The following is a 56,438-nucleotide window of genomic DNA, read 5'->3' as shown; positions in this document are numbered from 1 at the left end:
TGGCCACGAGGCCGGCGACGGCGCCCGATGCGGCACCGACCGAGGTGGGCTTGCCGTCCTTGAACTTCTCGACCACGAGCCAGCCGAGGATCGCCGCGGCGGTCGCGCCGAGCGTGTTGAGCACGATGAGGCCCGTGTTCGCGAGCTCGTTGAGGAACTCCGCACCCGCGTTGAAGCCGAACCAGCCGAACCAGAGCACCGAGGCGCCCAGGAGGGTCAGCGGCACGTTGTGGGGCTTGTCCATGCCCTTCTGGAAACCGACGCGCTTGCCGAGCACCAGCGCCAGGGCGAGTGCCGCCGCACCGGCGTTGATGTGGACGGCCGTACCGCCCGCGTAGTCGATGACGCCCGGGAGGCCGAGCTCCTCGCCGAGGTTGAGGATCCAGCCGCCGCCCCAGACCCAGGCCGCGACCGGGAAGTAGACGAGCGTGGCCCAGACGCCGGCGAAGATCATCCAGGCGCCGAACTTGGCGCGGTCGGCGATCGCACCCGAGATCAGGGCGACGGTGATGATCGCGAAGGTCGCACCGAAGGCGACGCCGATCAGGTCGACGTTAGCCGTCTCACCCGTCGCGAGCGAGCCGAGCGCGAAGTCGGAGAACGGGTTGCCCGCGAAGCTCCACACGCTGTCGACCGCGCTCATGTTGTAGCCGTACAGCACCCAGAGGACGCTGATCAGGCCGAGTGCGCCGAAGCTCATCATCATCATGCTGACGACGCTCTTGGCCTTGACCAGGCCGCCGTAGAAGAACGCGACGCCCGGCGTCATGAACAGCACGAGCGCGGTGGCCGTGATCGCCCACGCAATGCTTCCCGTATCCATAGGTTTTCCTCACACCTCGTGATCTGCAGGGGACGTACCGCGAGGGGGTGAGACTGGGGCTCGGTCTCGGGGTACGGGGATCAGGATGGTGCGGGGACGTTTCGTCGACGGGGCACGAAGCGTTTCGCGACGGTTACGAAAACGCGGTCCGTGTAACGAGCGTGTTTCCGGATGCCGCGACGGCGCTCCGAATCGGCGGCTCAGTCGTGCGGCGGGAGCTCGCCGGTCGTCAGGGCGATCATGCGCGACATCGAGCGCTGGTACTTCTTCCGGTAGCCGCCGTCGAGCATGCCGCCCCCGAACACCGCGTCCAGCGGCGTCCCGCTCGCGACGATGGGCACCTCGGCGTCGTAGACGCGGTCGATGAACGCCACGAGGCGCAGGGCGGCGTTCTGGTCGGTGAGCTCGTGCACCCCGGTGAGGGCGATGACCTCGGTGCCCTCGATGAGCTTGATGTACTTCGACGGGTGCACGGTGGCGAGGTGGGCGATGAGCGCGTCGAACCGATCCAGGGTGACGCGGTGCCCGCGGCCGGCGAGAGCGGATGCCGCGTGCTCGACGGCGGCATCGTCGGCCATCGCCTCGGCGTGGCCCTCGGTGTCGCGGCGCCGGTAGTCCAGGCCGTCGATGCGGAGCGTCTCGAAGTTCGCGGCGAGCCCGTGGATCTCGCGGAGGAAGTCGGCCGCCGCGAACCGGCCCTCGCCGAGGGCGTTCGGCGGCGTGTTGCTCGTCGCCGCGACGCGCGTGCCGCCGGCCATGAGCTCGCCGAGGAATCGGGTCATGAGCATCGTGTCGCCCGGGTCGTCGAGCTCGAACTCGTCGATGCAGAGCAGGCGCGAGCCGCGCAGCAGCTCGACCGCGGGCGCGTAGCCGAGCGCACCGACGAGCGCCGTGTACTCGATGAACGTCCCGAAGTACTTCGGTCCGGGTGCGACGTGCCAGAGCGCCGCGAGCAGGTGGGTCTTGCCCACGCCGAACCCGCCGTCGAGGTACACGCCCGGCAGCTCGGACTTCGGCTTGCGGCTGCGGGAGAAGAACCCGCCCGGATTGCGCTGGCCGCGCCATCCGTTGGCGAACTCGTGGAGCTTGTCGAGCGCGGCCTGCTGCGACGGGAAGTCGTGGTCGGGCCGGTACGACTCGAAGGAGGCGTGCTCGAACTGGGGCGGCGGCACGAGCTCGGAGGCGATCTCGGCACCCGTGATGGACGGGTTGCGGTCGACGAGGTGGCCGAGGGCGGATGCCGCTCCGGTGGTCATAGGCGTGGGACTCCCCTGTTGCACCTCATGACGGGTGCGGTGACTCCGTCGGGCGCGCCGCGTAGATTCGAGGGTGGACAGGTGACCAGCCTAGTCCCGGCTCCCCATCAGCCTCGCCCGACCGGGCGACCACAGGAGGTTCCCCATGCCCGTCGAGTTCGACACCGCCGCCAAGCTGGCCGAGTACGCGCACCCGGAGCGGCTCGTGACCACGGACTGGCTCGCCGACCACCTCGGCCGGCCCGGGCTCGTCGTCGTCGAGTCCGATGAAGACGTCCTGCTCTACGAGACCGGGCACATCCCGGGTGCGGTGAAGGTCGACTGGCACACCGAGCTCAACGACCCCGTCGTCCGCGACTACGTCTCGAGCGAGCGCTTCGCCGAGCTGCTCGGCTCGAAGGGGATCTCGCGCGACTCGACGGTCGTCATCTACGGCGACAAGAACAACTGGTGGGCCGCGTACGCCCTGTGGGTGTTCACGCTCTTCGGCCACGACGACGTGCGGCTGCTCGACGGCGGCCGCGACAAGTGGATCGCCGAGGGGCGACCGCTCACCACCGACACCCCCGAAGTCGAGCCCGTCGAGTACCCCGTGGTCGAGCGCGACGACTCGCGCGTGCGGGCGTACAAGGACGACGTGCTCGCGCACCTCGGCAAGCCCCTCATCGACGTGCGATCGCCCGAGGAGTACTCGGGCGAGCGCACGACCGCACCCGCCTACCCCGAGGAGGGGGCGCTTCGCGCCGGCCACATCCCGACCGCGGCTTCGGTGCCGTGGGCGCGCGCCGCCGCCGAGGACGGCACGTTCCGCAGCCGGGCGGAGCTCGACGCGATCTACCGCGACGAGGTCGGCCTGCAGGAGGGCGACGAGGTCATCGCGTACTGCCGCATCGGCGAGCGCTCGAGCCACACGTGGTTCGTGCTCACGCACCTGCTCGGCTTCGACAAGGTGCGCAACTACGACGGCTCGTGGACCGAGTGGGGCAGCGCCGTCCGGGTGCCGATCGTGACCGGCACCGACCGGGGCGAGGTGCCGGGGCGCTGAGCCCGCGCCCATCCCCGGGTGCGAGAATGTCGTCGATGGATGCCACGACCCTGCCCGCTGCGCTCGCCGAGACGCGCGAGGACTTCCTCGCGCTCGGGGTGAAGGACCGACTGACGCTCCTGCTCGACTTCTCGAACGAGCTTCCGGAGCTGCCGGAGCGATACCGCGACCACCCCGACCTGCTCGAGCGCGTCGAGGAGTGCCAGTCGCCGGTGTTCATCTTCGTCGAGGTCGACGAGGCCGGGCTCGTGCACATGCACGCCACGGCACCGGCCGAGGCGCCGACCACGCGCGGGTTCGCGTCGATCCTCGCGCAGGGCCTCGACGGGCTCACCCCCGAGCAGGTCTTCGCGATCCCGGCCGACTACCCGCAGTCCCTGGGCCTCGGCGAGGCGGTCTCGCCGCTCCGCGTTCGCGGCATGTCGGGCATGCTCGCGCGGGCGAAGCGCCAACTGCAGGAGCGCCTGGCCGCCTGAGCCGCGCGTCGGCGGGCCGCGGTGTCGCGGCTGCGGCTCACCGCTCCTCGAGCCAGTCGCGGACGAGTCCGGTCCACCGCTCGGGCGCGTGGTTCCAGAGCTTGGTGTGCCGCGCGTCCTCGAACACCTCGAACCGGACGAGGTCGGCCCGGACGGCCGCGAGCCGGCGTGAGCCCTCGATGGGCACGAAGCCGTCGTCCTCGCTGTGCATGAGGAGCACGGGCACGTCGAGTTCGTCGGCGCGGGCGACGGCGTCGAGCGCCTCGAGGTCGATGGGGGCCGCGAGGCCGGTGAGCGTGCCGCCGACGGGGGCGCTCAGCACCCGGGCCACGACCCCGCCGAGTTCGGAGGGCAGGCCCAGGGCGCGCGCCTGGAAGCGGAGGATGTCGGCCCAGTCCACCGCGGGCGACTCGAGGACGAGTCCGACGAGATGCTCCCGGACCTCGGCGGAGCGGAACAAGGTCTGCAGCGAGATCGATCCGCCCATCGACCAGCCCATGAGGACGATGCGCCGCGCACCGCGGCGGACGGCGAATCGGACGGCGGCGACCACGTCCTCCCACTCGGTGCCGCCCAGCCCGTATCGGCGGTCCTCGCTCTCGGGCGCCTCGCCGTCGTTGCGGTACGAGATGAGCAGCGTCGACCAGCCGGCCTCGCGCGCAGGCTGGACGGCGCGGAGGCCCTCGTGCCGCTTCGCGCCGCGGCCGTGCACCTGGATCACCCAGTCCGCGGAGACCCCGCCGGCGGCATCCGTCGCGGGGACGAACCACGCCGGTGCGGGACCGAGCGGGGTGTCGACGACGACGTTCTCGTAGCGCTCCGCGACCTCCCACGGGCCGAGGTGGAACCACCCGCTGATGCGCCCCCGACCGGCGCGGTCGAGCCGGCCGAAGTCGACCGACTCGATGCTGCGGCGCACCCGGTGGCCGTCATCGTCGATGACGTCGCCGAGGCGGGCGTAGCCGGAGTCGTGCTCGAACCAGAGGCCGTACCGGCCGCGCATGCGGGCGTCGTCGGAGGCCGTGAGGACCACCTCGCCGGCCGCGAGGTCGACGCGCTCGAGGCGCTGGTCGTCCTCACGAGGCGGTTCGGGGCTGACGACCCGGCGGGCGAACACGACCGCGGTGGCCGTCACGGCGGCCATGAAGGCCGCCCCGACGAGTGCCACGCCGCCGAGCACGGCGGTGACCGGACCGATCGCTCGATCCACCCGTGACATCGCTCCCCCGTTCCGCGCCGCGTGGTCGATCCTCCCGGGGCGGTCGCGGCGTGCCGCCGACGTGCCCCCTGTCGCAGACTCTAGTCTGCACACGTGTCCGACTCGGCGTTGCCACCCCCGGAGTTCGCCGCGGCGCTCGAATCGCTGCGTGCTGCGGCACCGCGCCCTGAACTGCGCGTGTCGGAGATCGACGCGCCCTCGTCGCTGGCGCCCTGGGCCGTCGCCCTCGCCGCCGACGTCTCCCCCGGTCCGCACGGCGAGGACTCGGACCTCGGCACGGGCCGGTTCGTGCTGCTGTACGACCCGTCCGAGCCGGAGTCGTGGGGCGGCCGGTTCCGGGTGGTGTGCTTCACGCAGGCCCCGCTCGAGACCGACATCGGCGTCGATCCGTTCCTGGCGGATGTCGCGTGGTCGTGGCTCGTCGACGCGCTCGACGCTCGCGGCGCCCGATACGTCGCCGCGTCGGGGACGGTGACGAAGATCCTGTCCACCGGCTACGGCGAGCTCGCCCGCCAGGGCGACGGTGCGCAGCTCGAGCTCCGCGCGTCGTGGACGCCGCTCGACGAGCACGCCGCGCCGCATGTGGAAGGGTGGAGTGAGTTGTTGTGCATGCTGGCGGGGCTGCCTCCCCGAACCGAGGGGGTGACGGCCCTTCCCCGACGGAGGAGGAACCGTGGCTGACGAGTTCCGCGTGATCGAGACCCGCGAGGCGTACGGCGAGGCCGTCGAGCGCATCGCGGGCGGCGTGGGCCCGGTGGCCGTGGATGCCGAGCGTGCCAGCGGGTTCCGCTATTCGCAGCGCGCGTACCTCATCCAGCTCTTCCGGCGGGACGCGGGCACGTTCCTGTTCGACCCGACGACGATCGGCGGCTTCGAGGAGCTCCAGTCGGTGATCCGCGACGAGGAGTGGGTGCTCCACGCCGCGAGCCAGGACCTCGCCTGCCTGCGCGAGGTGGGGCTCGACCCCGCCGCGATCTTCGACACCGAGCTGGCAGCGCGCCTGCTCGGGATGCCGCGGGTGGGCCTCGCCTCGGTGGTCGAGGAGCTGCTCGACATCCGCCTGGCCAAGGAGCACTCGGCCGCCGACTGGTCGACGCGCCCGCTGCCGCAGTCGTGGTTGCGGTACGCCGCGCTCGACGTGGAGCTCCTCGTCGACGTCCGCGACCGGCTCGCCGAGCGACTCGTGGACGCGGGCAAGGAGGAGATCGCCCGGCAGGAGTTCGACGCCACGGTCCGGCGCGAGGCGAAGCCGCCCGCCGCCGAGCCGTGGCGCCGGCTGAGCGGCATCCACTCGCTGCGCTCGCCGCGGAACCTCGCCGTCGCGCGCGCCCTCTGGCACGCCCGCGACGCCCTCGCGGCCGAAACCGACACCGCGCCCGGCCGCCTCGTGCCCGACGCGTCGATCCTCGCCGCCGCGAAGGCGCTGCCGGAGTCCAAGCGCGCCCTCGCCGACCTCAAGGCGTTCAACGGCCGGGCGAGCCGGTCCGAGATCGATCGCTGGTGGTCCGCGATCGAAGAGGCGCGGACCGCCGCACCGCCCGCCGCGCGCGTTCCGAGCGACGCCCCGCCGCCGCCCCGGTCCTGGGCCGCCCGCAACCCCGAAGCCGACGCCCGGCTCCGCCTCGCGAAGGCCGCCGTGACCGAGATCGCCGAGCAGCACGACATGCCCGTCGAGAACCTGCTGACGCCCGACCACCTGCGCCGGCTCGCGTGGCATCCGCCCGCCGAGCCGACCCCGGACGCGGTGGCCGGCGAGCTCGCGGCGCTCGGCGCACGACCGTGGCAGGTTGCCGCTACCGCACAGATAATCGCGGCCGCGTTTGTGAAGGCGGCACAATCCCTCGAGGATGCCGCGCCCGACGCTTCGTAGGAACCGCCAACCGATTCCGTCGGCCCGATCGGCGTTCCTAGGATCGGGTGATTCCTCATTCGAAAGGGAGCTGCAGCGTGGCTGAACGAGCTGATGTCGTCTTCGTCGACGGGGTCCGAACCCCCTTCGGCAAGGCCGGCGAAAAGGGCATGTACTGGAACACCCGAGCCGACGATCTGGTCGTGAAGGCGATCGTCGGACTCCTGGAACGCAACCCGAGCGCCCCGAAGGAGCAGATCGACGACGTGGCCATCGCCGCCACGACCCAGGCCGGCGACCAGGGCCTCACCATCGGCCGCACGGCCGCCATCCTCGCGGGCCTGCCCAAGTCGGTGCCCGGCTTCGCGATCGACCGCATGTGCGCCGGCGCGATGACCTCGGTCGCGATGCTCGCAGGCTCCATCGGCTACGGCCAGTACCGCCTCGCCATCGGCGGCGGCGTGGAGCACATGGGCCACCACCCCATGGGCAGCGGCGTCGACCCCAACCCCCGCTTCGTCGCGGAGCGCATGGTCTCGGAGGACGCGCTCGTCATGGGTGCCACCGCCGAGCGCATCCACGACCGCTTCCCGCACCTGACCAAGGAGCGCGCCGACCGCTACGCCCTGGGCAGCCAGCGGAAGACCGCGGCGGCGTACGAGGCCGGCAAGATCCAGCAGGACCTCGTCCCCGTCGCCATCCGCACCGTCGAGGGCTGGGGGCTCGCGACGCGCGACGAAGTCATGCGACCGGAGACCACGATGGAGGGCCTCGCCGGGCTCAAGACCCCGTTCCGTCCGCACGGCCGGGTCACCGCCGGCAACGCGTCGGGCCTCAACGACGGCGCGACCGCGGCACTCCTCGCGAGCGCCGACGCCGCGAAGGAATTCGGCTTGAACGTCAAGATGAAGCTCGTCAGCTACGCCTTCGCGGGCGTGGACCCCGAGATCATGGGCATCGGCCCCGTCCCGGCGACCGAGAAGGCGCTGCGGCTGGCCGGCCTCAAGATGGACGACATCGGGCTCATCGAGGTCAACGAGGCGTTCGCCGTCCAGGTGCTCTCGCTGCTCGACCACTACGGCATCGACGACGACGACCCCCGCGTGAACCCGTGGGGCGGAGCGATCGCGGTGGGTCACCCCCTCGCCTCGTCGGGCGTGCGCCTGATGAACCAGCTCGCCAGCCAGTTCGCCGAGCGCCCCGACGTCCGCTACGGCGTCACCACCATGTGCGTGGGCCTCGGACAGGGCGGCACGATGATCTGGGAGAACCCGAACTACTCGCGCAAGGCCGCGAAGAAGGCCTGAGGGGAATGATGACCGACTACACCAAGATCGACTTCTCCGAGCTCGAGACGCTGTCCGACGACGAGGTCGTCACGCACTCGTACGTGCGCGACATCCCCATCTCCGAGGGGCGCACGCTCGCGCTCGTCACGCTCGACAACGGCCGCGACCACACCCGTCCCAACACGCTCGGACCCAAGTCGCTGCTCGAGTACGCCGCAACCCTCGACGGGCTGCGCGAGCGGGCCGCGGCCGGCGAGATCCACGCGGTCGCGGTGACCGGCAAGCCGTTCATCCTCGCCGCGGGCGCCGACCTGTCGAAGGTCGCCGAGATCCCGAGCCGGGAGATCGCGCTCCGCATGGGGCAGCTCGGACACCACGCCCTCGGCAAGCTCTCGGAGGTGGGCGTCCCGTCGTTCGCCTTCATCAACGGACTGGCGCTCGGCGGCGGCCTCGAGATCGCCCTGAACGCCGACTACCGCACGGTCGACGCATCCACGCCGGCCGTGGCGCTGCCAGAGGTGTTCCTCGGCCTCATCCCCGGCTGGGGCGGCGCCTACCTGCTGCCGAACCTGATCGGCATCGAGAACGCGCTCAAGGTCGTCATCGAGAACCCGCTCAAGCAGAACCGCACGCTGAAGGCGGGCGACGTGCTGGAGCTCGGCATCGCCGACGCCCTGTTCCCGTCGGTGAACTACCTCGAGGACTCCATCCGCTGGGCCGACGGCGTGGTCTCCGGCCGCGTGAAGGTCAAGCGCCCGAACGAGCCCGGCAAGGTCGAGCGCCTGGTCAAGTGGGATGCCGCGATCGGCATCGCCCGCAAGATGCTGCAGAGCCGCATCGGCTCGGTGCCCAAGTCGCCCTACGCGGCGCTCGACCTGCTGAAGGCCGCGAAGTCCGGCACGAAGGCCGAGGGCTTCGAGCGCGAGGACGAGGTCCTCGCCGACCTCATCGCCGGCGACCAGCTGCAGGCATCCGTCTACGCCTTCAACCTCGTGCAGAAGCGCGCGAAGAAGCCGGCGGGCGCGCCCGACAAGGCGCTCGCCAAGCCAGTCACCAAGGTGGGCGTCCTCGGCGCCGGCTACATGGCCAGCCAGTTCGCGCTGCTGTTCGTCCGGCGACTCCAGGTGCCGGTCGTGATCACCGACCTCGACCAGGCGCGCGTCGACAAGGGCGTGGCGTACATCACCGGCGAGATCGACACCCTGCGTGACAAGGGCCGCATCTCCCCCGACGAGGCGAACCGCCTGAAGGCGCTCGTGCACGGCACGACCGACAAGTCCGAGTTCGCCGACTGCGACTGGGTCATCGAGGCCGTGTTCGAGGAGCTCGAGATCAAGCAGCAGGTGTTCGCCGAGGTCGAGCAGTTCATCTCGCCCGAGGCGGTCCTCGCGACGAACACCTCGTCGCTCTCGGTGGAGCAGATCGGCGCGAAGCTCCAGCACCCCGAGCGCGTGGTGGGCTTCCACTTCTTCACGCCCGTCGCGGTCATGCCGCTGATCGAGGTCGTGAAGACGAGCAGCACGGATGACGCGACGCTCTCGACCGCGATGGTGACCGCGGCGAAGCTCAAGAAGAACGCGGTGATCACCGCCGACACGCCGGGCTTCGTCGTGAACCGCCTGCTGGCGGTCCTCCTCGGCGAGGCGATGCGCGCGGTCGACGAGGGCACGCCCTTCGAGACCGTCGACGAGGCGATGGCCCCGCTCGGCCTGCCCATGGCTCCGTCGCACCTGCTCGACCTCGTCGGGCTCAAGGTCGGCGCGCATGTGCTCGACACCCACCACGCGGCGTTCCCCGACCGGTTCTACCGTTCCGAGAACCTGCACCGGCTCGCCGACTACGGCAAGCTGCTCGAGAAGGACGACAAGGGCAAGGTCAAGGGCTTCGACAAGGGCGCGATGAAGATCGTCTCCGGCGGCACGAACCCCTCGTCGCCCGATGAGATCCTGACCCGCCTGCAGGACGGCCTGGCGCGTGAGACGAAGCTCATGCTCGACGACGGCGTCGTGAGCGCCGCGGAGGACATCGACCTCTGCATGATCCTCGGGGCGGGCTTCCCGTTCCAGATGGGCGGGCTCACGCCGTACCTCGACCGGGTGGGAGCGTCGGAGCGCGTCTTCGGCGACTCGTTCCACCACCCGCCGATCCGCGGCGTCGACGCCTGATCCACGCCTGATCGACCGAACGACCCCCGGCACCCGGTTGTCGGGGGTCGTTCGTATGCTCGCCGGATGACGAAGATCCAGTACTACGTCGCCTCCACCATCGACGGGTTCATCGCCGATGAGCACGACGACCTCGGGTGGCTGCTGCAGTTCGGCATGGAGGACTTCCAGGAGCACTACGACCGGTTCTTCGCCGACGTCGGCGCGCTCGTGCTCGGAGCGACGACCTACGAGTGGGTGCTCCGAGAGGGCGGCGGCTGGCCGTACGGAGCCCTGCCCACCTGGGTGCTCACCCATCGCGACCTGCCGGTGCCCGACGGCGCCGACATCCGATTCGCCGCCGGCGAGGTCGACGCGATCGCCGATGCCGCGGTGGAGGCGGCCGCCGGCCGGAACGTGTGGGTCATCGGGGGCGGTCCGGTAGCCGCGCAGTTCCTCGAGGCGGGCCGGCTCGACGAGCTGCTCATCGGGTACATGCCGGTCGCGCTCGGGCGCGGGCGACCGTTGCTTCCGGTGGGCACCGTGACCCCGCCGATGCGCCTGACCGGCGTCACTCGGATCGGCGACGCCGTCGAGCACGTCTACCGCATCGAGTGAGCGGGAGCGCGCCGTTCAGACCCGAGGCTGGGGCGCGGTGTCGCTCGGGAGCTCGATGCCCGCGTTGCGCGCGTGCGGGAGCTTGCTGCCGAGCACCATCGCCGTGACGTCCCGGGCGATGTGCTGCGGCGTGAGGCCGACGCGCTCGAGGATGTCGCCACGCGAGCCGTGGTCGAGGAACTCGTCGGGCAGGCCCACCTCGGTCACGGCCGTGTCGACGCCGGCCTCCCGCAAGTCCTGCCGGATGCGGGTGCCGATGCCGCCGACCCGGATTCCGTCCTCGATACTCACGACGATCCGATAGTCGGCAGCGAGCTCGACGACGCTCTGCGGAACCGGCACGACCCAACGCGGATCGACGACCGTGGCGCCGATGCCCTGCGCCTCGAGCCGCTGCGCGACCTCGAGTCCGATCCCGGCCATCGGGCCGACCGTGACGATGAGCACGTCGCGCCGTTCGGACTCGACCAGCACGTCCACGCCGTCGTCGGTGCGGCGGACGGCCTCGTACTCCGTGCCGACCGTGCCCTTGGGGAACCGCAGGACCGTCGGGCCGTCGTCGACCCGCACGGCCTCGCCGAGCTCCTCGGCCAGGCGCACGGAGTCGCGGGGCGCGGCGATGCGGATGCCGGGGACCACCTGGAGGATCGAAAGGTCCCACACGCCGTGGTGGCTGGGGCCGTCGGGTCCGGTCACGCCGGCACGGTCGAGCACGAAGGTGACGCCGGCCTTGTGGAGGGCGACATCCATCAGCACCTGGTCGAAGGCGCGGTTGATGAAGGTCGCGTAGACCGCGACGACCGGGTGCAGGCCGCCGAAGGCGAGGCCGGCGGCCGAGGTGGCTGCGTGCTGCTCGGCGATGCCGACATCGAACACGCGGGCGGGGAAACGCTCGGCCATCCGGTGGAGTCCGGTCGGACGGAGCATCGCCGCGGTGATGCCGACGAGCCGCTCGTCGCGCTCGGCGAGGCTCACGAGCTCATCCGCGAACACGCCGGTCCACGAGGGCGCCGACGCCTTCTCGATCGACTCGCCCGTCTCGGGGTCGATCTGGCCGACGGCGTGGAACTGGTCGGCGACGTCGCGACGCGCGGGCTCGTAACCGCGGCCCTTGTCGGTGATGGTGTGCACGATCGCGGGGGCGCCGTACGACTTCGCCTGCCGGAGCGCTTCCTCCACCGCGCGCTCGTCGTGGCCGTCGATCGGTCCGATGTACTTGATGTCGAGGTTCGAGTAGAGCGCCTCGTTGCCGCTGAACCGGCTGAGGAAGCCGTGGAGTCCACCGCGCACGCCGCGGTAGAACGCGCGGCCGGGCGAGCCGAGCTTGTCGAACGCGCTGCGGCTGCGCAGGTGCAGCGTGCGGTACGACTGCTTGGTGCGCACCGAATTGAGGAAGCGGGCCATGCCGCCGATGGTCGGCGCGTAAGACCGCCCGTTGTCGTTCACGACGACGACGAGGTTGCGCGTGTTGTCGTCGGAGATGTTGTTCAGCGCCTCCCACGTCATGCCGCCGGTCAGGGCGCCGTCGCCCACGACGGCGACGACGTGCCGGTCGCCCTGGCCGGTCATCTCGAACGCCTTGGAGATGCCGTCGGCCCAGGACAGCGAGCTCGACGCGTGCGAGCTCTCGACCACGTCGTGCTCGGACTCGGAGCGCTGCGGATAGCCGGCGAGCCCCCCGGTCTGGCGGAGGCTGCTGAAGTCCTGCCGGCCGGTGAGCAGTTTGTGCACGTAGGACTGGTGGCCCGTGTCGAAGATGATCGGGTCGCGGGGCGAGTCGAACACGCGATGGATGGCGATGGTGAGCTCGACCACGCCGAGATTGGGTCCGAGGTGACCGCCGGTCTTCGAGACGCTCGCGACGAGCACCTCGCGGATCTCGCGAGCGAGTTCCTCCAGCTGGTCGTGGGAGAGGGCGTCCAGGTCGCGGGGACCGCGGATCGTGTCGAGCAGCCTCATTCGTCGTGCCTCCGAAGACGTGGGCGTCGCCGCCCCGGCGGGGTTCGTAGAAGTCTACGCCGGGCGACCTGAGAGCCCGGGCAGAGAACGAGGGCGGCGAGCCGTGCTCGCCGCCCTCGTGGATCGCCGCGTCAGACGAGGCTGCGCAGCACGTACTGCAGGATGCCGCCGTTGCGGTAGTAGTCGGCCTCACCCGGGGTGTCGATGCGGACGATCGCGTCGAACTCCACCGTCTGCTTGCCCTCCGGGGAGTGCTCGCTCGGCTCGGCGACGACGTGGACCGTCTTCGGGGTGGCGCCCTCGTTCAGCTGCTCGAGCCCCGTGATGGTCACGACTTCGGTGCCGTCCAGGCCGAGGGAGTCGGCCGACTCCCCCGCCGGGAACTGCAGGGGCACGACGCCCATGCCGATGAGGTTGGAGCGGTGGATGCGCTCGAAGCTCTCGGTGATGACCGCCTTCACGCCGAGCAGGCTCGTGCCCTTCGCCGCCCAGTCGCGGCTCGAACCCGATCCGTACTCCTTGCCGCCGAAGATCACGAGCGGCGTGCCCTGCGCCTGGTAGTTCATCGACGCGTCGTAGATGAACGACTGGGGGCCGCCGGGCTGGGTGAAGTCGCGCGTGTAGCCGCCCTCGACGCCGTCGAGGAGCTGGTTCTTCAGGCGGATGTTCGCGAACGTGCCGCGGATCATCACTTCGTGGTTGCCGCGACGCGACCCGTAGGAGTTGAAGTCCTTCCGGTCGACGCCGTGCTCGGTGAGGTAGCGCCCGGCGGGGCTGTCGGCCTTGATCGAGCCGGCCGGCGAGATGTGGTCGGTGGTGACCGAGTCGCCGAGCTTCGCGAGCACGCGCGCGCCGCTGATGTCGGTGACCGGCGTGGTCTCGAGCGTCATGCCCTCGAAGTACGGGGGCTTGCGCACGTAGGTCGACTCCGAGTCCCACTCGAAGGTCGCACCGGTCGGGGTCGGCAGGTTCCGCCACCGCTCGTCGCCCTCGAAGACGCTCGCGTACTGGCGCGTGAACATCTCCTCGTTGATCGACTCGTCGATCGTCTTCTGGACCTCGGCGGCGTCGGGCCAGATGTCCTTCAGGTAGACGTCGTTGCCGTCCGAGTCCTGCCCGAGCGGGTCGGTCTCGAAGTCGAAGTTCATCGACCCGGCGAGCGAGTACGCGATGACGAGCGGCGGGCTCGCGAGGTAGTTCATCTTCACGTCGGGGTTGATGCGCCCCTCGAAGTTGCGGTTGCCCGAGAGCACTGCGGTGACCGCGAGGTCGTTCTGCTGCACCGCAGCCGAGACCTCCTCGATCAGCGGGCCGGAGTTGCCGATGCAGGTGGTGCAGCCGTAGCCGACGGTGTAGAAGCCGAGGTCCTCGAGGTCCTTGGTGAGGCCGGCCTTCTCGTAGTACTCGGTGACGACCTTCGAGCCCGGCGCGAGCGTGGTCTTCACCCACGGCTTGGCCTTCAGGCCCTTCTGCACCGCATTGCGCGCGAGCAGGCCCGCGGCGAGCATGACCGAGGGGTTGGAGGTGTTGGTGCACGAGGTGATCGCCGCGATCGTCACGGCGCCGTGGTCGAGCGTGTAGCTCGCGCCATCCGGCGTCTGCACCGAGGTCGGCTTGGAGACCGTCTTCGGCGCGTGCGAACGGTGCGTGTGCACGTGGTGGTTGTGCTCGTCCTCGGGGGTGTTGCTCGGCGGATCGGACGCCGGGAACGACTCGGCGACCTCGAGGTCGACCAGGTCGTGCTCGACGTCGGCGTAGCTCGTGAGGTCCTCCTCGAACTGCGCCTTCGCCGACGAGAGCACGATGCGGTCCTGCGGACGCTTCGGGCCGGCGATCGACGGCACGACCGTGGCCAGGTCGAGCTCGAGGTACTCCGAGAACTCGGGCTCCGTGTCGGCGTCGTGCCACAGCTTCTGGGCCTTCGCGTACGCCTCGACGAGGGCGATCTGCTCGTCGCTGCGGCCGGTGAGGCGCAGGTAGTCGACGGTGACCTCGTCGATGGGGAACATGGCCGCGGTCGAGCCGAACTCGGGGCTCATGTTGCCGATGGTCGCGCGGTTGGCCAGCGGCACGGATGCCACGCCGGAGCCGTAGAACTCGACGAACTTGCCGACCACGCCGTGCTTGCGCAGCATGTCGGTGATCGTGAGCACGACGTCGGTCGCGGTCACGCCCATGGGGATCTCACCGGAGAGCTTGAAGCCGACCACCTTGGGGATGAGCATCGACACGGGCTGGCCCAGCATGGCCGCCTCGGCCTCGATGCCGCCGACTCCCCAGCCGAGGACGCCGAGGCCGTTCACCATGGTGGTGTGCGAGTCGGTGCCCACGCAGGTGTCGGGATAGGCGCGGGTGACGCCGTCGACGTCGCGGTGGTAGATGACCTTCGCGAGGTGCTCGATGTTGACCTGGTGCACGATTCCGGTACCGGGCGGAACGACCTTGAAGTCGTCGAAGGCCGTCTGCCCCCACCGGAGGAACTGGTACCGCTCGCCGTTGCGCTCGTACTCGATCTCGACGTTGCGCTCGAGGGCGTTCTCGGTGCCGAACAGGTCGGCGATGACCGAGTGGTCGATGACCATCTCGGCCGGCGAGAGCGGGTTGATCTTGTTCGGGTCGCCGCCGAGGGCGACCACGGCCTCGCGCATGGTGGCGAGGTCGACGATGCAGGGCACGCCGGTGAAGTCCTGCATCACCACGCGGGCCGGGGTGAACTGGATCTCGGTGTCGGGCTCGGCGGTGGGGACCCAGGACCCCAGCGCCTGGATCTGCTCCTTGGTGACGTTCGCGCCGTCCTCGGTGCGGAGCAGGTTCTCGAGCAGGACCTTCAGGCTGAAGGGGAGCTTCTGGTGACCGGGGACCGTGTCGATCCGGTAGATCTCGTACGCCTGGTCGCCGACCTGGAGCGTGTCCTTCGCCCCGAAACTGTTCACTGCAGACACGGTGTCCTCTCCTTCGCGGATGCCGCCCGCGCGGCGGCGCATGGCGGTGCTCGTCATGATCCGTTGCCCCGCCCCAAGCAAGGCTAGTGCAGCGCCCCGCCTGCCGACAGGCTCACTCCGGCATCCGGAAATTATCTTGATATCGAGATAACTCTATCACTCCGCGGGCGCGGTCCGCGTCGGGTACACCGCCCGGACGACCAACCACGAGAAGACGAGCAGCAGCGCGTACAGCGGCACGCCCATGAGCAGCCGGGTGGCGCCGAGCGCCTCGACGTTGCCGGCGAAGTAGAACGGGACCTGCACCACGAGGCGCGCGACGAACATGCCGAGCCACACGACGGTCAGCAGCTGCATGGCGCGATAGGTCCGCCGCCGCCGGCGCCACGCCGTGCCGTCGCCCATGAGGAAGCCGACCACGAGGCCGACGAGCGGCCAGCGCACGAGCAGCGAGACCAGGATCGCGACCGCGTAGGCCGCGTTCGTGTAGAAGCCGATGACGTAGTTGTCCTCGGCGCGCCCGGTCCACAGCGCCAGCGCAGCGGATGCCGCGACGCCGATCAGGCCCGCGATGGCCTGGGTGGGCTGCGTCCGGGCCACGAGCCGCGCGACCGTGAAGACGACGGCGAGGCCGAGCGACGCCACGAGCGCCCACACGAGCTCGCGCGTGAAGGTGTAGGTGACGAGGAAGACCAGGCCGGGCAGGATCGCCTCGGCGAGGCCGCGCACGCCGCCGAGCGCGCCGATCAGGTCGGCCGGGGTCAGCGTCTCGTCGCGCGCGATCCGGCCCAGGCCCGACCGCTCGGCCGCGGCCGCGAACTGGCGCGCGAGGTCGTCGGCCGGGGCGCCCTCGCGCTCGGCCGGCGCCGGACCGCCCTCGTCGGCCGCGGGGGCGGACTCGCGCTCAGGCGGGTTCGCGTCCGGATCGTGCGAGGTCACGCGCCGGGACCGCCCGACGACGGCGCGGGCATGCGCAGCGGGATCAGGTCGCGCGGGGGCATCGGGGTGTCGCCGCGGACGACGACGATCGAGCGGAAGAGATCCTCGACCTTCGCCGCCGCCGCCGGATTGGTGGCCGCCTCGCCGGCGATCACGCCGCGGAGGAACCAACGCGGGCCGTCGACGCCGATGAAGCGCGCGAGCCGCATCTGGCCGGCCTGCCCGTCGGCCGTCGTGACGGGGATCTGCGCGAGGAGCTCGGGACCGAACGACCCCTCGCGGACCGTGGTCGTGCCGCCCTGCCGGGCGATCTGCTCGGCGATCTGGTCGCGGATCTCGTGCCAGAGCCCGCTCGATCGCGGTGCCGCGAACGGCTGGACCTGGAGGGTCGAGTTGGCGTAGTCGAGGCCGACGGCGACCACGCGCTTGCTGCCCTCCTCGACCTCGAGCCGGAGGTGCAGGCCCTCGCGGGGCAGCACCTTGACGCCGCCGAGGTCGACGTACGGGCGGACCGGATTGGCCTCCGACTCGTCGAGGGGGCCGTTCGCGGCCCGATCGGCGGGGGCCGACTTGGGCTGGTCGACCGGGAAGTCGTCGATGTTCTCGATGTCGCTCACGCGTGTGCTCCTGACTGGTTCGCCCCGAATCCGGTGGACCCGAATCCCCCCTCGCCGCGGAGGCTGCCGGGCAGCTTCTCGACCTCCACGAACCGCGCCCGGCTGACGGGCATCACGACGAGCTGGGCGATGCGGTCGCCCGGCTCGATGCGGTACGCCTCGCGGGCGTCGGTGTTCAACAGTGCGACCTTGATCTCGCCCCGGTATCCGGCGTCGACGGTCCCGGGCGCGTTCACGATCGTGATGCCGTGCTTGAAGGCCAGGCCCGAACGGGGCACCACGAACGCGACGTAGCCGTCGGGCAGCGCGATCGCCACTCCGGTGCCGACCGTCGCGCGCTCTCCTGGTTCGAGCACCACCGCCTCGGCGGCGTGGAGGTCGGCTCCCGCATCGCCCGGGTGGGCGTAGGCGGGGACGCGGTCGGCCGTGATCAGCACATCGACGGAATCGGTCACCGTTCGAGGGTAGTGCAGAAGTCTGGTCTGATAGATCCATGCCCGAGTACCGCGAACGGCTGTGGCCGACGCCCTGGATCTACCTCATCAGCCTCCTGCTCATCCCCTCGAGCATCCTCGTGCTCGCCCCGGTGTCGGTGCCCGCGGGCGTGGTGACGGGCCTGCTGATGTACGCGGCGGTGGCCGGGTCGCTGACCCTCACGGCGCCGGTGGTCGAGGTGTCCGGCGGCGAGTTCCGCGCCGGTCGTGCGCGCGTCCCGATCGAGGACGTCGGCACCGCGGTCCCGGCGGTCGGCGAGGACGCCCGGGTCGAACGCGGCACCGGCCTCGACGCGCGCGCCCACCTCGTCATCCGCGGTTGGATCCGCGACGTGGTCCGGGTGCCGATCACGGATGCCGCGGACCCGGCGCCGTACTGGCTCGTCTCGACGCGTCACCCGAACGAACTGGCCGCCGCGATCAACGGATCGCGGCGGCCAGGAGTCGGTGAGGAGCGGGCCTAGGCGGCGCACTCCTGGCAGATGGGCCCGAGCTTGGTCTCGTGGTCCATCTGCGAGCGGTGCTTGACCAGGAAGCAGTTCACGCACGTGAACTCGTCGGCCTGCGGCGGCAGCACGACCACGTCCAGCTCGACGTCGGACAGGTCGGCGCCCGCGAGGTCGAAGCTGCCGGGGTTGTCGGCGTCCTCGACGTCGACGGCGCTCGACATCTTGTCGGGCACGCGCTCCTTGAGGGCCTCGATCGACTCGGAGTCGTCTTCGGTCTTCCGTGGCGCGTCGTAGTCCGTTGCCATTCCCATCCTTTTTTCCGGTGCCGAGGGTTCGGCCGCCATAGTCTGCATCAATTCGATGCCGTTGGCAAACCCTCCCGGAGTCGCGTTCGCCCCGGTTGCAGGCACAACTCGCGGCGCGCCCGCCGTATTCCCGGGCGCCGGGCCGAGGCGTGGCATCCTTGGGCGGAGACGAAGGCACGGAAAGGCTTCTCGCGATGCAGGAACTGAAGGTGATCGGTGTCGAAGACGGCGCCCTCGTCGCAGCCTCAGAAGACGGGGCGCGATTCCGGATCGAGGTCGACGAGGTGCTCCAGTCGCGCATCCGCCAGGCCATCCCCGAGGCCCACACGGGCCCGAAGCTGTCGCCCCGCGAGGTCCAGGCGCACATCCGCTCGGGCCTCTCCGCCGAGGAGGTCGCGGAACTCACCGGCGCCTCGGTCGACTACATCCGCCGGTTCGAGGGTCCGGTGATCGCCGAGCGCGAGCACATGGTGACCTCTGCGCTGGCCGTCCCGATCCACGTCCCCGGCGAGGCCGAGGCCGACGAGCCGGCATCCTTCGGCAGCATGGTGCGCGAGCGCCTCGCCGGCCTCGGTGCGCACGGCGAGCGCTGGGCGAGCTGGAAGGACGAGGAGCACGGCTGGATGGTGAAGCTCGAGTTCACCGCCGATGGCATCGACCACGACGCCCGCTGGTCGTTCGAGCCGCGGAAGCAGGCACTGCACCCGCAGAACGCGGACGCCGCGACGCTGTCCAAGCACGGTGAGGTCCGTGGCGGGATGATCCCGCGCCTGCGGGCGGTCTCGGCCGACGACGAGTCGTCGCGATTCGACAGCGGCGCGTTCACGTTCGAATCGTCGGACACCGCCGACGACGACACCGCGCCGCAGCCCGAGGTCGCCGTTCAGCGGCAGCCGGCGGGGTCCTCCAGCGCGGTCGTGAGGGCGGCGATCAAGCGCGCCGACGAGCCCGCTCCCCCGACCGGCGAGACCGCGGACCTGCTCGAGGCCCTCCGGCGCCGGCGCGGCGAACGCGAGTCCCTCTCCGGCGCGACCGAGCGGATGCCGCAGCCGGCGCCCTTCGCTCCGACCGTGACGGTCACGGCGCAGCCCGACCCGCCCTCGACCCCGGCACCGATCGCTCCCGAGGCGGCCTCGGCGGAACCGGATGCCTCGCACGACGACGAGAGTCGAGCGGGCGCGGCCGCGCGCGCCCTGTGGGGCGGCAAGGCGTCGTCGGCTCCTCGCGCCAAGAAGGGTCGCGCGTCGATGCCCAGCTGGGATGAGATCGTCTTCGGCGCCCGGACGGACGACGACCTCGCCTGACCGGAACGCCGACCGGTCGACCTCGGTCGACCGGTGCCGTCGCGCCCGAACGCTGCTAGGATTCGAACACAGTTTCGAATTACGGCGGAGGGCGCCATGCGACGCACGGTCGAACCGGCGGAGGTCTGGACGGGGCCATCGGGCGCGCCCGAGCGGCTGGTGTGGCGGGCACGCCGGTACCGCGTGAGCGACACGCCCACGCCCCTGGTGGGTCCGGCCGACTGGTGGCATCCGTTCGACGGCCACGACGTCGCCCCCGGCCGCGCGCCGCTCGCGATCACCGGCTGGCGGTTCCAGGCGAGCGCCGACGACGGCGAGACCCACGTCTTCGACGTCGGCCACGACGGTCGCCACTGGCAGGTGTTCCGCGTCTTCGACTGACGGCGGCCGCCGGTGGCGGCGCGCCGGCTGCGCGGCTAGGCCGACTTCTCGGCGCGGCGCGGCTTCGAGGGAACGATCGTCGGCGCGGCGTTGTCGATGACCGTCTCCTTCGTGACGACCACTCGCGCGACCCCGGTGGTGGAGGGCACCTCGAACATGATGGGCCCCAGCACCTCCTCCATGATCGCGCGGAGTCCACGGGCGCCGGTCTGGCGGAGCACGGCGAGGTCGGCGATCGCCTCGAGCGCGGCGTGCTCGAACTCGAGCTGGACCCCGTCGAGTTCGAACATGCGCTGGTACTGGCGCACGAGGGCGTTTTTGGGTTCGGTGAGGATCTCCATGAGCGCCGTGCGGTCGAGCGGCGTCACCGTGGCGACCACGGGGAGACGGCCGATGAACTCCGGGATCAGGCCGAACTTGTGCAGGTCCTCCGGGAGCACCTCGCTGAACAGCTCGGCTTCATCCTGCTTGGAGTGCAGCGGGGCGCCGAAGCCGATGCCGCGCTTGCCGGCCCGCGACGAGATGATGTCCTCGAGTCCGGCGAACGCGCCGGCGACGATGAACAGCACGTTCGTCGTGTCGATCTGGATGAACTCCTGGTGGGGGTGCTTGCGCCCGCCCTGCGGCGGCACGGATGCCACGGTGCCCTCGAGGATCTTCAGCAGCGCCTGCTGCACGCCCTCGCCCGACACATCGCGCGTGATGGACGGGTTCTCGGCCTTCCGCGCGATCTTGTCGACCTCGTCGATGTAGATGATGCCCGTCTCGGCCCGCTTGACGTCGTAGTCCGCGGCTTGGATGAGCTTCAGGAGGATGTTCTCGACGTCTTCGCCGACGTAGCCGGCCTCGGTCAGCGCCGTGGCATCCGCGACCGCGAAGGGGACATTCAGCTGCTTGGCCAGGGTCTGCGCGAGGTACGTTTTGCCGCAGCCGGTCGGGCCGATGAGCAGGATGTTGGACTTCGCGATCTCGACGTCGTCGTGCGCCCGATCGGCGGAGGCGATCGCCGCCTTGGCCCGAACGCGCTTGTAGTGGTTGTACACCGCCACCGCGAGCGCACGCTTCGCGGCCTCCTGGCCGATGACGTACTCCTCGAGGAAGGCGAAGATCTCCTTGGGCTTGGGCAGTTCGAACTCGCCCGACTCCGCCTCGCCCGCCTCGGCGAGCCGCTCCTCGATGATCTCGTTGCAGAGCTCGACGCACTCGTCGCAGATGTACACGCCGGGACCGGCGATCAACTGCTGCACCTGCTTCTGGCTCTTTCCGCAGAAGGAGCACTTCAGCAGGTCAGCACTCTCCCCGATCCGTGCCATCGTTTCCTCCCTCGAAACGCGTCTGCTCCGAGCCTAGCCCGACGGAAGCCGGGCGGGGCCGATCCGCCACGGTTTGGCGGAAACGTGACGAACGAGGGGCGGATGCGGCATCCGCACCCGCCCCTCGGACGTCGTCGATCAGCGCGCGAGTGCCGGCAGCGTCTTGCGCGACGTGAGCACCTGGTCGATGAGGCCGTACTCCTGGGCCTCGGCTGCGGACAGGATCTTGTCGCGGTCGATGTCGGCGTTCACCTGCTCCATGGTGCGGTTGGAGTGCTTCGACAGCGTCTCCTCCAACCAGGTGCGCATGCGCAGGATCTCAGCCGCCTGGATCTCGATGTCGGACGCCTGGCCGTGCCCGGCCTCGCCCATCGCCGGCTGGTGGATCAGGACGCGCGCGTTCGGCAGTGCGAGGCGTCGGCCCGGGGTGCCGGCCGCGGCGATCACGGCCGCGGCCGAGGCGGCCTGGCCGAGCACCACCGTCTGGATCTGCGGACGGATGTACTGCATCGTGTCGTAGATCGCGGTCATCGCCGTGAACGAGCCACCGGGCGAGTTGATGTACATCATGATGTCGCGGTCCGGGTCCATCGACTCGAGCACGAGCAGCTGCGCCATGATGTCGTCGGCCGACGCGTCGTCGACCTGGACACCGAGGAAGATGATGCGGTCCTCGAAGAGCTTCGCGTACGGGTCCTGTCGCTTGTAGCCGTAGGCCGTGCGCTCCTCGAAGCTCGGCAGGATGTAGCGCGAGCCGGGGGCCTGGACGCCGCTGAACGCGGTGCCGCCGAAAGCGGGGATGTTCATTCGCTGTTCTCTCTTCCTCAGGCCTTGGTGTCCTCGAAGCCGGGCTGCGTGCCGCCACCGCCCGAGACGTCGAGCGCGGACTCGCGGATGTGGTCGACGAAGCCGTACTCGAGGGCCTCCTGCGCGTTGAACCACCGGTCGCGGTCGCCGTCGCGGTTGATCTGCTCGACCGACTTGCCGGTCTGCGCGGCGGTGATCTCGGCGAGGCGCTTCTTCATGTCGAGGATGAGCTGCGCCTGCGTCTGGATGTCGCTCGCGGTGCCGCCGAAGCCGCCGTGCGGCTGGTGCAGCAGCACGCGCGCGTTCGGCGTGATGTACCGCTTGCCCTTGGTGCCCGCGGTGAGCAGGAGCTGCCCCATCGAGGCCGCCATGCCGATGCCGACCGTGACGATGTCGTTCGGGACGAACTGCATCGTGTCGTAGATGGCCATGCCCGCCGTGATCGACCCGCCGGGCGAGTTGATGTAGAGGTAGATGTCCTTGTTCGGATCCTCTGCGGCGAGGAGCAGCAGCTTCGCGGCGATCTCGTTCGCGTTGTCGTCGCGCACCTCCGAGCCGAGCCAGATGATGCGGTCCTTCAGCAGTCGATCGAACACACTGGGCTGCAGTGTCGGTTCGGCCATGGATTTCGCTCCGTTTCGTTCGTGCGTTGTCTCGAATCTATCCGGTGCAACACGCGCGAACCGGGCTGTTCGCCGTCGGCGGATGCCGCGTCGCGACGACGGGCATCACGGCGTCGTGGTGTCGTCCTCCGGTGCGGGCGCGAGGAGCTCCCGAGCGTACGCGTCGACCGCGCGGCGGTACTGCGTGAGGTGCGGGGCGAGGGCGATGAGGGCGACGGATGCCGCGGCATCCGTTCGACCCGACGACGCGAGCGCGAGCGCACGGAACGCCTCGACCGCGTCGGCGAGGTCGCCCGCATCGTCGCGGACGCCGTCGAGGAGCGCCAGCGCCTCGTCCGCACGTCCGAGGTTGCGAACGGTCGACGCGAGCTGGACGTGCGCCTCGACGCGAGCCCGACCCGACAGTCCGAGTTCGAGGGCCCGGCGGTAGCGCGGTTCCGCCTCCGCCTCGAGCCCGGCCGAGTCGCGTGCGCCCGCGGCCTCGAAGGGACCGCGGGGGTCGTCCGCCGGGAGTTCGGCCACGAGCAGGTCGATGCGCTCGATCACGGCCTGATCATCGAGGTCGGACGCCGCCGCCCACACGGCATCCACCCGACGCTGCCATTCGTCCATGCTCCTCCTCCTCCGGAGACGACGGACGGGGCCGGGCATGGGTGCCCGGCCCCGTCGCGTGCTCGCTCGGGTCGTCGCCGACTACTCGGCGTCGGCCTGCTTCGCGGTGCGCTTGCGCGCCGGCTTCTCCTCGGCGTCGGCCTCCTCGGCGGGCGCCTCGTCGGCCTCGGCGGCCTTCTTGGTGGAGCGCTTCTTGGCGGGCTTCGCCTCCTCGGCGGGCGCCTCCTCGGCGGGCGCCTCCGACGCGGCCTCGTCGCCCTCGGCCTCGTTCTCGTCGACGACGGCGGTGAACTCGGAGAGGTCGACCGCGTTGCCCGCGGCATCCTTCACCGTCACCTTGCCGAGCGCGATGGCGAGCGCCTTGTTGCGGGCGACCTCGCCGACCATGGCGGGGATCTGGCCGTTCTGGCTGAGGATCTGCACGAACTCGTTCGGGTCCATGCCGTACTGCGCGGCGCCCTGCACGAGGTACTGGGTGAGCTCCTCCTGGCTGACCTGGACCTTCTCCTGCTCGGCGATCGCGTCGAGGACGATCTGGGTCTTGAACGCCTTCGTGCTGGACTCGGTGACCTCGGCGCGGTGCTCGTCGTCCTCGAGGCGACCCTCGGACTCGAGGTGGCGGTGCACCTCGTCCTCGATGACGCTGTCGGCGACGGGCACGTCGACCAGCTCGAGGAGCTTGTCGACGAGGAGGTCGCGGGCCTGGCTGCCCTGCCCGAACGACTTGTTCTTCGCGACCTGCTCCTTGAGACTCGCGGTGAGCTCGTCGAGCGTGTCGAACTCGCTGGCGATCTGCGCGAAGTCGTCGTCGGCCTCGGGGAGCTCGCGCTCCTTGACGGCCGTGACGCTCACGGTGATCTCGGCGGTCTCGCCCTGGTGGTCGCCGCCGAGCAGCTTCGACTCGAACGTCGTGGTCTCGCCCGCGGTGAGCGAGTCGAGCGCCTCGTCGATGCCCTCGAGCAGCTCGCCCGAGCCGAGCTCGTACGAGACGCCGCTGGCCGTGTCGACCTCGGTGCCGTCGATCGTCGCGACCAGGTCGAGCGTGACGAAGTCGCCGGTCTTCGCCGGGCGGTCGACGGTGATGAGGGTGCCGAAGCGGCTGCGGAGACGCTCGAGCTCCTCGGTGACCTCGTCGTCGCCGACCTCGACCGAGTCGACGGTCAGCTCGAGGCCCTGGTAGTCGGGCAGCTCGATCTCGGGACGGACGTCGACCTCGATCGCGAGCAGCAGGTCGCCGGAGAAGTCCTTCTCGTTCGGCCACTCGACGATGTCGGCCGAGGGGCGGCCGAGGGGGCGGAGCTCGTGCTCGTTCACCGCGGCGCGGTAGAAGCCGTCGAGGCCCTCGTTGACCGCGTGCTCGAGCACAGCGGCCTTGCCGACCCGCTGGTCGATGATGGGCGGCGGCACCTTGCCCTTGCGGAAGCCGGGCACGGCGATCTGCTCGGCGATGTGCTCGTAGGCGTGGGCGATGCTGGGCTTCAGCTCCTCGGGCGTCACCGAGATGGTGAGCTTGGCGCGCGTCGGGCTCAGCTTCTCAACCGAAGTGGTCGGCATGGGGAAGTTTCTCCTGTTTGGTGGAAGTTCGTGTCGAGCCGGTGCGACTCGTCGGGGCGACAGGATTCGAACCTGCGACCTCCCGCTCCCAAAGCGGGCGCTCTAGCCAAGCTGAGCTACGCCCCGAGCCGTCGGCTTGACTCGTCGTCCGCCCGGGTCGGCATGCCGGAGCACGTCGAAGTGGGGATGGACGCCGGAAAGTCTACTGCACGAGCCGCCGCCCGCCCTGACGACGACTCCTCCGGCGGCGCCCTGTGGACAACGGACTCGGTGTGGACACCGACGACGGAGGCGGGCCGGCGTGCCAGAGTGAGCGCATGCCCCATCAGACGCATCCCGCGGCGTCCGACGTGCGACGCTGGCCGAGCGACCCCGCCATGCTCGTCGACACCACCCGCTGCCCCTCCTGCTTCTCGCAGCTGTTCCGGACCGTGTGCGACACGTGCGGCCTGCGGCTCGACGTCCCGCTCGCCGCCGAGGCGCTCGCGGCAGGCGCCCGCGTGCGGGACGCCGAGGCGGAGCGGCAGGTCGTCCTCAGCCGGATGCGCGCGCAGCAGGCCGCGGCCGCCGCGCGGCCCGTGCCGCCTCCCCCGCCCGCCGTAGCGGCGCCGGTCGTCGACGCCGTCCCGGCGCCGCTCGCTCCCCCGCTGCCGCCGGCCGCGCCGCCGCTCCAGCCGGTGTCGCACCCACCGGCCACGGCGCCGCAGGTCGCGCCGCCGCAGGGCGAGACGCCGCTGCGTGCCCGGCGCTCCGGGGTGCAGGTCCTCCTGCTCACGCTCGGCGTGGTGCTCCTGTCCGTCGCGGCCGTCGTGTTCCTGCTGGTCGCCTACCTCATCGCCACGCTCGAGGTCCGGTCGGTCGTGATCGCGGTCGCGAGCGTGCCCGTCCTCGGCGTCGCCTGGCTGCTCCGCGCACGCGGCCTGCCCGGCACGGCCGAGGGCGTGGCGGCGCTGGCCGTCGTGCTGCTCATCCTGGATGTCTGGATCGTGCAGGCGAACGACCTGTTCCTGAGCGACCGCGTCGACGCGCCCGGATACTGGGGCACCGCCCTGCTCGTCCTCGCGGCGCTGCTCGCCGCGGCGCGGCTCGTCACGGCCGTCCGCGTGACCGGGATCGCGGCGGCGGTCCTCGCGCCGACCGGCCTCGGCATCTTCATGTACGGCATCGCGCCGCGGGGCGAGTCCGCCACGGGCGTGTGGCTCGGCGGGCTGGCGGTGCTCCTCGCGGGAGCGGCCGCACGCTTCGGCCGCGCCTCCATCGAGCGCACGCTCCTCGTCTCCGCGGGGCTCGTCGGCGGTGCCACCGCGCTCGTCGCCGCCCCATGGGCCCTCGGCGGCACGGAATGGGGGGCGACGTGGGCGCTGGCCGGCGTCGCCGGCGGCTGGCTCGTCATGCTGGTGGCGCTCCGGGCCCGCTCGACGGATGCCTGGCCCCGTCTGGCACCGCTCGCGGCTGCCCTCGCGGGGATCGCGGCGGCTGCCGCCCCGGCCCTGGGTGCCGCCATCGAGCTCGACGAGCGCGACGCCCTGTGGGCGGCGCCGACCTCCGCGGCGGTGATCGCGTGCCTCGCCGCGGCCGCAGCGCGGCTCCGGGCCTCCTGGTTCCGCGACGGGTTCACCGCGTTCGTGGCGAGCGGGACGACCGCGATGGTCGCGGCGGTGCCGGCGCTGCTCGTCACGGCGCTCGCGGGGGCATCGCTCGCGACCGTGCCGTTCCGGGCGTGGACGCTCGACGCCACCGCCCCCCGACCCGGCGACGACGGACTGATCGGCGAACTCGACCGCGTGGCGACGGGTGCCGTGCTGGCGCCCGCGGCGCTCGGCGTCGCCGCGGCGATCGCCTTCCTGCTGCTCGGTCGCCTCCGTCGGCTCGGAGCCGTCCCGGCGGCGCTCCTCGGCACCGCTGCGGTGGCCGCCGCCCTGACGGCCCCGACGCCGCTCGCCATCGCGGCGCTGCTCGTCGGGACCGCTCTCGTGGCGCTCGCGCTGGCAGCGGTCGGACTCCTCCGCCGCGTGCCCGGCGCGGTGTCGGTGCTCGCGGTGTTCGGCATGGGGTCGGCGGTCGCGGCGTGGGCGCTGTCGCACGGGAGCGCCGGACTGTGGTGGTGGGTCGTGCCGGTGGTCCTCGGACTCGCGATCGCCGGCAGGATGCTCACGCGGCGCATCTGGTCGTCGGCGTCGCGGCCGCTCGCCGTCGGGCACGCCGCCGCCGCTGCGGCGATCGTCGCGCTCGCGGGCTTCAGCCTCCCCGCGTGGAGCGCCGCGGCCGGGTCCGCGCTCGCATCGCCCTGGGACCGCGGTGCGTTCGTCGGCGGGCTCGTCGCAGCACTGGCCCTCGCAGGGGTGGCGGCGGTGCGGCCACTCGGGCGCGGCGATCGTTCGGCGATCGCCGTTCCGCTGCTGGCGGCCGCACTGGTCGGCTCCCTGGCGGCCGCGAGCTCGACGATCGCATCCCGGTTCGCCGTACCCGACCTCGATGCGCTCCCGCTCGGCGACGTGGTCGGATGGGTTCCCGCGACCGCCCTCGTGCTCGTCGGCCTGCTCTGGCTGCGATCGCCGGTTCCCGGCCTCCGGATGGCCTTCGCGGCAGCCACGCCGATCGCGCTCGGTCTTGCGGGCGCATCGGTCGTCGCCGCCTACGGCTCCGCGGCGTCGGTGGTCCACGGCGTCGCCGGCGCAGCCCTGCTCGCGGCGGGCCTCGCGCACGTCCTCCTTCCGAATGCCTCCGGGGTGCGCGCCGCGTGGGCATCGGCGATCGGACCGGTGGCGATCGTCGCGTTCACCGCGACCTTCCTCCCCCCGTCCGCACCGGAGCAGACCTGGCTCGCGCTGCTCATCCTCACTCCGCTTCCGATGCTGATCGCCGCCCTCTGGGGCGATCCGGTCGGGGGCGACTCGCCAGCGCGTCACCTGTCATGGCTGAGCCTGCCGTTGGCCGTGGGTGCGGTCTGGACGCGGTTCGCCGCCGACGGCGTCCGGGACGTCGAGGCGTACACCCTGCCGCTGGCCGTGGGCCTCGGCGTGGCCGGCGCGCTGCTCATGTGGCGCCGGCCCGCCGGCGCGACCACCGCGGTCGGACGCACCGCGGTGCTCGGCGCCGCCGCCGTGATCGCCGTGCTCCCGAGCATCTCGGCCGCGAGCGGGTCGGAGCTGCGCGCGCTGCTCCTCGTCTCGATCGGTACGGTGGTGCTCCTGGCGGGACTCGCGCTGCCGGACGCCGTGCGGGGCGTTCCCCTGCGGCTGCTCGTCGTGACTGCCGGATGGGCCGCCGTGACCGGCGGTGCGGTCGTCCGCGGGACCGCCATCGCGACCGGTGCGTCCGGGGCCCTCGTCCCCGAGGTCTGGTCTGCGGCGGCGCTCGCCGTCGGCGCGATCGCCGCGTTCGCGTGGTCGCGGACCGAGCCGCGACCCACCACGCTCGCGGAGTGGGGACTCGCCGCATCCGTGACCCTCGCCTCCGTGCCGACGTTCGCCGCCATCCTCGACGACGACCTGCCCGATCTGCGGGCCGGCCTGCTCCTCGCGTCGCTCGCGGCGGTGCACGTGGCGTCCGTCGCCGTGCGCACGAAACCCCTGTCCGGACCCATCCTCCGGTGGACCACGCTCGGCGTCCTCGTGCTCGGCGCGCTCGTCGTCATCGCCGCGAGCACGGTGGACCCGTTCGACCTCGTGACGGTCCCGGTCGGACTCGGGCTCATCGCCGCCGGTGCGATCGACCTGACGCGCCGACCCGGACTCGGCAGCTGGCCCGCGCTCGGACCCGGTCTCGCCGTGGTGCTCCTCCCGGCCCTGCTCGCCGACTGGACCGATCCGCAGCTCTGGCGCGTGGTCGGACTCGGCGTCGCGGCGGTCGCCGCCGTGGTCGTCGGCACCGTGCTCCGGTTGCAGGCCCCCGTCCTCCTGGGCGGTGCGGTGCTCCTCGTGCACGCCCTCACGCAGCTCTGGCCGTGGATCAGCGCGCTGTACGAAGCGGTCTGGTGGTGGCTGTGGCTCGGGCTCGCGGGCGCCCTGCTCGTCGTGATCGCCGCGACCTACGAACGGCAGGTGCGCCTCGCTCGCGGCGCCGCGCGGACGATCGCCGCACTCCGCTAGCGCGGAGCGGCCGGCGCGGGACGACGGTCATCGTGTACTACGATGATCGGGTGCCCGCGAGCGGGCGCTCGGGGATGTAGCTCAATGGTAGAGCCTCAGTCTTCCAAACTGATGGTGCGGGTTCGATTCCCGTCATCCCCTCCACAGAATCATCCCCAGGTCAGACCGGGAATCCCGCACGGGCTAACGTGGGCCTCTCACGTGCTCACCAACCGTTCGTGCCAGCCACGTGCCAGTAGCACCGTTGCGAGCCCTCTCCAGCGCGTCATAGCGTGCATGGAGTGAGCACCGATACGCCCGCCTCCGAGCCCACCACCGCGACAGTCGCGCGCGCCGAATCCGGATGGGTACTACGCGTCTACGGTGCCGACATGGGCGTCATCTCAGAGACGCCCCTCGCGTGGGGCGGAGTCGCCTTCTACCAGGACGGACTGGACGCCGTGGCTCGTGCCCACGCGATCCCGGACGGGTTCGCATACCAAGGGGCTTCGGCGTGGGACCGAAACCCGGACGGCTCATACTCCGCCGTGCTCCACCGCATCGACCCCCGGTTCAGTACGTGATCTCTCCTGGCCCGTGCCACCACGTGGTGAGTCACCGCCCGCCGCGATGACGACGGCATGAGCGGACCCGCGAAGAATCCACCAGCAGAGGCAGGTCTACGGCCGGGACGCGGCCGAATCCAGCGTCCGTCGTTACCAGCGCCCCTGCACCTACGTACTGCGCAGTGAGGGAGTGCGCGGCGTCGTATGAGGCGAGCCCGTGCGCGGCCATGTGGCGGGGAACATCGTCCGCGACCTCGTGCAACTCCACGCAGGCATGAGGGAGAGTGGTCAGCAGCGCGTCCCACTCGTTCCTGAGCGATTTCGCGAGCCGACCCGCTCGCCTCCTCACGCGCCCATCGTTCCTCATACGAGGCCAACCGGCCTTGCCGTGTTGCTCAATGACAGCGATCTTGAACGCGACTTCCGCGAACTCAATCTCTAGGAGGCGGTTGTAGTAGACGACGACCTCGTCGTTCACGAGCCTGAGCATGAAGGCGCGCGCAACGGGATGAAGCGGGGCGGTGCTCACGAGCGCCTCGATCACGAAGGACGTATCCAGCGCGACTTCGGACGGGATGATTAGCGCCGGGTCCTCAAATGATCGGACCTCCCGGACGAGCGCCGGGCGTCCCCGCGTGGGGCTCAACGCCGCCTATCGTGTCGAGACGCGGCCGGAGGAGGCCGAGACGGAAGTCTTCGTCTTGCTCATGGCGCGCGATGCGACCTGGACGCGCTTGCCCTTCGCGACGGTGGCCTTCACCACGCGCGACTGCTTCGCCGCTTCCCCCAGACGCTTTGCCATGTCTCGATGGTATCCGAGCGGGGGCCTCTGACGGTAGAGGGGCGACTATCGCTCTACGACTACCCCCAGGCTGAGCACGCCCTGGAGCCCCGTCCCCCGCTCCGTGCTCTCCGGGCGCTTCGTGACACGAGTCTGGAATGCCGCCCCGGCGAGCGCATCCATCCGATCCGCCACGAGCACGCCACGCTCCTCCGCCACGTGCTGATACGTCATCGCCGCCGCTGTGGTGCGGTGTCCGGCGCGTGCCATGAGTTCCCGCGTCGTCGCCCCCGCCTGCGCGGCGAGGGTGAGCCCCGCGTGCCGCACATCGTGCACGTGAAACTGGGGATGCCCGGCCGCCTTGCGCGCTTTCGCCCACGCCTGCTGGATGCCAGTGTGCGTGAGCGCCGTACCGTCCGGCCGGGTGAACATGGGCGACTTGGGGAACCCGGTCGTGCGGGCCAGGTGGTCCTCGATCATTGCGGCGAGGGTGCCGGGGAGTGCGACGACGCGCTCCTCCCCGGTCTTGGTCGGCGTCACCGTGGGCACGCCGCGCACGATGGCGACCTGACGCTCTACGCGGAGCATCCCATTGGCGTAGTCGCCGCGCTCCAGGGCGACGAGTTCACCGAGGCGCAGGTGCCCGCCGAACATGGCCTGCATGGGCAGGTGGTAGCGCTCGGGCATCCGGTCCACGATGGCGGAGAGCACGTCGGGTGCCATGTAGGGCCGCTCGGGGGCGGACGCGATCCCTGCCCCCTTGATCTGGCAGGGGTTGGACGGGATCAGACCGTCCGTCACTGCCGTGGCGAGGATGGAGCGGAGGAGGGCGTAGGCCTGCCGCACGGCCGTCTCCCCGGTGCCGCCACGCGCTTTCGAGGACGTCTGGAGCCCCTTCCGCGTCCGTGAGTACCAGGAGCGAACGACGGGCGGCGTGATGGCGCTGAGCGGCATGGTGGCGAGGGGCTCCAGGTGCCGGTGCAGGAGGTCCTCGTAGAGCACGCGCGTCCGGGGCGCGAGTTTGCCCCGTGAACCACCGTTCGCTACCCACTCCTCGGCGTACGGCCCGAAGGGCGCGGACCCGGCACGGTGGTCCCGATAGGTGCCACGCATCCGGTCGGCTCGGACCCCGGCGATGTGGTCGAGGGCGTCACGCTTCGTCGTGAAGGTGCTCGGCGCGGTCATGGCGCGCCCGGCCGGGTCGGGGTACCGCGCCTGCCACCGTCCTGAGGGCAACTTTCTGACGCTCCCGAATGATGCCCGATTGACCTTCTGGTTTCGCTCGCTCATCGGGTTCTCCTCGGTCGCGGGGCGGTGACAGAGTGTCACTTTTCACCTCTGATCTGCGGTTCTTGTCCAAGCATACCCCGAGCAATCATGTATGTTTGAGTGCAACGGAGGGCCGGGCGCCCTCCGCCACTACAGGGCCAGGAGCCCGGTGGACCAAACGAACCGTTTGCGACCCCGGAGGCTCTCATGCCCGATCTTTCCCGCACCGTCCAGCGCGCGGCGCTCCTGAACGCGCTCCGCACCTTCCCCGTTCCGACCATCTCGGTGGACGACTACGCCCTCCTCTGCGGCATCTCCCGGCCCAAGGCGTACGAGAACGTCCGTGAGGGCCGCGTCGCCGTGTGGCGCGATGGCCGCAAGGTCCAGGTCGTCACCGCCCCGCTGCTGGAGGCGCTCGGCTACCCGCTCACTCCTCCCGGCCCTCTTGCCGATGGTCAGGCGAGCGAGTCGTCCATCGTCGGGGCGTACGCCTCGGCGCTCGGCTCCTCGACGGATGACGTGCTCGCCCTCTCCGGGCGCTGAGTCGGACGAGGGTGACCCTGATGACCGACACGCAGCACGCCGACCGCTGCACCGCGCGGATGCCCGACCCGTTCCCCGCCATGCTCGCGGCGCTCGACCGCTTCGACGCCCACCTGGCCGAGTTCGAGCGCGCCGCTGGGGAGGAGGCGCGCGCATCATGACCGATGCCCGAAACGGCTTCGCGCGCATCCCGGACTGGCTCTATCGGGAGGCGGTGCCCGCGCTCGCGCTCACGCCGCGCGAGGTCGCCGTGTTCGTCGTGCTCGTGGGCCGCGCTGACACGGATGGGGTGTGCTGGCCGTCGCAGGACCTCATCGCCCATGAGGCGGGGATGCGTAGCCGCCGATCCGTTCGCGACGCGCTGGACGTGCTCGCGCGTGTCGGGCTCATCACCGTGACAAAGGGCGTCGGGCGCCAGGGCACGCGCTACCGCGTGATGCCGAAGCCGTCGCTCCCGGACGTGCCGCCGTTCGTGATTGAGCCCCGCAGGAATGGGTCACATTCGACCCCATTCCAGGCGGTCGAGTCCTCCGAGGAATGGGGTCCTGAAGACCCATCAGGCTCGGAGGAATGGGTACGAAAAGACCCATGGAATGGGGTCTCAAAGACCCCCGAAGTAGACACAAAAAGTAGACCCAATGAAGTAGACACAATCTCCCCCCGCCCCGCTCCGCGGGGCACCCCCCAGGGGGCGGAGGCCGATGACGTGAACGCGGATGGTCAGGCTCGACTCTCGGCCCTCCTCCCAGCGCTCAGCGTGCCGGATGAGCAGAGACGACAGCCACCGGCCCCGACCTCACGTGCTCGCGCATCGACCGCGCATGGGCACACCTTCGACCCCGTATCCGGCTATTGCGGGTGCGGCCACCGTAACGACCGAGAGGAGGCGTCTTGAACGCCACCACCCCTGACCCCGACGAGTACCTGCTGGGGGACCTGCCCCGCCCGAAGCCACGACGACAGACGACGGTGAAGCGGGCCGAGCGTGCCACGCGCAAGCAGGAGGCCCTCAGAATGCGCGTCGCTGGCGTCACGCCCGACGCCATCGCCGCCGCGATGAAGGTTCACCCCTCCACCGTCTACGCCTGGATCAGGGACGCCCTCGCAGCGGTCCCGCGTGAGGAGGCCGAGGAACTGCGCCTGCTCGAACTCGACCGGCTAGACGCGCTCATGCGTGCCGTCTGGGCTGACGCCATGGCGGGCGACACGAAGGCCATCGACGCCGTGCTCCGGATCATGGCGCGACGTGCGAGCCTCCTCAACCTCGACGCCGCCCCCACGGCCGGGCTGGAAGCGGTCGGGACCCTCCTCGACCGCCTCGTCGGTGGGGAGGGCTGAGGGATGGTCTACTCCAGCCCCCGACCCGATGCCGTAGTTGTGGCTCGCCGCCGCGCGAAGGCAGCGTTCGACCCCTATCGGCGTGCTCTCTCCGGGCTCCCCGAGTCCGTGTGCGTCGCGATCACCGCATACACGGGCGCGCTCTCAGCCGAAGCCGCGGCGCAGCGCACACGCGCCGTCCGCGCAGAGGCCGCGCTGGAGGGGCTCCGAGCCGAGAGGGGGCGGCGATGACTGCACGCACCTACGGCAGCGTTCACGAAGCGCTCCGCCGCGAACGAGGCTCCGCGGTCGGGAAGCCATGCGCGGCCCCGGACTGTGGCCGTCCCGCCAACGGCTGGGGCCTCGTGAGACGGCCGACGACGTTCGGCGCGAAGGCCGGGAGGGTGCTCGGGTTCTCCACCAACCTTGACGCCTACGCGCCCCTCTGCGCCTCCCACAATGCCCAGCGTGACCACGGCGGCAACTGGCTCTACTGCCCTCGCGGGCACTTCCGCTCCGTCTGGGGGACCACGAACGGCGGTCACTGTCGCGGGTGTCGCCGGGAGTGGAGCCGCGAGTACAACGCACGACAGAAGTCCCGCCGCCTGGCGGGGGCCACGCCCACACCGGGCACCATCACCGAACAGAACGGAGGCCAGTCGTGATCGACACGGCCAGCAACATCAACCTCGTCACCACCGCCCTCAAGGAGGCGCTCGCCCTCACCCGGCTCCAGGACCGGAACCTCACCCCTGAGGGCATCCAGGCACGGCAGCGGCACGAGTGGCGCGGCATCCAGGCGCGGCTCACCGCCGCCCTGCCCGCCGAGCCCACGCTCCCGGACCGTCAGCCCGTCCTCGACGCGCTCGCCCCGCACACGGCCGACCAGATCGCCCGCGTGCAGCATGGGCAGACGAAGGTGGCCGCGCTCCTCGCCGCGGACCGCACCCTCCCCGAGGTCATCGCCACCGCAGACCGTGACCGGCTCGCTACCATCCTCGACGGGCTGGAGACGCTCCCCGACGTGCTGGAGAGCCGCGACCCCGGCTCCGTGACCGCCGCCCTGGAGAGCATGATCTGGGATCGGCTCGTGGAGGTGGACGAGGACGCCAAGAAGGTCGCTGCTGCCGAGGCCGCCACCCTTCCCGCCCGCGCGTGGCGCACCATCCTGGAGGGCGTCGCCACGACCGGCGAGGTTCCCTTCGACGGGCTCGCGCTCCTCCACCAGGCCGACCCGGCTGCGTTCGAACTGCTCGTGGACGGTACCGCGCAGGCCGCGCCCGCCCCCGAGTCCGGGAGCATCCCCAGGCTGCTCGAGTCCCTGGAGCAGGTGAGCGTGACCGTCTGACGCACCATCCGACCGTCGAGAGGCGGGCCGGCCGAACCGGGTTGGTCCGCCCCTCCCGTCTCGCCAGCCTGCAATAGCCAGGAGGAGGCGAATCTGGCCAGGCTCACGGAGTCGGGATCGTGCCTCCAGCGGCCACGCCTCGTCGGTCTTCCACGGGTGGTCGGCGGTGAACGTCTGCCATGGGCCGTAAGTCGTCCGCACGTTCGGGTGGTCCCCGAACTGTGGCTCCTTCTCAGGCTCACGCGATACCCACGTCACCGCCGCGCGACCGCGCTCGTATTGCTTCACCCTCGACATGCCTCTGCCATCGGCGGGCACGTTGAACATCCAGTAGAGCCGGGAGAACGGCTCCAGCCTCACCGGCACGGGCGGGTCGAGGGTCCCCTCCTCGGTCATCCCTCTCCAGTCCATCCGGATGCCGAGAGGCTCGCCCGGCTCCGTGCTGCCGGAGACCCGGAGCGGCCCACCCTCACCGGGAAACTCCCAGTACACGTCGATGATCTGCGTGCCCACGTCGCCCGTGTTCGTGACCTGGACCTCTAGCGTCCACGTGTCCGACTCCACGCTCCCATCGGAGTGCTGTTCACGCATGCGCCCCCAGTCTCCGGTCACCGTGAGCCGGGGACGACCCCACCGGTAGTGCCTCACGATCTGCCAGACGAGGGAGTAGCCGCCGACGCCGAGCGCGAGGACGCTGACGATGAGGGCGGCGAGCGCGACCCCGAAGTTGGGTCCGTCGAACGATTCCGGAGGGACGGGCGCAGGGGTCATGCGACCCACCGTAGTGACGGACCGACACCCCACCCGGCAGCCATGCGCGCGACCGACGAGACCGCGCCTATGGATAGTCCTGTGGAGAGCGGGCGGAACGGCCGCATGCGGGTCGTTCCTCGGGTGCGCGGCAGGTCGCTCGTCGGAACTCGCATTCGTGCCAGAGTCGTGCCATTAGGGGGTGAAATGTGCCATAACTCGATGACACGGAGAGGCATGGAATGGGCCTAGCACCTGCGCGGTTCTGCGGGATTGCGGGGCTCAGCCTCCACTCTTTGACCTAACTTCCAAACTGATGGTGCGGGTTCGATTCCCGTCATCCCCTCCACAGTCCGTCAACCCCCTGCGAATCGGCGCCGTCCGCTGTGCCATCCGTCGCCCGTCGGCGTAGCGTGGACCGCGAACGTCATCGAGTGGAAGGGGACCACATGACCGACTCCAAGACGGCGCCCAAGAAGTCCGCCCCGCCCAAGGGCGGCGCCGACCCCGAGGTGGCCTCGGGCGTCTCGCAGTTCCTCACCCCGGTCGTGCACGAACTGACCGTGCTCGCCGTGAACGGCAAGCAGGCGCACTGGAACGTCCGCGGCCGCGACTTCCTCGAGGTGCACGAGTTCCTCGACACGGTCGTCGACCACGCGCAGGAGTGGGCCGACCTCGCCGCCGAGCGGGTCGTCGCGCTGGGGCTGCCGATCGACGCGCGGCTGTCCACCATCGCGAAGCAGACCGAGGCCGTGGATCCGAAGGCGGGCTTCAAGCAGTCCGACGAGACGATCGCCGACGTCGTCGCGCAGATCGACGTCGCCACGCAGAGGGTCAACGCCGCCATCGAGGGACTCGAGGATCTCGACCCGGCCAGCCAGGACGTCGCGATCGAGATCCGGCAGGGCCTCGACAAGGACCGCTGGTTCCTCGCCGCGCACACCAGCGTCGAGTAACGACCAGGCCCCGCACCGACACGTGCGCGGAACCGGGCCCGGGTGCAGAATGCCGGTATGGCGGATGCGCCCGGGCCCGACCCGTCTCCGCCGGCATCCGGCGCCGGACCGGACGGCGGCGGCCTCACCGATGCGCAGAAGTCGCTCCGAGCGCAGATGCTCGCGACCGAGCACTGGAGCCTCCTCGCGTCGCGCTCCACCACGCAGAGCGAGGTGCTCACGCGCATCGCGATCTTCCTCACGCTCGTGTCCGCTGGCCTGCTCGCACTCGGCCTCCTCGGGAACGCGACGAAGTTCCGCGGATGGTTCGGCGTCGCCGCCATCGGCATCCTGCTTCTGCTCGCCGTGCTCGGGTACATCACGCAGCTGCGCGCCTTCAACACCGCCACCGACGACCTCATGTACGTCATGGCGATGAACCGCCTGCGTGGCGCCTACCTGGACCTCGATCCCGGGCTCGAGCCCTACCTCGTCTCGTCGCCGAACGACGACCAGGCGGGTGCCGAGCGCACGTACTACGCGTACGGCGCGCGTCGGAGCCAGATCTTCGCGAGCTCGATGATGATCATCACCGTGGTCGAGGCTGCCGTGCTCGGGCTGCTCGGTGGAGCCGTCACGATCGCCCTCGGCGCCACGATCATCGCCGCAGTCGTGATCGGGCTCGTCATCGCGATGCTCGCGGTCGTCGGCTGGCTCATGTGGGGATACCGCATGTACCGCCGGATGCTCGACCGGCATGTGCCGCTCCGGCGCACCTCCGAGGACTGAGGCCTCAGCGCCGCAACCAGGCGAGCACCGCGAGCACGCGACGGTGGTCGGTGCCCGAGTCCTCGAGGCCGAGCTTCTGGAAGATCGACGTCACGTTCTTCTCGACCGCCCCGACGCCGATGAACAGCTGCGACGCGATCCCCGCGTTCGTCCGCCCCTCGGCCATGAGCTCGAGGACCTCGCGCTCGCGCGGGGTGAGCGAGGCGAGCGGGTCGCCGCGGCGGGCGAGCAGTTCGCGGACGACCTGCGGATCGAGCACCGTGCCGCCGTCCCGGATCCGCAGCACCGCGTCCTGCAGGTCCTCGAGGGAGGCGACGCGATCCTTCAGCAGGTACCCCATGCCGCCGTCGGCGGAGGCGAGCAGCTCGTGCGCGTACGTGCTCTCGACGTACTGGCTGAGCAGCAGTACCCCGAGTCGCGGCGCCCGTCGCCGCAACTCGATCGCCGCGCGGACGCCCTCGTCGCGGAAGGTCGGCGGCATGCGAACGTCCAGCACCGCGACCTCGGGTGCCGCCCGGTCGAGGTCGGCGAGCAGCGACTGGGCGTCGCCGTAGGCGCCGACCGTCTCGAACCCGGCCTCGTCGAACAGTCGCACGAGGCCCTCGCGGAGCAGCATCGAGTCCTCCGCGAGGACGATGCGCACGGGGGCGCCGGCAGCCTGGTCGGTCACCGTCCCACCCTAGCGAGCGGTCGGCGGGATCGGCTCGGTCGCGGTCCGCTCCGGAACGTACGGGAAGTGGGCGCCGATCACGGTGGGTCCGCCCGCGGGACTGTCGATGACGAGCAGCCCGCCGAGTCCGCGCACGCGCTCGTCGAGGCCCGCGAGTCCGTGGCCCGGGACGGCCGCCGCGCCGCCGTGGCCGTTGTCGGTGACCCACAGGTCAAGCCAGAGTCCGCTCGGCCCGGTGTCCCTCGTCGAGAGGCGCAGGCGGACGGCGCTGGCCGACGCGTGCTTGACGGCGTTCGTGAGCAGCTCGGCGGCGATGAAGTACGCGTTGCGTTCGATCGCCGCGGGCAGTGCGGCATCCGTCGCCTGCACCTCGAGCGTCACCGGCACGGGGCTGCGCGCCGCGAGCGACTCGAGCGCACTCGCCAGGCCGCGGTCCTGCAGCAGCGGCGGGGCGAAGCCGCGGGAGAGCGCCCGCAGCTCGTCGAGGGTGTCGCGGGCCTGCTCCCGCGCCTCGCCGAGGAGGGCACGGGCGGCCTCGGGGTCGACGTCGAGCTTGCGTTCGATCGCCGCGAGGTCCATCTGCAGGCGCACGAGCCGCTGCTGCGGGCCGTCGTGGATGTCGCGCTCGAGCCGGCGGAGGGCGGCGTCCTCAGCCTGCACCGCGGCCCCGCGCGACGCCGACAGCTGCGCCACCTGGCGCTCGAGGGCCTCCGAACGCCAGGCGCCGAGCATGCCCCGGTCGACGGCCTCGTGCAGGCGCGTGAGCCCGCCGGTGATGAACGGCAGGGTGAGCAGGAGCACCGCGCCGAGCACGAACTGCCCCACTCCGGCGAGCACGATGGGCTCGACCCCGAGCACCTCGGCCAGGCGTGCGAAGGCGCGGAACACGAGGGAGTCCTGCAGGACGGAACCGGACGTCGTCTGGACGAGCAGGCGATCCCAGATCCACGCGGTGAGTCCGCCGAGCGCGACCGAGACCCACACGACGGTGACGATCCAGCTGAACAGCGACACGATCGGGAACACCACCATGCCGTGCAGGAGGTACAACCAGTAGTGGCCGTCGATGAGCGGTCGCAGGAACGACGCCCACGCCCCCTCGCCCTCCGGTCCGCGCTGCCAGCGCGGTTCGCGCACCGGGGGTCGCCCCGCCCAGCGCAGTCGCATGAGCTCGAACGCACCGAGTCCGCGCGCGGTGTAGAGCGCCGCGAGCACGACGACGACGCCCACCGCGATGACGATGAGGCTCACGCCGGTCGAGAACAGCGTGACGAGCACGGTGAACGCGACGACCGCGATCGGGAAGCCGAGCAGCAGGTAGCCGAGCTCGCGCGGCAGTGCCGCCCAACGTGCCCCGTAGCCGCGGCGGCGCGGCGCGGCATCCGTCGACCGACTCGCCGCCGGCACCTCGGCGGCCGTCTCGGCGGTCGGCGCCGCAACGGTGGGCTCAGTGGTGGTCATGATCGTTCGTCTCCTCGGTCATCGTCGCACGCTGGCCGGGTTCGACGACGGCGAACTGGCCCATCATCCCCTGGTCCTCGTGCCAGAGCAGGTGGCAGTGGTACATGTACGGCGTGTCCGGGTCGGCGAAGTCGTCGAAGCGGAGGATCAGCTCGTACTCGGTCTCCGGCCCCACGTACACGGTGTCCTTCCATCCGGCGAGCTCGGGCGGTGGTGGGGCGCCGTCGACGGATGCCACGCGGAACTGCACGTCGTGGACGTGGAAGCTGTGCGGCATCCCGCTCGGGTTCGAGACGATCCAGCGCTCGGCGGTGCCGACGGTGACGGTCTCGTCGATGCGGTCCGAGCGCATCTGCTCGCCGTTGATCTGGAAGCCATTCAGGTCGAACGTGCGCGTCACGGCGATGTCCGTGTCGATCGGGGGGAGCTCGACGAGCCGCTCCGGGAGCTCCGGGGAGGGGTCGAGCACGTCGGCCGCCCGCAGCTCGAGGACGTCGAACTCGTCGGTCGCGCCGTTCATCCCGGCGACGACGGGCTGCAGCCCCGCCGCGGCCGGGGTCATCACGGACTGCAGCGTGCGACGTTCGCCGGGCGCCATCCGCACCACGACCTCGGCGCGTTCGCCGGGCGACAGCAGCACGCGCTCGAGCGCGACGGATGCCGGGAGCAGCCCGCCGTCGGTCGCGATCAGGTCGATCGGGCTGCCGTCGTCCCACCCGAACGCGTAGCTGCGTGCGGTCGAGGCATTGAGCAGCCGGAGGCGGACGAGCTCGTCCGCGACCTCGGCGTAGGCGCCCCGCACCCCGTTCACGACCAGTTCGTCGCCGAGCCGGCCCGCGAAGCCCTGCGGCGGCGTCTCGCGCCGGCCCTCGTCGGTGAACGCGGCATCCTGGACGATCACGGGCAGGTCGTCGACGCCGTACTCGCGCGGGAGCGGGAGCGCGCCCTCGGCGTCGTCGCGCACGAGGAAGAGGCCCGCGAGCCCACGTGCGACGTGCTCCTCGGTCTCGCCGTGGGGGTGCGGGTGGTACCAGAGCGTCGCGGCCCGCTGGTCGACGGTCCACTCGGGCGACCACGTGTCGCCGGGCGCGATCATCTGGTGCGGCCCGCCGTCCATCTCGGCGGGCAGGTGCATGCCGTGCCAGTGCACGGTGGTCGGCACCTCGAGCCGGTTCCCGACATCGACGCGCACCCGCTCGCCCCGCCCGGCGACCAGGGTCGGCCCGAGGTACGCCCCGTCGAATCCCCAGGTCTCGCTCGCGACGCCGGGCGCGAACTCGGTCGTGCCGGCCTGCGGTTCGAGCGAGAACACGCGCGTGCCGTCGGGCTCCACAGTCGACTCGGCGAGGGGCGGGACGGGCAGCGGCGTGTCGAGGTCGACCTCGCCGATGGTGGCGACCCGGCCCGGCCCGCCGATCGAGCAGGCGGCGAGCGCCACGGCGGTCGTCGCGGCGATCAGGCCGAGTCCGGTTGAGACGAGCACGGCGCGGGGGCGGCGGAGTCCTGGCATACCCCAAGCCAATCGCGGGCGCCTCGGAGGCCCCAGCCGGCGGGCACCCGAACCGATCGGGGGCTATCCCCCGTGGGTGATCCGCCCGCCGAGCATCGTGAGTGCGACAGGCATGCGGCGCAGGTCGTCGACGGATGCCGCGACCGGGTCGAGCTCCACGACGGCGAGGTCGGCGGTCATGCCCTCGCGCACGACGGTGCCGGCGCCGTCCGTCGATGCGGCGAGCGCGACGGACGCCTCGACGGCCTGTTCCGGATGCCAGGGGGCGCGCCCGTCGCGGGTGCGGCCGACGGCGGCCGCGATCGCGACCCACGGGTCGAGGGGCGCCACGGGCGCGTCGGACCCGAGCGCGAGTTCGACGCCGGCGGCGGCGAGGTCGCGGAGCATGAACGCCCGGTCGGTGCGTCCCGCCCAGTAGCGGTCGGCGATGTCGCGGTCGTCCATGGCGTGCTCGGGCTGCACGCTCGCGACGATGCCGAGCCGTGCGAACCGGTCGAGGTCGTCGCGGCGCAGCAGCTGGGCGTGCTCGATGGCGGCGCGGCCGTGCCATCCGTTCGGCTGGACGGCCTCGAGCGCGTCGAGGGCGCGTTCGTTGGCTCGGTCGCCGATGGCGTGGACGGCCGGGTCGAGGCCGATCTCGCGGGCGCGGTGGAGGTGCGGGACGAGTTCGTCGTAGGGCACGTTGGCGACGCCGTAGGGATGCTCGTCGGGGCCGAGTCCCGGGTACGGGTCGAGGCACCAGGCGGTGCGGGTGTTCAGCGAGCCGTCGGTGATGACCTTGTAGCCGCCGACGCGGACGAGCCCGCCGGTGCCGTCGACGACGTCGCCGGTGCGCAGGCCGGCTTCGGCGGCGCGCTCGAGGTGCTGCGTGTAGACGCCGAAGCGGACGCGGAGCGCGCCGAACCCGTTGCCGGCGCGTCGGGCCCAGTCGTCGCGGTTCCAGCGCATCTCGTAGTCGACGATGCCGACGACGCCGCGGGCGGCGGCGGCGCGGGCGGCGTCGGCGACCCAGTGGTCGAGGACGTGGTCGGCGACGTCGTCGAGCTCGCGGACGAGGCGGAAGCAGTCGTCCTCGCGGAGCACTCCGCTGTCGCCGGCGCGGTCGAGGAGGCCGTGCCGGCGGGCCGCGGCGGTGTTGACCCAGCACGAGTGCAGGTCGCCCGAGACGAGCACGACGGGCACGTCGCCGGCGACGCGGTCGAGCAGTCCGACCGACTGCCGGTCGGGCCACAGCCCGTCGCGGTAGCCCATGCCGACGACCTCGGCGGCGCCTCGGGCGACGGATGCCGCGACGAGCTCGGCCGCTTCGGCAGCGGACCCGACGGCGCCGAGGCCGATGCGCCGGGCGGCCATGGCCCACTGCGCCATGTGGACGTGGCGGTCCCACAGGCCGGGGACGAGCACGCGGCCGTCGAGGTCCCGGCGCTCGACGCCGGCGACGTCGGGCAGTCCGCCTGCGGGCGCGATCGCCTGCACGAGGCCGTCGGCGACGTGCACGTCGAGCATCGCGTCCGATCCCGGCACGCGGACGCCGGCGAGGACGAGGGCGGCCGGCGTGGCCGCATCCGCCGCGCTCACGCGCGAGCCGCCCGGAGCGCCTCGTGGGTGCGCCGCATCTCGGCGGCGAGCGCGGGGCTCGCGTACGGCCCGTCGCCCTCGAGTTCGGCGATGATGCGGTCGACGGTCTCGGCGGGTCGGTTCTGGCTCATCTTGTTCTTCGCGACGAAGCGGGTGATCGGGATCCGGAGGCCGACGGTGCCCGCGGCGATCCGTTCGGCGTAGGCGGCGTTCTCGGGCGTGGAGCGCATGCCGCGCGGCTCGGGCATCCGCTGCTCGAAGTGGTCGACGAGCGCGTCGAGCACGCGGAGGTTCTCGTCGGGTTCGAGCAGCTCGGGGGTCCCGTGCAGGTGGGCGGTGATGAAGTTCCACGTCGGCACGGCCGGGTTCGCGTCGTACCAGCCGGGCGAGATGTACCCGTGGGGCCCCTGCACGACGACGAGCACCTCGTGGCGGCCGAGCTCGTGCACCTGCTCGTCGGGGCGTCCGACGTGGGTGAGGAGCACGATGCCCTCGGCGCGTTCGTCGAGGAGGACGGGGTAGTGCGAGGCGACGAGGCCCGCGGCATCCGTCATCGACACGATGGTCGCCCACGGGTGCTCGCGGATGAGGCGCTTCACGCCCTCCTCGCTCGCGAGGGTGAAGCTGGGGTTCTGTCTCATGCGGCTCCTATGCCTGGCAGTTCGGGCACCAGTAGAGCTTGCGGGCGCCCATCTCCTCGAGGGCGATGTTCGTGCCGCACACCCGGCACGGGAGCCCTTCGCGCTTGTACACCCAGTGGCGGTCGTCGCGGTTGGCCATGGCCGCGCGCCACGCCTCGCCCTCGAGGCCGTCCATCGTCATCATCTGCCCGGTCTCGACGCCGATACGGAGGAGCCGCGACCAGTCGCGCCAGAGCTCGCGCACGGTCTCGTCGGGGACGAGGCGGCCCGGGGTGTGCGGGTTCAGCCGGGAGCGGAAGAGCAGTTCGGCGCGGTAGACGTTGCCGATGCCCGACACGACGTTCTGGTCCATGAGGAGGAGCCCGATCGGGGTGGGCTTGCGGCCGACGACGCTCGCGAACCGCTCCTCGGCGTCGGGGCCGTCGTCGAGCAGCGGGTCGGGACCGAGCCGTGCGACGACCTGCTCGACCTGCGCCGGGTCGAGCACCTCGCACGCGGTCGGGCCGCGGAGGTCGGCGACGACGGTCTCGGTGAGCAGGCGCACGCGCACCTGGCCGACGGGGTCGGGCGGGAAGGTCTCGAACCCGTTCTGCTCCTTCTCGGACTCCGACATGCGCAGTCGCGTGCGCCTCGGCGCGCCGATCGAGGTGAGCGAGTTCTCGCCGGCCGAGTCGAGGACCACCGCGTCGGGGTTCGGCGAGTCGAGGAAGGTGCCCTTCTGGTTCGTCTGTCCCATGCGGCCGTTCGACGAGGCGATGGTCGCGTCCATCAGGATGTCGCCCGCGAAGTCCCACGCCCCGTACATGCCGAGGTGCACCCGCAGCCAGCGGTCGCCCTCGAAGCCGAGGAACATCTGCTTGCCCACGGCGCGGGCGTCCGTCATCCGCCGCCCGTCGAGGTCGGCGGCGCCCTCCGCGAAGCGCCCCTGCGGACTCGACGCGTGCACGACGTGGCCGACGAAGTTCCGCTCGAACTGGCGCGTGATGCGGTGGACGGAATGGCCCTCGGGCACGCGCGCTACTCCCCCGCGGCGGGCACGGCCACGCCCTTGCCGGCGATGTCGCCCGTGGTCTCGTACTCGGCAAGCTGCGCGATGCGGCGCACGTGGCGCTCATCGCCCGAGAACGGCTCGGCGATGAACGCGTCGATGTAGCGGATCGCCTCCTCCACCGTGTGCTGCCGGGCGCCGATCGAGATGACGTTGGCGTCGTTGTGCTGCCGCGCGAGGATCGCCGTGTCCATGCTCCACACGAGCGCCGCACGGATGCCGCGCACCTTGTTCGCGGCGATCTGCTCGCCGTTGCCGGAACCGCCGAACACGATGCCGAGCGTCTTCACGCCGGCCGCCTGGTCGTGCGCCACGGCGAGCGCGGCGTTGATGCAGAAGGCCGGGTAGTCGTCGAGCGGGTCGTAGTCGGCGGGGCCGTGGTCGACGACCTCGTGGCCGCCGTTGGTCAGGTGCGCCTGCAGCGTCCGGCTGAACTCGAGGCCGGCGTGGTCGGTCGCGATGTGGATGCGCATGGGGCAAGTCTAGGGAGCGGCGGGCCCCTCCCGGGCGAGGTGAGGCGGGGCTAGGCTGTTCGGGTTGCCCGGGCCCACGAACGCCCGGGGCGACGCATCCGTTCGACGCAGATGGAGAGCCGAGTGCCTGGAGAGAACCTCACCCGCATCGAAGCCGAGGAGCGTGCCGCGCTCGTCACGGTGCACGACTACGACGTCCGGCTGGATGTCACGACGGGCCCGGAGGTGTTCCGGACCGAGACGACGGTGCGCTTCAGCGCGCGCGAGGGCGCGTCGACGTTCATCGACGCCATCACGGCCGCCGTGCACTCGGTGACGCTGAACGGGGAGTCGCTCGACCCCGCCGAGGTGAGCGACGGCGTGCGGATCCAGCTTCCGGACCTGAAGGACGAGAACTCGCTCACCGTCGTCGCCGACGGCCGGTACATGCACACGGGCGAGGGCCTGCACCGCTTCGTCGACCCGGTCGACGACGAGGTGTACCTCTACACCCAGTTCGAGGTGCCCGACTCGCGCCGCATGTTCGCCGTGTTCGAGCAGCCCGACCTGAAGGCGGCGTTCCGGTTCACGGTGACGGCTCCCGCGCACTGGCAGGTCGTGTCGAACTCCCCGACGCCCGAGCCGGTGGCCGCCCACGAGGGCGCGACGACGTGGGCGTTCGAACCCACTCCGCGGATCTCGAGCTACATCACGGCACTCATCGCCGGGCCGTACGACGTCGTGCGCGACGAGCTCACGAGCGCCGACGGCCGGGTGATCCCGCTCGGCGTGTTCGCTCGCAAGAGCCTGTCGGAGTACCTCGACGCGGACTACATCTTCGAGAAGACCAAGCAGGGCTTCGAGTACTTCGAGCGCAAGTTCGGCGTCCCCTACCCGTTCGCGAAGTACGACCAGCTGTTCGTCCCCGAGTACAACGCGGGCGCGATGGAGAACGCGGGGGCGGTGACGTTCACCGAGGTGTACGTGTTCCGCTCGAAGGTGACCGACGCCGTCAAGGAGCGGCGCGTCGTGACGATCCTGCACGAGCTCGCCCACATGTGGTTCGGCGACCTCGTGACCATGAAGTGGTGGAACGACCTCTGGCTGAACGAGTCGTTCGCCGAATGGGCCTCGACGATCGCGACCGCGGAGGCCACCGAGTGGCACGGCGCGTGGACCACGTTCAACGCCATGGAGAAGAGCTGGGCCTACCGCCAGGACCAGCTGCCCTCGACCCACCCGATCGTCGCGGAGATCCGCGACCTCGAGGACGTGCTGGTGAACTTCGACGGCATCACCTACGCCAAGGGCGGCTCGGTGCTGAAGCAGCTCGTCGCGTGGGTCGGCGTCGACGAGTTCTTCGCGGGCGTCTCGGCGTACTTCCGCAAGCACGCGTGGGGCAACACGACTCTCGCCGACCTGCTCGCCGAGCTCGAGGTCTCGAGCGGCCGCGACCTGTCGGGCTGGTCGAAGCTCTGGCTCGAGACGGCCGGCGTCAACACGCTCCGCCCCGAGATCGAGGTCGACGACGAGGGCCGCATCACCTCCTTCGCGGTGCTCCAGTCGGCCGTCGCCGAGTACCCGACGATCCGCCCGCACCGCCTCGCCATCGGCTTCTACAACCTGTCCGAGGGCAAGCTCGTGCGCGACCACCGCGTCGAGCTCGACGTCGACGGGGAGCGCACCGAGGTCGGCGAGCTCGTGGGTCTCCCCCGCCCGCACCTCGTGCTGCTGAACGACGACGACCTCGCGTACGCGAAGATCCGCCTCGACCAGGCGTCGCGCGGCGTGGCGCTCGGCAACCTCTCCGAGATCGACGACCCGCTGGCGCGCGCGCTCGTGTGGGGCTCGGTGTGGGATGCCACGCGCGACGGCGAGACCCGCGCGAGCGACTACCTCGCCCTCGTGCTCGGCAACATCGCGAGCGAGACCGAGTCGACGACCCTGCGCATCGTGCTCGCCAACTCGATCCTCGCCGCGAACGCCTACATCGAGCCCGCCCGCCGGGCCGACGCGCTCCGCCAGCTCGCCGACGGGTTCTGGGAGCTCGCGAGCCAGGCCGAGCCCGGCAGCGACGCTCAGTTCCAGTTCGTGAAGGCGTTCGCGTCGATCGCCGAGCACGGCACGCACCAGGAGGACCTCCTCGCGCTCTACAACGGCGCGCTCTCGCTCGACGGCCTCGCGGTCGACACCGACCTCGGCTGGGAGCTGCTCGTCGCCCTCGCCGCGGCCGGTCGCGCCGACGACGGCGACATCGACGCGCGCCTCGCGACCGACGACACGGCGACCGGCCGCGAGGCGGCCGCGAAGGCCCGTGCCGCGATGCCCACGCCCGAGGCGAAGGAGCGCGCCTGGTCGTCGCTCGTCGACGTGGACACCGCGTCGAACTCGGTCGTCCGCGACACCGCCGCCGGGTTCCTCCGCGCGGCCGACCCGGCGCTGCTCGAGGCGTTCGTGGAGCGGTACTTCGGCATGATCGGGCGCATCTGGGAGGAGCGCAGCTACGCGATCGCCGAGAAGCTCGTCGACGGGCTCTACCCGTCGCCGCTCGCGAACGCCGCGCTGGTCGACGCGAGCCGCGGATGGCTCGACGCGAACCCGGACGCGCCGCCCGCGCTGCGCCGCCTGGTCGTCGAGAGCCTCGCCGGCGTCGAGCGCGCGATCGCCGCGCAGGCGCGCGACGTGCAGGAGGCGTAGTCGATGGGCCGCCCCGACCTGACCCGGGCGGAGGCCGAGGAGCGCGCGGCGCTCCTCGGCTCCCCCGCCTACGACGTGACGCTCGACCTCACCGGCGACGGCCGCTTCCGCTCCGAGACGATCGCGCGGTTCACGGCGACGCCCGGCGCGTCGACGTTCATCGAGTCGACCACGGCCGAACTGCACGAGGTGGTCCTGAACGGGGTGGCCCTCGACCCGGCGACCGTCTCCGACGGGTATCGCATCCGTCTCGAGGGGCTCGCCGCCGAGAACGAGCTCCGCGTCGTGTCGACGCGCGACTACACCAACACGGGCGAGGGGCTGCACCGGTTCGTCGACCCCGTCGACGGCGAGGCGTACCTCTACACGGAGTTCGCGGTCGCCGAGGCGAACCGGGTGTACGCGGTGTTCGACCAGCCCGACCTGAAGGCCGCGGTCCGCTTCACCATCACCGCGCCAGCGCACTGGACGGTGCTGAGCAACGCGCCCTCGCCCGAACCCGCCCCCGGCGCGGCATCCGGCACCGCCACGTGGTCGTTCGAGACCGGACCGGTCATCTCGAGCTACATCGTCGCGATCATCGCCGGACCGTACGCGTCGTGGCGGGCGTCGGCGACGAGCACCGACGGCCGCGAGGTGCCGCTCGGGCTGTTCACGCGCCGGTCGCTCGCGCAGTACGCGGAGCCCGAGGTCATGTTCGAGCTCGTGCGCGACGGACTCGCGTTCTACGAGACCGCCTTCGGCGTGCCGTACCCGTACGGCAAGTACGACCAGATCTTCGTGCCCGAGTACAACTGGGGCGCGATGGAGAACGTCGGGGCGGTGACCTTCAACGAGGGCTACCTCTTCCGCTCGCGCGTCTCCGACGCCAGACGGGAGCAGCGCGCCATCGTCGTGCTCCACGAGCTCAGCCACATGTGGTTCGGCAACTCGGTGACCATGCGGTGGTGGAACGACCTGTGGTTGAACGAGTCGTTCGCGACCTGGGCGTCCACGCTCGCGACGTCCCGCATCACCGAGTTCGCCGACGTGTGGGCGACGTTCGCGACCGACGAGAAGACGCACGCCGCCGAGCAGGACCAGCTGCCGTCGACGCACCCGATCGTCGCCGTCATCGACGACATCGGCGACGTCGAGGTGAACTTCGACGCGATCACCTACGACAAGGGCGCGTCGGTGCTGAAGCAGCTCGTCGCCTGGGTGGGGCTCGACGCGTTCCAGCGCGGCGTCGGCGCCTACCTCGCGAAGCACGCCGGCGGCAACGCGACCCTCGCCGACCTGCTCGCCGAGCTCGAGGCGGCCAGCGGCCGCGACCTCGCCGACTGGTCGTCGCGGTGGCTCGAGACCGCCGGCGTGAACACGCTGCGGCTCGAGGTCGAGACGGATGCCGCGGGCACGATCACCGCCGCGCGCGTGCTGCAGACCGCGGCCGCATCGCACCCGACGCTTCGGCCGCACCGCATCGCGATCGGCGCGTACGACCGCGTCGGCGACCGCCTCGCCCGGGTGCACCGCGTCGAGCTCGACATCGACGGCGCCGCCACCGAGGTGCCCGAGCTCGTCGGGCTCGCCCGGCCCGCGCTCCTGCTCGTGAACGACGACGACCTCACCTATGCGAAGGTCAGGCTCGACGCCCCGTCGTTCGCCACCGCCCGCGACCGCCTCGCCGAGCTCGACGACCCGGTCGCGCGGGCCGTGATCCTCGGGTCGGCGTGGGACGCCGTGCGCGACGCCGAGCAGCCCGCGTCCGACTTCGTGCGCCTGGTCGTCGCGAACGCGGGCCACGAGACGCAGTCCGCCGCGCGCGGGCTCGCTCTCGCCCGGCTCGAGTTCGCCGTGTCGCGCTACCTCGCGGACGAGCACCGCGACGCCCTCGCCGAGGAGGCCGCCGACGCGATCTGGGCACTCGCCGAACTCGCGCCCGCCGGCTCCGACGCGCAGCTGCAGTTCGTCAAGGCGTTCACGCGGCTCACGTGCGTCCCGGCCCACGCCGACGTGCTCGGCGAACTCGCGAGCGGACGCACCCGCCTCGAGGGGCTCGACATCGACCTCGACCTGCATTGGGAGATCACCATCGCCCGCGCCGCGCTCGGTGCGGCATCCGACGACGAGATCGACGAGGCGCTCGCCGCCGACGACACGGCGAAGGGCCGGCAGCTCGCCGAGACCGCGCGCGCCGCGCGACCCGACCAGGCCGTGAAGGATGCCGCGTGGCGCCGGGTCGCGACCGACGCGTCGCTCTCGAACGACGTGGCCCGCGCCATCGCCGACGGCTGGCAGCGCACGATCGACCCGGCGCTGCTCGCCGGCACGGTCGACGACTACCTGGGCATGCTCGAGGGCGTCTGGGCCGAGCGCAGCTTCACGATGGCCTCGCTCATCGTCCGCCGGCTCTTCCCCGCGCCGGTCGTCGACGCCGAGCTCGGGCGCCGCACGCGCGCGTGGCTCGACGCGCACCCGGAGCCGGCGCCGCTGCACCGGCTCGTCGCCGAGCAGCTGTCGGAGCTCGAGCGGGCGCTCGCCGCGCGGGAGCGCGACGCGGCATCCGTCACCCGGGACTGAGCCGGACCGGCAGGGCGCGGTGGGCGCGATCGGACGACGGCGCCCACCGCGCACCCGAACGCCGTGCAGCTTCCGCCGACCCGGCGTCCAATAGACTTCCGGACCATGCTCCGCTTCGAAGAGCCCGCACCCGAGGTCGACATGCCGGCCCAGATCGACGCGTTCTGGGCCAGCGGGTGGGGGGTCATCCTCACCAACGTCATCACGGTCGTGGCGATCGTCGTCATCGCGCTCGTGATCCGCTGGCTGCTGCACTTCGCGATCCGCCGCACGGTCAACCGGATCGTCTCCGGCGTGAAGCGCAAGCAGGACGTCGAGGACACGCAGGCGCTCAACGCGTCGCCGCTGGCCGCCGTACGGCTCGTGCAGCGCACGCGGACGCTCGGGTCGGTCCTCACCAACTTCGTCAACATCACACTGTTCATCGTCGTGGTGCTCGCCGTCGTGCAGGTGCTCGTGCCCGACATCCTCGGCTCGTTCACGCTCCTGTCCGCGGCGATCGGCGCCGGCCTCGGCTTCGGCGCGCAGAACATCGTCAAGGACGCGCTCAACGGCTTCTTCATGGTCATCGAGGATCAGCTGGGCGTCGGCGACATCGTCGACCTCGGGCACGCGACCGGCATCGTCGAGGACGTGCGGATCCGGGTCACCTCCGTGCGCGACGTCAACGGCACGCTCTGGTTCGTGCGCAACGGCGAGATCAACCGCGTGGGCAACATGTCGCAGGGCTGGGCCCGCGTCATCGTCGACCTCGCGGTGCCGTACGAGGCCGACGTCGAGGAGGTCGAGGCCGCCCTGCTGAAGGCCGCGACGGGCATGGCGCAGTCGGGCAAGTGGCGCTCGCGCATCCTCGAGAAGCCGGAGGTGTGGGGTCTGGAGTCGATCTCGGCCGACGCCATGGTCATCCGAGTCGTCATGAAGGCGCGGACCTCGTCGAAGGACGACGTCGCCCGCGAACTGCGCATGCGGCTGAAGGGCGCGCTCGACGACCTCGGCCTCAAGCTGCCGAGCCTGTCGAGCGTGATCCTCACGGGCTTCGACGGCGTCACCCGCGTCAAGGGCGCGAAGCCGCCGAAGACCGCGCCGAGCCCGGTGGTGCCGGCCACCGACCGGCGCGGCCTGCGCACCAAGCGCGCCGTCGACTCGATCACCGGCGCGGGCAGCGTGCCGCCGACGGATGCCGCGCCGGGGGCGAGCCCCGAACCGCCCCCCGGCCCGCAGACCCCTCCGAAGGACACCCCATGACCCTCCCCTCCCCCAGCTTCTACGAGCAGGTCGGCGGACGCCCGACCTTCGAGCGGCTCGTGCACGAGTTCTACCGGGGCGTCGCGGACGATCCCGTGCTGAAGCCGATGTACCCCGAGGAGGACCTCGGTCCCGCCGAGGAGCGGCTCCTGATGTTCCTGGAGCAGTACTGGGGCGGTCCGACGACGTACAGCGAGCAGCGCGGCCACCCGCGGTTGCGCATGCGTCACCTGCCGTTCAAGGTCAACCCCGACGCCCGCGACCGCTGGCTCGCGCACATGCGTGCCGCGGTCGACACGCTCGACCTGCCTCCGGTGGCCGAGGCGACGCTGTGGGACTATCTGCAGCGGGCGGCGTTCGCGATGGTGAACACCTTCGAGGAGTGACGCCGGCGCGCCCGCCGGCGCTCCACGACCCCGTCCGCCCCACCCGCCGCACCCGATCCGCCAGCCGAGACGAAGGAGTCCGCGTGGCCGAGCAGCACCGCACCCGCACCCAGTACGACGCCGTCATCGTGGGAGCGGGCCTGGCCGGCCTGGTCGCCGCCGCCGAGCTCGTCGACGCCGGCCGGCACGTCGTCATCGTCGACCAGGAACCGGAGTCGAACCTCGGCGCGCAGGCCTGGTGGTCGTTCGGCGGGCTGTTCCTCGTCGACTCACCCGAGCAGCGTCGACTCGGGGTGCGCGACTCGCTCGAGCTCGCCCGCGAGGACTGGCTCGGATCCGCCGCCTTCGATCGCCCCGAGGACGAGTGGGGGCGACGGTGGGCCGAGGCGTACCTCGACTTCGCCGCGGGCGAGAAGCGGGCGTGGCTCCGCGAGCGAGGGCTCCGGTTCTTCCCCGTGGTGGGATGGGCCGAGCGCGGCGCCGGCGTCGCGGTCGGGCACGGCAACTCCGTGCCGCGCTTCCACATCACGTGGGGCACGGGACCCGGGGTCGTCGCGCCGTTCGCGGCGAAGGTGCGGGCCGGTGAGGCCGCCGGTCTCGTGACCTTCCGCTTCCGCCATCGGGTCGACGAGCTCCTCGTCGACGGCGGCGCGGTGGTCGGCGTGCGCGGCGCGACGCTCGCGCCGGACGACGGCCCGCGTGGGACCTCGACCAACCGCGACGTCGTGGGCGACTTCGAGTTCCGGGCGCCCGCCGTCGTGGTCGCCTCCGGCGGCATCGGCGGCAACCACGACCTGGTCCGCGCCGCCTGGCCGGAGCGGCTCGGCCGCCCGCCCGCGAACCTGCTGTCGGGCGTGCCCGCGCACGTGGACGGACGCATGCTCGCGATCACCGCGGCATCCGGCGCCCGTCTCGTCAACGGGGATCGGATGTGGCACTACACCGAGGGCATCCAGAACCACGATCCCGTCTGGCCGCGCCACGGCATCCGGATCCTCCCGGGCCCCTCGTCGCTCTGGCTCGACGCCACCGGGCGCCGGCTGCCCCCGCCGTTGTTCCCAGGATTCGACACGCTCGGGACGCTCGGCCACCTCGCGCGCGAGGGCCACGGCCACTCCTGGTTCGTCCTCACGCAGCGGATCATCGAGAAGGAGTTCGCACTGTCCGGCAGCGAGCAGAACCCCGACCTCACGGGCAAGGACCTGCGCCTCCTCGCCGAGCGGCTCGGGCCCGGCGCCCCCGGCCCGGTCGAGCGGTTCAAGGAGCGCGGCGCCGACTTCGTCGTGGCCGACTCGCTCGCCGAACTGCTCGACGGCATGCGCCGGCTCGACCCGGACGGGCTGCTCGACCCCGCACGCGTCGAGCAGGAGGTCGTCGCGCGCGACCGCGAGGTCGATCACGAGTTCTCGAAGGACCTCCAGCTCACCGCCGTGCGCGGAGCGCGCCGGTACCGGGGCGACCGGCTCGTCCGCGTGGCCGCGCCGCACCCGATCCTCGACCCGGCCGCGGGACCGCTCATCGCCGTGAAGCTGCACATCCTCACCCGCAAGAGCCTCGGCGGCATCCAGACGGACCTGTCCTCGCGTGCGCTCGGCGCCGACGGCGTCCCCGTGCCCGGCCTCTACGCCGCGGGCGAGGCCGCCGGGTTCGGCGGCGGCGGCATGCACGGCTACCGGGCGCTCGAGGGCACGTTCCTCGGCGGCTGCCTGTTCACCGGACGCGCGGCCGGACGCGCGATCGCCGCAGGCTGACCGTCACGGCCACCCGGCGACGGGCGCGGGCGCCCGGCCTAGGCCTTGAGCGTCCACGCCTTCCGCCGGACGAGGACGTGACCGCGTCGCGAGCTGAGCCGGGTCCAGGGTCCGGTCTCGAACACCGAGATCGGGTCGTCGCCCAGGAACCCGAGGCTGAATGCCGCGAACGCCGCGCCGGCCGGCACGTACTCCAGCCCCTCGATGCCGCGACCCCACACCTCGGAGCGGACGCGCTGCACGAGCTGCTCGCCGGTGCCCTCGGGGATCGCCTTGGCGATCTCGTCGATGCCCGCACGGGCGGCGCGCTCGAGGGTCGCGGCATCCGTTTCGCCCAGTGGGCGCCAGCCGCCCCGAGGCGGCGAGATGCCCGCCCACGTGACCGTGTTCACCTCGGGCGGCCGCGTCATGGTCACCGGTCGCGGATCGCCGCCGTCGTCGTCGCCGAGCTCGCCGCGCGCGCGCACGATGCGGTCGACGACCGACCGCATCGGCACCACGATGTCGAAGTCGTCGGTCTCGAAGAGCTGGAAGGTGCGCAGGCCCAGGACCGTCGGGCTCTCGTCGAGGATGCCGCGCGGATAGAGGATTGCCGTGTAGACGGCGAGGATGTCGTTGCCCGCGACCAGGCGCACCGCACCGTCCTCGACCCGCGACGCTCGCTGCAGGTAGGTGTGGAGGTCGCCGAGCGACAGGCTGTCGGCGAGCGTGAGTTGCTGGACCATGGCCTGTCTAGACTACCGAGAGAGCGCCGCGGCCCCCGCCGCCGGGCGCCCGCCGGCGGGCGGTTCGGCGGCCGACCGACCCACACGGAGGAACGATGAACGGTCCCATCGACGGCCTGCTGAGCACGCTGCGCCTCACCGACACGGGCGCGCGCACCCACGAGGACATCTTCACGGGCCCCTCGCAGTGGATGCCGCTCGGGCGGGTCTTCGGCGGCCAGGTGCTCGCGCAGTCGATCACGGCGGCGACCCACACCGTGCCCGACGACCGGTCGATCCACTCCATGCACGGGTACTTCCTGCGCCCGGGCGACGTGCAGCACCCGATCACGTTCGCGGTCGATCGCATCCACGACGGTCGCTCGTTCTCGACGCGCCGCACGCAGGCCTTCCAGCACGGCGAGCCGATCCTCTCGCTCATCGCCTCCTTCCAGACGCACGACGACGGCCTCGAGCACCAGATGGAGATGCCCGACGACCTCCCCGATCCCGACGGGCTCCCCTCGACGGCCGACGTGCTCGGCCACCTCGAGCACGACGTGGCGCGCTACTGGTCGAGCGAGCGCGCCTTCGACGTCCGGCACATCCCCTCGCCCGTGTACCTGAAGGTCGACGGCGAGCGGATGCCGCGGCAGGCTGTCTGGATGAAGGCCTTCGGCCGGCTGCCCGATGACCCCCGCCAGCATCGCGCCGCCCTCGCCTACGCGAGCGACTACTCCATCCTCGAGCCCGTGCTGCGCGCCCACGGCATCGCCTGGGCGACGCCCGGACTCAAGGTGGCGAGCCTCGACCACGCGATGTGGTGGCATCGCGACGCGCGGGTCGACGACTGGCTGCTGTACACGATGGAGTCACCGTCCGCGAGCGGCGGGCGAGGGCTGTCCCTGGGTCGGATCTACACGCGCGACGGCGTGCTGGTCGCGAGCGTCGCACAGGAGGGCATGGTCCGCGTCCCGGACCCCGCCGCGTTCGACTGACCCCCGACCCGCAGCCGGTTTGCTGGGCGAACGCCGGGTGATCCGGCCACGCGGCGGCCGGGTGTCGCAGAATGGCACCACCGCCGCGATCGCGGCCGACCGAGGGAGGCACCGGAATGGACGACGCTCGTGAACTCTCCCGCCGCACCGCCATCGCGCTCGGCGGCACCGGCGCCATCGGCGGGGCGTTGATCCTCGCCGGGTGCGCGGCCGCCGACGACGGGGCGAGCGGCGACTCCGGCGGCGGTGCGACGACCGCGCCCTCGACCGGGGCAGCGGATGCCGCGGGCGAGGAGGTCGCGGCCCTCGCCGACATCCCGGTCGGCGGCAGCATCGACGCCACGATCGGCGGCGAGCCGGTCCTGCTCGCCCAACCGACCGCCGGCGAGGTCGTGGCCTACAGCGCGATCTGCACCCACCAGGGCTGCGTGGTCGCTGCGGCGGGCTCGAAGTTCGAATGCCCGTGCCACGGGTCCATCTTCGACGCCGCGACGGGCGACGTGGAGGTCGGCCCGGCGCTCGAGCCCCTCGAATCCGTCGCCGTGACGGTCGAGGGCGATCGCGTCATCGCAGGCTGAGCGCCCATGATCGACTACCAGGTCGCCGGCCTGCCGCTGCACGTGCTCGTGGTGCATGCGGTCGTGGTGGGGGTGCCGCTGCTCGCGACGACGCTCGTGGTCCTCGCCGCCTGGCCGGCCGCCCGGCGCGTGCTGTGGCTGCCGACGCTGATCGGCGGGCTGGTCCTCCTGGGCGTCACGTTCCTCGCGGTCGAGGCGGGGAAGTGGCTCGAGGAGCGCGTGCCGCCGGCGCCGCTGATCGAGGCGCACACGGCCCAGGGCGAGGACATGATCCCGTGGACGATCGCGCTCGTCGTCGTCGCCGCGCTCATCGCCGCACTCTCGATCGTGGAGCACCGGCAGCGCCGCGCCGGGTCCGACCCCGGCCCCGATGTCGCGGCGACGCGGAGCCCGGCCGCGGCGGAGGGGCGTCGCTCTCCCGCGCGCGTGGCGATCGCGGTGCTCCTTGTGGTGGCCGCGGTGGGCGTCGGCGCCGGGGCGACGTGGACCGTCATCCGCATCGGCGAGTCCGGCAGCCGGGCGGTCTGGGAGGGTTCGTTCAGCGAGGAGCCCCTCGGGCGCTGATCAGCGTCGGCGGAACTCGATCGGCTCGCCGAGGTACGGCTCCCACGCCTCGCGCTCGGCGTCCGTCATCCGGCGCGGACGCTCGGTGGCCGCGTCGACGAGGACGATGGTCGTGACCGCGCGCGTGTACAGCGTGCGCGGCTCGACGCCGGCCGGCGAGTGCACCTCGTAGCAGACGTCGAGGCTCGCGCCGCCCATGTGGCCGAT

53 protein-coding genes and 2 tRNA genes (2 of these 55 cut by a window edge) are annotated in these 56,438 nt (G+C 71.6%); 28 read left to right on the top strand and 27 right to left on the bottom strand.

What is annotated here, in order from left to right:
- Together RH861_RS08650 and zapE are read right to left on the bottom strand one after the other, a co-directional pair.
- Positions 1–823 carry the 5' portion of an ammonium transporter gene (locus RH861_RS08650; RefSeq protein WP_310520659.1) on the bottom strand. 398 nt of this gene lie to the left of the window's left edge, so 823 of the gene's 1,221 nt are visible here — the first part of the coding sequence; the start codon lies at positions 821–823; the stop codon falls past the left edge of the window.
- 200 nt (positions 824–1,023) lie between these two features.
- Complete coding sequence (gene zapE / locus RH861_RS08645; RefSeq protein ID WP_310520658.1) at positions 1,024–2,079, bottom strand: cell division protein ZapE; 1,056 nt, start codon at positions 2,077–2,079, stop codon at positions 1,024–1,026.
- A 145-nt stretch (positions 2,080–2,224) separates the two neighbouring features.
- Here zapE and RH861_RS08640 point away from each other — a divergent pair, with 145 nt between their 5' ends.
- Together RH861_RS08640 and RH861_RS08635 are read left to right on the top strand one after the other, a co-directional pair.
- The gene (locus tag RH861_RS08640; protein ID WP_310520657.1) at positions 2,225–3,124 is read left to right on the top strand and encodes a sulfurtransferase; all 900 of its coding nucleotides are present in this window, start codon (positions 2,225–2,227) and stop codon (positions 3,122–3,124) included.
- A 35-nt stretch (positions 3,125–3,159) separates the two neighbouring features.
- Positions 3,160–3,600 carry a SufE family protein gene (locus RH861_RS08635; RefSeq protein WP_067947195.1) on the top strand — a complete coding sequence of 147 codons (441 nt, stop codon included), beginning with the start codon at positions 3,160–3,162 and terminating at the stop codon, positions 3,598–3,600.
- A gap of 37 nt (positions 3,601–3,637) precedes the next feature.
- Here the strand turns inward: RH861_RS08635 and RH861_RS08630 are convergent, their stop codons facing one another.
- Positions 3,638–4,819, bottom strand: a complete 1,182-nt coding sequence (locus RH861_RS08630) for an alpha/beta hydrolase family protein (RefSeq protein ID WP_310520656.1) — start codon at positions 4,817–4,819, stop codon at positions 3,638–3,640.
- 93 nt (positions 4,820–4,912) lie between these two features.
- On the opposite strand from RH861_RS08630, the gene RH861_RS08625 reads away from it, so the two are divergent.
- The 5 genes from RH861_RS08625 to RH861_RS08605 all read left to right on the top strand — a co-directional run bounded on the left by RH861_RS08625 (position 4,913) and on the right by RH861_RS08605 (position 10,719).
- Positions 4,913–5,500 carry a DUF3000 domain-containing protein gene (locus tag RH861_RS08625; protein ID WP_067947191.1) on the top strand — a complete coding sequence of 196 codons (588 nt, stop codon included), beginning with the start codon at positions 4,913–4,915 and terminating at the stop codon, positions 5,498–5,500.
- Positions 5,493–6,689 (top strand): HRDC domain-containing protein, encoded by a 1,197-nt coding sequence (locus RH861_RS08620; RefSeq protein WP_310520655.1) that lies wholly within the window; start codon positions 5,493–5,495, stop codon positions 6,687–6,689. The genes RH861_RS08625 and RH861_RS08620 overlap by 8 nt, the downstream gene beginning before the upstream one ends.
- A 77-nt stretch (positions 6,690–6,766) precedes the next feature.
- On the top strand, positions 6,767–7,975 hold the full coding sequence (locus RH861_RS08615; RefSeq protein ID WP_310520654.1) for a thiolase family protein: 1,209 nt from the start codon (positions 6,767–6,769) through the stop codon (positions 7,973–7,975).
- An 8-nt stretch (positions 7,976–7,983) separates the two neighbouring features.
- A complete protein-coding gene (locus RH861_RS08610) occupies positions 7,984–10,122 on the top strand; it encodes a 3-hydroxyacyl-CoA dehydrogenase NAD-binding domain-containing protein (protein ID WP_310520653.1) in 2,139 nt (712 codons plus the stop codon).
- Between the two features lie 66 nt (positions 10,123–10,188).
- Positions 10,189–10,719, top strand: coding sequence for a dihydrofolate reductase family protein (locus RH861_RS08605; RefSeq protein WP_310520652.1), 531 nt, complete (start codon positions 10,189–10,191; stop codon positions 10,717–10,719).
- 15 nt (positions 10,720–10,734) lie between these two features.
- On the opposite strand, the gene dxs is transcribed toward RH861_RS08605, so the two are convergent.
- From dxs to dut, 5 genes are all read right to left on the bottom strand, one after another.
- Positions 10,735–12,678: a 1-deoxy-D-xylulose-5-phosphate synthase gene (dxs, locus tag RH861_RS08600; RefSeq protein ID WP_310520651.1), complete on the bottom strand. Its 1,944-nt coding sequence runs from the start codon at positions 12,676–12,678 to the stop codon at positions 10,735–10,737.
- 131 nt (positions 12,679–12,809) lie between these two features.
- A complete protein-coding gene (acnA, locus tag RH861_RS08595) occupies positions 12,810–15,620 on the bottom strand; it encodes an aconitate hydratase AcnA (protein WP_310520817.1) in 2,811 nt (936 codons plus the stop codon).
- Positions 15,621–15,776: 156 nt separating this feature from the next.
- Positions 15,777–16,559 carry a DUF3159 domain-containing protein gene (locus RH861_RS08590; protein ID WP_310520650.1) on the bottom strand — a complete coding sequence of 261 codons (783 nt, stop codon included), beginning with the start codon at positions 16,557–16,559 and terminating at the stop codon, positions 15,777–15,779.
- Positions 16,556–17,176, bottom strand: a complete 621-nt coding sequence (locus tag RH861_RS08585) for a DUF3710 domain-containing protein (protein WP_310520649.1) — start codon at positions 17,174–17,176, stop codon at positions 16,556–16,558. Before RH861_RS08585 ends, RH861_RS08590 begins: the two co-directional genes overlap by 4 nt.
- Entirely contained in the window at positions 17,173–17,631 is a 459-nt protein-coding gene (gene dut, locus RH861_RS08580) for a dUTP diphosphatase (RefSeq protein ID WP_067947177.1), read from the bottom strand. The genes RH861_RS08585 and dut overlap by 4 nt, the downstream gene beginning before the upstream one ends.
- Positions 17,632–17,669: 38 nt before the next feature.
- On the opposite strand from dut, the gene RH861_RS08575 reads away from it, so the two are divergent.
- Positions 17,670–18,134 carry a DUF3093 domain-containing protein gene (locus RH861_RS08575; RefSeq protein WP_067947175.1) on the top strand — a complete coding sequence of 155 codons (465 nt, stop codon included), beginning with the start codon at positions 17,670–17,672 and terminating at the stop codon, positions 18,132–18,134.
- Here RH861_RS08575 and RH861_RS08570 read toward each other — a convergent pair.
- The gene (locus RH861_RS08570; protein ID WP_067947173.1) at positions 18,131–18,424 is read right to left on the bottom strand and encodes a DUF4193 domain-containing protein; all 294 of its coding nucleotides are present in this window, start codon (positions 18,422–18,424) and stop codon (positions 18,131–18,133) included. The two genes, RH861_RS08575 and RH861_RS08570, sit on opposite strands and share 4 nt — an antisense overlap.
- Before the next feature lie 194 nt (positions 18,425–18,618).
- On the opposite strand from RH861_RS08570, the gene sepH reads away from it, so the two are divergent.
- A complete protein-coding gene (sepH, locus tag RH861_RS08565) occupies positions 18,619–19,728 on the top strand; it encodes a septation protein SepH (RefSeq protein WP_310520648.1) in 1,110 nt (369 codons plus the stop codon).
- A 96-nt stretch (positions 19,729–19,824) separates the two neighbouring features.
- On the top strand, positions 19,825–20,109 hold the full coding sequence (locus tag RH861_RS08560) for a hypothetical protein (RefSeq protein WP_067947401.1): 285 nt from the start codon (positions 19,825–19,827) through the stop codon (positions 20,107–20,109).
- Between the two features lie 35 nt (positions 20,110–20,144).
- Here the strand turns inward: RH861_RS08560 and clpX are convergent, their stop codons facing one another.
- The 6 genes from clpX to RH861_RS08530 form a co-directional block, all read right to left on the bottom strand.
- Positions 20,145–21,422 (bottom strand): ATP-dependent Clp protease ATP-binding subunit ClpX, encoded by a 1,278-nt coding sequence (gene clpX, locus RH861_RS08555; RefSeq protein WP_067947170.1) that lies wholly within the window; start codon positions 21,420–21,422, stop codon positions 20,145–20,147.
- 138 nt (positions 21,423–21,560) lie between these two features.
- Positions 21,561–22,229, bottom strand: a complete 669-nt coding sequence (locus RH861_RS08550) for an ATP-dependent Clp protease proteolytic subunit (RefSeq protein WP_067947168.1) — start codon at positions 22,227–22,229, stop codon at positions 21,561–21,563.
- Between the two features lie 17 nt (positions 22,230–22,246).
- Positions 22,247–22,852 carry an ATP-dependent Clp protease proteolytic subunit gene (locus RH861_RS08545; protein WP_067947166.1) on the bottom strand — a complete coding sequence of 202 codons (606 nt, stop codon included), beginning with the start codon at positions 22,850–22,852 and terminating at the stop codon, positions 22,247–22,249.
- A 105-nt stretch (positions 22,853–22,957) separates the two neighbouring features.
- Positions 22,958–23,464 (bottom strand): tetratricopeptide repeat protein, encoded by a 507-nt coding sequence (locus tag RH861_RS08540; RefSeq protein WP_310520647.1) that lies wholly within the window; start codon positions 23,462–23,464, stop codon positions 22,958–22,960.
- 81 nt (positions 23,465–23,545) lie between these two features.
- On the bottom strand, positions 23,546–25,018 hold the full coding sequence (tig, locus tag RH861_RS08535) for a trigger factor (RefSeq protein ID WP_310520646.1): 1,473 nt from the start codon (positions 25,016–25,018) through the stop codon (positions 23,546–23,548).
- A gap of 51 nt (positions 25,019–25,069) precedes the next feature.
- Positions 25,070–25,144, bottom strand: a tRNA-Pro gene (locus RH861_RS08530).
- Between the two features lie 191 nt (positions 25,145–25,335).
- Here RH861_RS08530 and RH861_RS08525 point away from each other — a divergent pair.
- The 3 genes from RH861_RS08525 (at position 25,336) to RH861_RS08515 (ending at position 29,672) form a co-directional block, all read left to right on the top strand.
- Entirely contained in the window at positions 25,336–29,109 is a 3,774-nt protein-coding gene (locus RH861_RS08525) for an SCO7613 C-terminal domain-containing membrane protein (protein ID WP_310520645.1), read from the top strand.
- Between the two features lie 70 nt (positions 29,110–29,179).
- Positions 29,180–29,253, top strand: a tRNA-Gly gene (locus tag RH861_RS08520).
- Positions 29,254–29,390: 137 nt separating this feature from the next.
- Positions 29,391–29,672: a hypothetical protein gene (locus tag RH861_RS08515; RefSeq protein WP_310520644.1), complete on the top strand. Its 282-nt coding sequence runs from the start codon at positions 29,391–29,393 to the stop codon at positions 29,670–29,672.
- Between the two features lie 31 nt (positions 29,673–29,703).
- Here the strand turns inward: RH861_RS08515 and RH861_RS08510 are convergent, their stop codons facing one another.
- From RH861_RS08510 to RH861_RS08500, 3 genes are read right to left on the bottom strand one after another with little or no spacing between them, the layout of a single operon-like run.
- Complete coding sequence (locus RH861_RS08510) at positions 29,704–30,300, bottom strand: type II toxin-antitoxin system VapC family toxin (RefSeq protein WP_310520643.1); 597 nt, start codon at positions 30,298–30,300, stop codon at positions 29,704–29,706.
- Positions 30,301–30,306: 6 nt separating this feature from the next.
- On the bottom strand, positions 30,307–30,456 hold the full coding sequence (locus RH861_RS08505; protein ID WP_310520642.1) for a hypothetical protein: 150 nt from the start codon (positions 30,454–30,456) through the stop codon (positions 30,307–30,309).
- 45 nt (positions 30,457–30,501) lie between these two features.
- The gene (locus RH861_RS08500; protein ID WP_310520641.1) at positions 30,502–31,725 is read right to left on the bottom strand and encodes a site-specific integrase; all 1,224 of its coding nucleotides are present in this window, start codon (positions 31,723–31,725) and stop codon (positions 30,502–30,504) included.
- A 186-nt stretch (positions 31,726–31,911) separates the two neighbouring features.
- Between RH861_RS08500 and RH861_RS08495 the strand changes: the two genes are divergently transcribed.
- The 7 genes from RH861_RS08495 (at position 31,912) to RH861_RS08470 (ending at position 37,386) form a co-directional block, all read left to right on the top strand.
- Positions 31,912–32,247 carry a MerR family transcriptional regulator gene (locus RH861_RS08495; protein ID WP_310520640.1) on the top strand — a complete coding sequence of 112 codons (336 nt, stop codon included), beginning with the start codon at positions 31,912–31,914 and terminating at the stop codon, positions 32,245–32,247.
- Between the two features lie 20 nt (positions 32,248–32,267).
- Complete coding sequence (locus RH861_RS08490) at positions 32,268–32,408, top strand: hypothetical protein (protein ID WP_310520639.1); 141 nt, start codon at positions 32,268–32,270, stop codon at positions 32,406–32,408.
- The gene (locus RH861_RS16355; protein ID WP_374760966.1) at positions 32,405–33,142 is read left to right on the top strand and encodes a helix-turn-helix domain-containing protein; all 738 of its coding nucleotides are present in this window, start codon (positions 32,405–32,407) and stop codon (positions 33,140–33,142) included. Before RH861_RS08490 ends, RH861_RS16355 begins: the two co-directional genes overlap by 4 nt.
- Positions 33,139–33,585: a helix-turn-helix domain-containing protein gene (locus RH861_RS08485; protein ID WP_310520638.1), complete on the top strand. Its 447-nt coding sequence runs from the start codon at positions 33,139–33,141 to the stop codon at positions 33,583–33,585. The genes RH861_RS16355 and RH861_RS08485 overlap by 4 nt, the downstream gene beginning before the upstream one ends.
- A gap of 640 nt (positions 33,586–34,225) precedes the next feature.
- Positions 34,226–34,912: a hypothetical protein gene (locus RH861_RS08480; protein WP_310520637.1), complete on the top strand. Its 687-nt coding sequence runs from the start codon at positions 34,226–34,228 to the stop codon at positions 34,910–34,912.
- Positions 34,913–36,111: 1,199 nt separating this feature from the next.
- Positions 36,112–36,618, top strand: a complete 507-nt coding sequence (locus RH861_RS08475) for a Dps family protein (protein WP_310520636.1) — start codon at positions 36,112–36,114, stop codon at positions 36,616–36,618.
- Positions 36,619–36,675: 57 nt separating this feature from the next.
- Entirely contained in the window at positions 36,676–37,386 is a 711-nt protein-coding gene (locus RH861_RS08470) for a hypothetical protein (protein WP_310520635.1), read from the top strand.
- Positions 37,387–37,390: 4 nt separating this feature from the next.
- On the opposite strand, the gene RH861_RS08465 is transcribed toward RH861_RS08470, so the two are convergent.
- The 7 genes from RH861_RS08465 to RH861_RS08435 all read right to left on the bottom strand — a co-directional run bounded on the left by RH861_RS08465 (position 37,391) and on the right by RH861_RS08435 (position 44,767).
- Positions 37,391–38,056 carry a response regulator transcription factor gene (locus RH861_RS08465; protein WP_082847324.1) on the bottom strand — a complete coding sequence of 222 codons (666 nt, stop codon included), beginning with the start codon at positions 38,054–38,056 and terminating at the stop codon, positions 37,391–37,393.
- A gap of 9 nt (positions 38,057–38,065) precedes the next feature.
- Positions 38,066–39,517 carry a sensor histidine kinase gene (locus RH861_RS08460; RefSeq protein ID WP_310520634.1) on the bottom strand — a complete coding sequence of 484 codons (1,452 nt, stop codon included), beginning with the start codon at positions 39,515–39,517 and terminating at the stop codon, positions 38,066–38,068.
- Positions 39,504–41,027: a multicopper oxidase family protein gene (locus tag RH861_RS08455; RefSeq protein WP_310520633.1), complete on the bottom strand. Its 1,524-nt coding sequence runs from the start codon at positions 41,025–41,027 to the stop codon at positions 39,504–39,506. Before RH861_RS08455 ends, RH861_RS08460 begins: the two co-directional genes overlap by 14 nt.
- Positions 41,028–41,090: 63 nt before the next feature.
- A complete protein-coding gene (locus RH861_RS08450; RefSeq protein WP_310520632.1) occupies positions 41,091–42,605 on the bottom strand; it encodes an amidohydrolase in 1,515 nt (504 codons plus the stop codon).
- Entirely contained in the window at positions 42,602–43,246 is a 645-nt protein-coding gene (locus tag RH861_RS08445) for an FMN-binding negative transcriptional regulator (protein WP_310520631.1), read from the bottom strand. The genes RH861_RS08450 and RH861_RS08445 overlap by 4 nt, the downstream gene beginning before the upstream one ends.
- 7 nt (positions 43,247–43,253) lie before the next feature.
- A complete protein-coding gene (locus RH861_RS08440) occupies positions 43,254–44,258 on the bottom strand; it encodes an Fpg/Nei family DNA glycosylase (protein ID WP_310520630.1) in 1,005 nt (334 codons plus the stop codon).
- A gap of 5 nt (positions 44,259–44,263) precedes the next feature.
- Complete coding sequence (locus RH861_RS08435) at positions 44,264–44,767, bottom strand: ribose-5-phosphate isomerase (RefSeq protein ID WP_310520629.1); 504 nt, start codon at positions 44,765–44,767, stop codon at positions 44,264–44,266.
- A 123-nt stretch (positions 44,768–44,890) separates the two neighbouring features.
- Here RH861_RS08435 and pepN (RH861_RS08430) point away from each other — a divergent pair, with 123 nt between their 5' ends.
- The 5 genes from pepN (RH861_RS08430) to RH861_RS08410 all read left to right on the top strand — a co-directional run bounded on the left by pepN (RH861_RS08430) (position 44,891) and on the right by RH861_RS08410 (position 53,387).
- Complete coding sequence (pepN, locus tag RH861_RS08430; RefSeq protein ID WP_310520628.1) at positions 44,891–47,443, top strand: aminopeptidase N; 2,553 nt, start codon at positions 44,891–44,893, stop codon at positions 47,441–47,443.
- Positions 47,444–47,446: 3 nt separating this feature from the next.
- Positions 47,447–50,005 (top strand): aminopeptidase N, encoded by a 2,559-nt coding sequence (pepN, locus tag RH861_RS08425; RefSeq protein WP_310520627.1) that lies wholly within the window; start codon positions 47,447–47,449, stop codon positions 50,003–50,005.
- Between the two features lie 105 nt (positions 50,006–50,110).
- A complete protein-coding gene (locus RH861_RS08420; RefSeq protein WP_374760965.1) occupies positions 50,111–51,250 on the top strand; it encodes a mechanosensitive ion channel family protein in 1,140 nt (379 codons plus the stop codon).
- Complete coding sequence (locus RH861_RS08415) at positions 51,247–51,636, top strand: globin (RefSeq protein WP_067950416.1); 390 nt, start codon at positions 51,247–51,249, stop codon at positions 51,634–51,636. The genes RH861_RS08420 and RH861_RS08415 overlap by 4 nt, the downstream gene beginning before the upstream one ends.
- 83 nt (positions 51,637–51,719) lie before the next feature.
- On the top strand, positions 51,720–53,387 hold the full coding sequence (locus RH861_RS08410; RefSeq protein WP_310520626.1) for an FAD-binding dehydrogenase: 1,668 nt from the start codon (positions 51,720–51,722) through the stop codon (positions 53,385–53,387).
- Between the two features lie 38 nt (positions 53,388–53,425).
- Here the strand turns inward: RH861_RS08410 and RH861_RS08405 are convergent, their stop codons facing one another.
- A complete protein-coding gene (locus RH861_RS08405) occupies positions 53,426–54,112 on the bottom strand; it encodes a DUF8185 domain-containing protein (protein WP_310520625.1) in 687 nt (228 codons plus the stop codon).
- Between the two features lie 95 nt (positions 54,113–54,207).
- Between RH861_RS08405 and RH861_RS08400 the strand changes: the two genes are divergently transcribed.
- From RH861_RS08400 to RH861_RS08390, 3 genes are all read left to right on the top strand, one after another.
- Positions 54,208–55,089 (top strand): acyl-CoA thioesterase, encoded by an 882-nt coding sequence (locus RH861_RS08400; RefSeq protein WP_067950421.1) that lies wholly within the window; start codon positions 54,208–54,210, stop codon positions 55,087–55,089.
- Between the two features lie 116 nt (positions 55,090–55,205).
- Positions 55,206–55,667: a QcrA and Rieske domain-containing protein gene (locus RH861_RS08395; RefSeq protein WP_310520624.1), complete on the top strand. Its 462-nt coding sequence runs from the start codon at positions 55,206–55,208 to the stop codon at positions 55,665–55,667.
- Positions 55,668–55,673: 6 nt separating this feature from the next.
- On the top strand, positions 55,674–56,231 hold the full coding sequence (locus RH861_RS08390; protein WP_310520623.1) for a hypothetical protein: 558 nt from the start codon (positions 55,674–55,676) through the stop codon (positions 56,229–56,231).
- Here RH861_RS08390 and RH861_RS08385 read toward each other — a convergent pair whose 3' ends face one another.
- Positions 56,232–56,438: the 3' portion of an acyl-CoA thioesterase gene (locus tag RH861_RS08385; RefSeq protein ID WP_248599510.1), read on the bottom strand. 273 nt of this gene lie beyond the right edge of the window; the window shows 207 of its 480 coding nt (coding positions 274–480); its start codon lies off the right edge, out of view; the stop codon is at positions 56,232–56,234.

Origin of the sequence: Agromyces indicus (assembly GCF_031432295.1) — a bacterium.
Taxonomy (GTDB): Bacteria; Actinomycetota; Actinomycetes; order Actinomycetales; family Microbacteriaceae; genus Agromyces; species Agromyces indicus.
This window is presented reverse-complemented; position numbering and strand designations above follow the sequence as displayed.

Bases quoted from the DNA above. Each gene is read 5' to 3' on its own strand.
- RH861_RS08405 (WP_310520625.1), bottom strand. From the start codon at position 54,112: ATGGTCCAGCAACTCACGCTCGCCGACAGCCTGTCGCTCGGCGACCTC.
- RH861_RS08395 (WP_310520624.1), top strand. From the start codon at position 55,206: ATGGACGACGCTCGTGAACTCTCCCGCCGCACCGCCATCGCGCTCGGC.
- tig (WP_310520646.1), bottom strand. From the start codon at position 25,018: ATGCCGACCACTTCGGTTGAGAAGCTGAGCCCGACGCGCGCCAAGCTC.
- RH861_RS08470 (WP_310520635.1), top strand. From the start codon at position 36,676: ATGGCGGATGCGCCCGGGCCCGACCCGTCTCCGCCGGCATCCGGCGCC.
- RH861_RS08560 (WP_067947401.1), top strand. From the start codon at position 19,825: ATGCGACGCACGGTCGAACCGGCGGAGGTCTGGACGGGGCCATCGGGC.
- RH861_RS08550 (WP_067947168.1), bottom strand. From the start codon at position 22,229: ATGAACATCCCCGCTTTCGGCGGCACCGCGTTCAGCGGCGTCCAGGCC.
- RH861_RS08505 (WP_310520642.1), bottom strand. From the start codon at position 30,456: ATGGCAAAGCGTCTGGGGGAAGCGGCGAAGCAGTCGCGCGTGGTGAAG.
- RH861_RS08635 (WP_067947195.1), top strand. From the start codon at position 3,160: ATGGATGCCACGACCCTGCCCGCTGCGCTCGCCGAGACGCGCGAGGAC.
- zapE (WP_310520658.1), bottom strand. From the start codon at position 2,079: ATGACCACCGGAGCGGCATCCGCCCTCGGCCACCTCGTCGACCGCAAC.
- RH861_RS08420 (WP_374760965.1), top strand. From the start codon at position 50,111: ATGCTCCGCTTCGAAGAGCCCGCACCCGAGGTCGACATGCCGGCCCAG.
- RH861_RS08630 (WP_310520656.1), bottom strand. From the start codon at position 4,819: ATGTCACGGGTGGATCGAGCGATCGGTCCGGTCACCGCCGTGCTCGGC.
- RH861_RS08400 (WP_067950421.1), top strand. From the start codon at position 54,208: ATGAACGGTCCCATCGACGGCCTGCTGAGCACGCTGCGCCTCACCGAC.
- dxs (WP_310520651.1), bottom strand. From the start codon at position 12,678: ATGAGGCTGCTCGACACGATCCGCGGTCCCCGCGACCTGGACGCCCTC.
- RH861_RS08495 (WP_310520640.1), top strand. From the start codon at position 31,912: ATGCCCGATCTTTCCCGCACCGTCCAGCGCGCGGCGCTCCTGAACGCG.
- RH861_RS08540 (WP_310520647.1), bottom strand. From the start codon at position 23,464: ATGGACGAATGGCAGCGTCGGGTGGATGCCGTGTGGGCGGCGGCGTCC.
- RH861_RS08605 (WP_310520652.1), top strand. From the start codon at position 10,189: ATGACGAAGATCCAGTACTACGTCGCCTCCACCATCGACGGGTTCATC.
- RH861_RS08575 (WP_067947175.1), top strand. From the start codon at position 17,670: ATGCCCGAGTACCGCGAACGGCTGTGGCCGACGCCCTGGATCTACCTC.
- clpX (WP_067947170.1), bottom strand. From the start codon at position 21,422: ATGGCACGGATCGGGGAGAGTGCTGACCTGCTGAAGTGCTCCTTCTGC.
- RH861_RS08445 (WP_310520631.1), bottom strand. From the start codon at position 43,246: ATGAGACAGAACCCCAGCTTCACCCTCGCGAGCGAGGAGGGCGTGAAG.
- RH861_RS08460 (WP_310520634.1), bottom strand. From the start codon at position 39,517: ATGACCACCACTGAGCCCACCGTTGCGGCGCCGACCGCCGAGACGGCC.
- RH861_RS08390 (WP_310520623.1), top strand. From the start codon at position 55,674: ATGATCGACTACCAGGTCGCCGGCCTGCCGCTGCACGTGCTCGTGGTG.
- RH861_RS08435 (WP_310520629.1), bottom strand. From the start codon at position 44,767: ATGCGCATCCACATCGCGACCGACCACGCCGGCCTCGAGTTCAGCCGG.
- RH861_RS08640 (WP_310520657.1), top strand. From the start codon at position 2,225: ATGCCCGTCGAGTTCGACACCGCCGCCAAGCTGGCCGAGTACGCGCAC.
- RH861_RS08570 (WP_067947173.1), bottom strand. From the start codon at position 18,424: ATGGCAACGGACTACGACGCGCCACGGAAGACCGAAGACGACTCCGAG.
- RH861_RS08500 (WP_310520641.1), bottom strand. From the start codon at position 31,725: ATGAGCGAGCGAAACCAGAAGGTCAATCGGGCATCATTCGGGAGCGTC.
- RH861_RS08545 (WP_067947166.1), bottom strand. From the start codon at position 22,852: ATGGCCGAACCGACACTGCAGCCCAGTGTGTTCGATCGACTGCTGAAG.
- RH861_RS08475 (WP_310520636.1), top strand. From the start codon at position 36,112: ATGACCGACTCCAAGACGGCGCCCAAGAAGTCCGCCCCGCCCAAGGGC.
- RH861_RS16355 (WP_374760966.1), top strand. From the start codon at position 32,405: ATGACCGATGCCCGAAACGGCTTCGCGCGCATCCCGGACTGGCTCTAT.
- RH861_RS08415 (WP_067950416.1), top strand. From the start codon at position 51,247: ATGACCCTCCCCTCCCCCAGCTTCTACGAGCAGGTCGGCGGACGCCCG.
- RH861_RS08455 (WP_310520633.1), bottom strand. From the start codon at position 41,027: ATGCCAGGACTCCGCCGCCCCCGCGCCGTGCTCGTCTCAACCGGACTC.
- RH861_RS08610 (WP_310520653.1), top strand. From the start codon at position 7,984: ATGACCGACTACACCAAGATCGACTTCTCCGAGCTCGAGACGCTGTCC.
- sepH (WP_310520648.1), top strand. From the start codon at position 18,619: ATGCAGGAACTGAAGGTGATCGGTGTCGAAGACGGCGCCCTCGTCGCA.
- RH861_RS08525 (WP_310520645.1), top strand. From the start codon at position 25,336: ATGCCCCATCAGACGCATCCCGCGGCGTCCGACGTGCGACGCTGGCCG.
- RH861_RS08490 (WP_310520639.1), top strand. From the start codon at position 32,268: ATGACCGACACGCAGCACGCCGACCGCTGCACCGCGCGGATGCCCGAC.
- pepN (WP_310520627.1), top strand. From the start codon at position 47,447: ATGGGCCGCCCCGACCTGACCCGGGCGGAGGCCGAGGAGCGCGCGGCG.